General features: G+C 64.2%; 66 protein-coding genes, 1 tRNA gene, 1 pseudogene and 1 riboswitch (1 of these 69 cut by a window edge). Of the genes and pseudogenes, 18 read left to right on the top strand and 50 right to left on the bottom strand.

Features of this window, described 5'->3' with window-relative positions; all coding sequences use genetic code 11:
- The 7 genes from LB569_RS11465 to LB569_RS11435 all read right to left on the bottom strand — a co-directional run.
- Positions 1 to 351, bottom strand: partial view of a sugar phosphate isomerase/epimerase family protein gene (locus LB569_RS11465; RefSeq protein WP_224692363.1) — the beginning only. 564 nt of this gene lie to the left of the window's left edge; the window shows 351 of its 915 coding nt (coding positions 1-351); the start codon lies at positions 349 to 351; the stop codon falls past the left edge of the window.
- 55 nt (positions 352 to 406) lie between these two features.
- Positions 407 to 1492, bottom strand: a complete 1086-nt coding sequence (locus tag LB569_RS11460) for a Gfo/Idh/MocA family protein (protein WP_224692362.1) — start codon at positions 1490 to 1492, stop codon at positions 407 to 409.
- Positions 1493 to 1527: 35 nt separating this feature from the next.
- On the bottom strand, positions 1528 to 2604 hold the full coding sequence (locus tag LB569_RS11455; protein ID WP_224692361.1) for an ABC transporter ATP-binding protein: 1077 nt from the start codon (positions 2602 to 2604) through the stop codon (positions 1528 to 1530).
- A 3-nt stretch (positions 2605 to 2607) separates the two neighbouring features.
- Positions 2608 to 3699, bottom strand: coding sequence for an ABC transporter ATP-binding protein (locus tag LB569_RS11450; protein ID WP_224692360.1), 1092 nt, complete (start codon positions 3697 to 3699; stop codon positions 2608 to 2610).
- A complete protein-coding gene (locus LB569_RS11445; RefSeq protein ID WP_224692359.1) occupies positions 3696 to 4655 on the bottom strand; it encodes a carbohydrate ABC transporter permease in 960 nt (319 codons plus the stop codon). Before LB569_RS11445 ends, LB569_RS11450 begins: the two co-directional genes overlap by 4 nt.
- On the bottom strand, positions 4652 to 5512 hold the full coding sequence (locus tag LB569_RS11440) for a carbohydrate ABC transporter permease (protein ID WP_015317068.1): 861 nt from the start codon (positions 5510 to 5512) through the stop codon (positions 4652 to 4654). Before LB569_RS11440 ends, LB569_RS11445 begins: the two co-directional genes overlap by 4 nt.
- Positions 5513 to 5694: 182 nt before the next feature.
- A complete protein-coding gene (locus LB569_RS11435) occupies positions 5695 to 7308 on the bottom strand; it encodes an extracellular solute-binding protein (protein ID WP_224692358.1) in 1614 nt (537 codons plus the stop codon).
- Between the two features lie 357 nt (positions 7309 to 7665).
- Between LB569_RS11435 and LB569_RS11430 the strand changes: the two genes are divergently transcribed.
- On the top strand, positions 7666 to 8694 hold the full coding sequence (locus LB569_RS11430; RefSeq protein WP_224692357.1) for a LacI family DNA-binding transcriptional regulator: 1029 nt from the start codon (positions 7666 to 7668) through the stop codon (positions 8692 to 8694).
- A gap of 10 nt (positions 8695 to 8704) precedes the next feature.
- Here the strand turns inward: LB569_RS11430 and LB569_RS11425 are convergent, their stop codons facing one another.
- The 21 genes from LB569_RS11425 to LB569_RS11325 form a co-directional block, all read right to left on the bottom strand.
- Positions 8705 to 9139: an aconitase X swivel domain-containing protein gene (locus tag LB569_RS11425; protein ID WP_224692356.1), complete on the bottom strand. Its 435-nt coding sequence runs from the start codon at positions 9137 to 9139 to the stop codon at positions 8705 to 8707.
- Entirely contained in the window at positions 9136 to 10386 is a 1251-nt protein-coding gene (locus LB569_RS11420) for an aconitase X (RefSeq protein ID WP_224692355.1), read from the bottom strand. The genes LB569_RS11425 and LB569_RS11420 overlap by 4 nt, the downstream gene beginning before the upstream one ends.
- 294 nt (positions 10387 to 10680) lie before the next feature.
- Positions 10681 to 11745: an ABC transporter ATP-binding protein gene (locus LB569_RS11415; protein WP_224692354.1), complete on the bottom strand. Its 1065-nt coding sequence runs from the start codon at positions 11743 to 11745 to the stop codon at positions 10681 to 10683.
- Complete coding sequence (locus LB569_RS11410; RefSeq protein ID WP_224692353.1) at positions 11745 to 12533, bottom strand: ABC transporter permease; 789 nt, start codon at positions 12531 to 12533, stop codon at positions 11745 to 11747. Before LB569_RS11410 ends, LB569_RS11415 begins: the two co-directional genes overlap by 1 nt.
- A complete protein-coding gene (locus tag LB569_RS11405) occupies positions 12533 to 13402 on the bottom strand; it encodes an ABC transporter permease (RefSeq protein WP_140702083.1) in 870 nt (289 codons plus the stop codon). Before LB569_RS11405 ends, LB569_RS11410 begins: the two co-directional genes overlap by 1 nt.
- 72 nt (positions 13403 to 13474) lie before the next feature.
- Complete coding sequence (locus tag LB569_RS11400; RefSeq protein WP_224692352.1) at positions 13475 to 14536, bottom strand: ABC transporter substrate-binding protein; 1062 nt, start codon at positions 14534 to 14536, stop codon at positions 13475 to 13477.
- Between the two features lie 39 nt (positions 14537 to 14575).
- Positions 14576 to 15553 (bottom strand): PfkB family carbohydrate kinase, encoded by a 978-nt coding sequence (locus tag LB569_RS11395; protein ID WP_224692351.1) that lies wholly within the window; start codon positions 15551 to 15553, stop codon positions 14576 to 14578.
- Positions 15550 to 16566 carry an ADP-ribosylglycohydrolase family protein gene (locus LB569_RS11390; RefSeq protein ID WP_411970213.1) on the bottom strand — a complete coding sequence of 339 codons (1017 nt, stop codon included), beginning with the start codon at positions 16564 to 16566 and terminating at the stop codon, positions 15550 to 15552. The genes LB569_RS11395 and LB569_RS11390 overlap by 4 nt, the downstream gene beginning before the upstream one ends.
- A gap of 36 nt (positions 16567 to 16602) precedes the next feature.
- Positions 16603 to 17328, bottom strand: coding sequence for a GntR family transcriptional regulator (locus LB569_RS11385; RefSeq protein WP_224542238.1), 726 nt, complete (start codon positions 17326 to 17328; stop codon positions 16603 to 16605).
- 359 nt (positions 17329 to 17687) lie between these two features.
- Positions 17688 to 17852 carry a DUF3309 family protein gene (locus tag LB569_RS11380; RefSeq protein WP_023769518.1) on the bottom strand — a complete coding sequence of 55 codons (165 nt, stop codon included), beginning with the start codon at positions 17850 to 17852 and terminating at the stop codon, positions 17688 to 17690.
- A gap of 230 nt (positions 17853 to 18082) precedes the next feature.
- Positions 18083 to 18733 carry a hypothetical protein gene (locus LB569_RS11375; RefSeq protein ID WP_224692349.1) on the bottom strand — a complete coding sequence of 217 codons (651 nt, stop codon included), beginning with the start codon at positions 18731 to 18733 and terminating at the stop codon, positions 18083 to 18085.
- A gap of 306 nt (positions 18734 to 19039) precedes the next feature.
- A complete protein-coding gene (locus LB569_RS11370; protein ID WP_224542241.1) occupies positions 19040 to 19720 on the bottom strand; it encodes a methyltransferase family protein in 681 nt (226 codons plus the stop codon).
- A 172-nt stretch (positions 19721 to 19892) separates the two neighbouring features.
- Positions 19893 to 20909, bottom strand: coding sequence for an ABC transporter substrate-binding protein (locus tag LB569_RS11365; RefSeq protein ID WP_224692348.1), 1017 nt, complete (start codon positions 20907 to 20909; stop codon positions 19893 to 19895).
- The gene (locus LB569_RS11360; protein ID WP_224692347.1) at positions 20902 to 21669 is read right to left on the bottom strand and encodes an ABC transporter ATP-binding protein; all 768 of its coding nucleotides are present in this window, start codon (positions 21667 to 21669) and stop codon (positions 20902 to 20904) included. The genes LB569_RS11365 and LB569_RS11360 overlap by 8 nt, the downstream gene beginning before the upstream one ends.
- A complete protein-coding gene (locus LB569_RS11355) occupies positions 21666 to 22418 on the bottom strand; it encodes an ABC transporter permease (RefSeq protein WP_263494496.1) in 753 nt (250 codons plus the stop codon). The genes LB569_RS11360 and LB569_RS11355 overlap by 4 nt, the downstream gene beginning before the upstream one ends.
- Before the next feature lie 114 nt (positions 22419 to 22532).
- On the bottom strand, positions 22533 to 23141 hold the full coding sequence (locus LB569_RS11350; RefSeq protein WP_224692345.1) for a Ykof family thiamine-binding protein: 609 nt from the start codon (positions 23139 to 23141) through the stop codon (positions 22533 to 22535).
- Positions 23132 to 23245, bottom strand: a riboswitch (TPP riboswitch). Its footprint overlaps the gene before it by 10 nt.
- 197 nt (positions 23246 to 23442) lie before the next feature.
- Positions 23443 to 23832 (bottom strand): hypothetical protein, encoded by a 390-nt coding sequence (locus tag LB569_RS11345; protein ID WP_224692344.1) that lies wholly within the window; start codon positions 23830 to 23832, stop codon positions 23443 to 23445.
- A 63-nt stretch (positions 23833 to 23895) separates the two neighbouring features.
- Complete coding sequence (locus LB569_RS11340; RefSeq protein WP_224692343.1) at positions 23896 to 24933, bottom strand: formyltransferase family protein; 1038 nt, start codon at positions 24931 to 24933, stop codon at positions 23896 to 23898.
- Positions 24934 to 25019: 86 nt separating this feature from the next.
- Positions 25020 to 25112: a putative RiPP precursor gene (locus tag LB569_RS11335; RefSeq protein WP_140732131.1), complete on the bottom strand. Its 93-nt coding sequence runs from the start codon at positions 25110 to 25112 to the stop codon at positions 25020 to 25022.
- A gap of 154 nt (positions 25113 to 25266) precedes the next feature.
- Complete coding sequence (gene msrA / locus LB569_RS11330; protein ID WP_140702108.1) at positions 25267 to 25785, bottom strand: peptide-methionine (S)-S-oxide reductase MsrA; 519 nt, start codon at positions 25783 to 25785, stop codon at positions 25267 to 25269.
- 183 nt (positions 25786 to 25968) lie between these two features.
- Positions 25969 to 27483 (bottom strand): glycosyltransferase family 39 protein, encoded by a 1515-nt coding sequence (locus LB569_RS11325; RefSeq protein WP_224692342.1) that lies wholly within the window; start codon positions 27481 to 27483, stop codon positions 25969 to 25971.
- A 231-nt stretch (positions 27484 to 27714) separates the two neighbouring features.
- Here LB569_RS11325 and LB569_RS11320 point away from each other — a divergent pair, with 231 nt between their 5' ends.
- Positions 27715 to 28422: a hypothetical protein gene (locus LB569_RS11320; protein ID WP_224692341.1), complete on the top strand. Its 708-nt coding sequence runs from the start codon at positions 27715 to 27717 to the stop codon at positions 28420 to 28422.
- A gap of 359 nt (positions 28423 to 28781) precedes the next feature.
- Here the strand turns inward: LB569_RS11320 and LB569_RS11315 are convergent, their stop codons facing one another.
- The 4 genes and pseudogenes from LB569_RS11315 to LB569_RS11300 all read right to left on the bottom strand — a co-directional run bounded on the left by LB569_RS11315 (position 28782) and on the right by LB569_RS11300 (position 30670).
- A complete protein-coding gene (locus LB569_RS11315) occupies positions 28782 to 29135 on the bottom strand; it encodes a hypothetical protein (protein ID WP_224692340.1) in 354 nt (117 codons plus the stop codon).
- Between the two features lie 99 nt (positions 29136 to 29234).
- Positions 29235 to 29999 (bottom strand): annotated as a pseudogene (locus LB569_RS11310) (terminase large subunit domain-containing protein); the annotation flags it as partial.
- Positions 29899 to 30273 carry a hypothetical protein gene (locus LB569_RS11305; RefSeq protein ID WP_224692338.1) on the bottom strand — a complete coding sequence of 125 codons (375 nt, stop codon included), beginning with the start codon at positions 30271 to 30273 and terminating at the stop codon, positions 29899 to 29901. The gene LB569_RS11305 and the pseudogene LB569_RS11310, both read right to left, overlap by 101 nt.
- Positions 30266 to 30670 carry a hypothetical protein gene (locus LB569_RS11300; RefSeq protein WP_224692337.1) on the bottom strand — a complete coding sequence of 135 codons (405 nt, stop codon included), beginning with the start codon at positions 30668 to 30670 and terminating at the stop codon, positions 30266 to 30268. The genes LB569_RS11305 and LB569_RS11300 overlap by 8 nt, the downstream gene beginning before the upstream one ends.
- A 488-nt stretch (positions 30671 to 31158) precedes the next feature.
- On the opposite strand from LB569_RS11300, the gene LB569_RS11295 reads away from it, so the two are divergent.
- Positions 31159 to 31428, top strand: coding sequence for a hypothetical protein (locus LB569_RS11295; RefSeq protein ID WP_140702114.1), 270 nt, complete (start codon positions 31159 to 31161; stop codon positions 31426 to 31428).
- 79 nt (positions 31429 to 31507) lie between these two features.
- Complete coding sequence (locus LB569_RS11290; RefSeq protein WP_015317041.1) at positions 31508 to 31813, top strand: hypothetical protein; 306 nt, start codon at positions 31508 to 31510, stop codon at positions 31811 to 31813.
- A 117-nt stretch (positions 31814 to 31930) separates the two neighbouring features.
- Here the strand turns inward: LB569_RS11290 and LB569_RS11285 are convergent, their stop codons facing one another.
- Complete coding sequence (locus LB569_RS11285; RefSeq protein ID WP_224692336.1) at positions 31931 to 32359, bottom strand: DoxX family protein; 429 nt, start codon at positions 32357 to 32359, stop codon at positions 31931 to 31933.
- 2 nt (positions 32360 to 32361) lie between these two features.
- Here LB569_RS11285 and LB569_RS11280 point away from each other — a divergent pair, with 2 nt between their 5' ends.
- The 5 genes from LB569_RS11280 (at position 32362) to LB569_RS11260 (ending at position 34452) form a co-directional block, all read left to right on the top strand.
- The gene (locus tag LB569_RS11280) at positions 32362 to 32601 is read left to right on the top strand and encodes a hypothetical protein (protein WP_224692335.1); all 240 of its coding nucleotides are present in this window, start codon (positions 32362 to 32364) and stop codon (positions 32599 to 32601) included.
- Positions 32602 to 32994: 393 nt separating this feature from the next.
- Positions 32995 to 33174 carry a DUF3606 domain-containing protein gene (locus LB569_RS11275; RefSeq protein WP_015317039.1) on the top strand — a complete coding sequence of 60 codons (180 nt, stop codon included), beginning with the start codon at positions 32995 to 32997 and terminating at the stop codon, positions 33172 to 33174.
- Positions 33175 to 33399: 225 nt separating this feature from the next.
- Positions 33400 to 33843, top strand: coding sequence for a GFA family protein (locus LB569_RS11270; RefSeq protein WP_224692334.1), 444 nt, complete (start codon positions 33400 to 33402; stop codon positions 33841 to 33843).
- Positions 33844 to 33958: 115 nt separating this feature from the next.
- On the top strand, positions 33959 to 34195 hold the full coding sequence (locus tag LB569_RS11265) for a DUF982 domain-containing protein (protein ID WP_140702122.1): 237 nt from the start codon (positions 33959 to 33961) through the stop codon (positions 34193 to 34195).
- 11 nt (positions 34196 to 34206) lie between these two features.
- Positions 34207 to 34452 (top strand): DUF982 domain-containing protein, encoded by a 246-nt coding sequence (locus tag LB569_RS11260; RefSeq protein ID WP_224692333.1) that lies wholly within the window; start codon positions 34207 to 34209, stop codon positions 34450 to 34452.
- A gap of 68 nt (positions 34453 to 34520) precedes the next feature.
- Here the strand turns inward: LB569_RS11260 and LB569_RS31815 are convergent, their stop codons facing one another.
- From LB569_RS31815 to LB569_RS11250, 3 genes are all read right to left on the bottom strand, one after another.
- Positions 34521 to 34655, bottom strand: coding sequence for a hypothetical protein (locus LB569_RS31815; RefSeq protein ID WP_263494519.1), 135 nt, complete (start codon positions 34653 to 34655; stop codon positions 34521 to 34523).
- Positions 34656 to 34746: 91 nt separating this feature from the next.
- Complete coding sequence (locus LB569_RS11255) at positions 34747 to 35058, bottom strand: hypothetical protein (protein ID WP_224692332.1); 312 nt, start codon at positions 35056 to 35058, stop codon at positions 34747 to 34749.
- A gap of 107 nt (positions 35059 to 35165) precedes the next feature.
- The gene (locus LB569_RS11250; RefSeq protein WP_224692331.1) at positions 35166 to 35693 is read right to left on the bottom strand and encodes an MgtC/SapB family protein; all 528 of its coding nucleotides are present in this window, start codon (positions 35691 to 35693) and stop codon (positions 35166 to 35168) included.
- A 151-nt stretch (positions 35694 to 35844) separates the two neighbouring features.
- Between LB569_RS11250 and LB569_RS11245 the strand changes: the two genes are divergently transcribed.
- The 6 genes from LB569_RS11245 (at position 35845) to LB569_RS11220 (ending at position 38763) form a co-directional block, all read left to right on the top strand.
- Complete coding sequence (locus LB569_RS11245; protein ID WP_224692330.1) at positions 35845 to 36747, top strand: alpha/beta fold hydrolase; 903 nt, start codon at positions 35845 to 35847, stop codon at positions 36745 to 36747.
- Between the two features lie 336 nt (positions 36748 to 37083).
- Positions 37084 to 37248: a hypothetical protein gene (locus LB569_RS31930; RefSeq protein WP_318013109.1), complete on the top strand. Its 165-nt coding sequence runs from the start codon at positions 37084 to 37086 to the stop codon at positions 37246 to 37248.
- 165 nt (positions 37249 to 37413) lie between these two features.
- A tRNA-Gln gene (locus LB569_RS11235) sits at positions 37414 to 37487 on the top strand.
- Between the two features lie 131 nt (positions 37488 to 37618).
- Positions 37619 to 37864, top strand: a complete 246-nt coding sequence (locus LB569_RS11230) for a hypothetical protein (protein ID WP_224692329.1) — start codon at positions 37619 to 37621, stop codon at positions 37862 to 37864.
- A 278-nt stretch (positions 37865 to 38142) separates the two neighbouring features.
- Positions 38143 to 38433: a hypothetical protein gene (locus LB569_RS11225; RefSeq protein ID WP_224692328.1), complete on the top strand. Its 291-nt coding sequence runs from the start codon at positions 38143 to 38145 to the stop codon at positions 38431 to 38433.
- A gap of 123 nt (positions 38434 to 38556) precedes the next feature.
- Positions 38557 to 38763 carry a hypothetical protein gene (locus LB569_RS11220; RefSeq protein WP_140702136.1) on the top strand — a complete coding sequence of 69 codons (207 nt, stop codon included), beginning with the start codon at positions 38557 to 38559 and terminating at the stop codon, positions 38761 to 38763.
- A gap of 26 nt (positions 38764 to 38789) precedes the next feature.
- Here the strand turns inward: LB569_RS11220 and LB569_RS11215 are convergent, their stop codons facing one another.
- Positions 38790 to 39878: a sensor histidine kinase gene (locus tag LB569_RS11215; RefSeq protein WP_224692327.1), complete on the bottom strand. Its 1089-nt coding sequence runs from the start codon at positions 39876 to 39878 to the stop codon at positions 38790 to 38792.
- A 78-nt stretch (positions 39879 to 39956) separates the two neighbouring features.
- A complete protein-coding gene (locus LB569_RS11210; RefSeq protein ID WP_140702140.1) occupies positions 39957 to 40202 on the bottom strand; it encodes a hypothetical protein in 246 nt (81 codons plus the stop codon).
- A 269-nt stretch (positions 40203 to 40471) separates the two neighbouring features.
- On the opposite strand from LB569_RS11210, the gene LB569_RS11205 reads away from it, so the two are divergent.
- The gene (locus LB569_RS11205) at positions 40472 to 40774 is read left to right on the top strand and encodes a hypothetical protein (protein ID WP_140702142.1); all 303 of its coding nucleotides are present in this window, start codon (positions 40472 to 40474) and stop codon (positions 40772 to 40774) included.
- 312 nt (positions 40775 to 41086) lie between these two features.
- On the opposite strand, the gene LB569_RS11200 is transcribed toward LB569_RS11205, so the two are convergent.
- The 9 genes from LB569_RS11200 to LB569_RS11160 all read right to left on the bottom strand — a co-directional run bounded on the left by LB569_RS11200 (position 41087) and on the right by LB569_RS11160 (position 50047).
- The gene (locus tag LB569_RS11200; protein ID WP_411970212.1) at positions 41087 to 43081 is read right to left on the bottom strand and encodes an AI-2E family transporter; all 1995 of its coding nucleotides are present in this window, start codon (positions 43079 to 43081) and stop codon (positions 41087 to 41089) included.
- 61 nt (positions 43082 to 43142) lie between these two features.
- Complete coding sequence (locus tag LB569_RS11195) at positions 43143 to 44222, bottom strand: D-alanine--D-alanine ligase family protein (RefSeq protein ID WP_224692325.1); 1080 nt, start codon at positions 44220 to 44222, stop codon at positions 43143 to 43145.
- 21 nt (positions 44223 to 44243) lie between these two features.
- A complete protein-coding gene (locus LB569_RS11190; RefSeq protein ID WP_224692324.1) occupies positions 44244 to 44861 on the bottom strand; it encodes a C39 family peptidase in 618 nt (205 codons plus the stop codon).
- Between the two features lie 96 nt (positions 44862 to 44957).
- A complete protein-coding gene (locus LB569_RS11185; protein WP_224692323.1) occupies positions 44958 to 45497 on the bottom strand; it encodes a GNAT family N-acetyltransferase in 540 nt (179 codons plus the stop codon).
- A 108-nt stretch (positions 45498 to 45605) separates the two neighbouring features.
- Positions 45606 to 46427: an outer membrane beta-barrel protein gene (locus tag LB569_RS11180; RefSeq protein ID WP_224692322.1), complete on the bottom strand. Its 822-nt coding sequence runs from the start codon at positions 46425 to 46427 to the stop codon at positions 45606 to 45608.
- Positions 46428 to 46486: 59 nt separating this feature from the next.
- On the bottom strand, positions 46487 to 47203 hold the full coding sequence (locus LB569_RS11175) for an outer membrane protein (RefSeq protein ID WP_224692321.1): 717 nt from the start codon (positions 47201 to 47203) through the stop codon (positions 46487 to 46489).
- Between the two features lie 235 nt (positions 47204 to 47438).
- Positions 47439 to 48143 (bottom strand): outer membrane protein, encoded by a 705-nt coding sequence (locus tag LB569_RS11170; RefSeq protein WP_224692320.1) that lies wholly within the window; start codon positions 48141 to 48143, stop codon positions 47439 to 47441.
- Positions 48144 to 48361: 218 nt separating this feature from the next.
- Positions 48362 to 49321 carry an AraC family transcriptional regulator gene (locus LB569_RS11165; RefSeq protein WP_224692319.1) on the bottom strand — a complete coding sequence of 320 codons (960 nt, stop codon included), beginning with the start codon at positions 49319 to 49321 and terminating at the stop codon, positions 48362 to 48364.
- A 297-nt stretch (positions 49322 to 49618) separates the two neighbouring features.
- Positions 49619 to 50047 (bottom strand): VOC family protein, encoded by a 429-nt coding sequence (locus LB569_RS11160; RefSeq protein ID WP_224692318.1) that lies wholly within the window; start codon positions 50045 to 50047, stop codon positions 49619 to 49621.
- Between the two features lie 155 nt (positions 50048 to 50202).
- On the opposite strand from LB569_RS11160, the gene LB569_RS11155 reads away from it, so the two are divergent.
- Entirely contained in the window at positions 50203 to 50457 is a 255-nt protein-coding gene (locus tag LB569_RS11155) for a hypothetical protein (RefSeq protein WP_224692317.1), read from the top strand.
- A gap of 15 nt (positions 50458 to 50472) precedes the next feature.
- Here LB569_RS11155 and LB569_RS11150 read toward each other — a convergent pair whose 3' ends face one another.
- The 3 genes from LB569_RS11150 to LB569_RS11140 form a co-directional block, all read right to left on the bottom strand.
- Entirely contained in the window at positions 50473 to 51660 is a 1188-nt protein-coding gene (locus LB569_RS11150; RefSeq protein ID WP_224692588.1) for a PLP-dependent aminotransferase family protein, read from the bottom strand.
- A gap of 132 nt (positions 51661 to 51792) precedes the next feature.
- Positions 51793 to 52281 (bottom strand): GNAT family N-acetyltransferase, encoded by a 489-nt coding sequence (locus tag LB569_RS11145; RefSeq protein ID WP_224692316.1) that lies wholly within the window; start codon positions 52279 to 52281, stop codon positions 51793 to 51795.
- A 255-nt stretch (positions 52282 to 52536) separates the two neighbouring features.
- On the bottom strand, positions 52537 to 53028 hold the full coding sequence (locus LB569_RS11140) for a hypothetical protein (protein ID WP_224692315.1): 492 nt from the start codon (positions 53026 to 53028) through the stop codon (positions 52537 to 52539).
- Between the two features lie 104 nt (positions 53029 to 53132).
- On the opposite strand from LB569_RS11140, the gene LB569_RS11135 reads away from it, so the two are divergent.
- The gene (locus LB569_RS11135; RefSeq protein WP_224692587.1) at positions 53133 to 53732 is read left to right on the top strand and encodes a DUF922 domain-containing Zn-dependent protease; all 600 of its coding nucleotides are present in this window, start codon (positions 53133 to 53135) and stop codon (positions 53730 to 53732) included.
- The last annotated feature ends 140 nt before the right edge of the window (positions 53733 to 53872 follow it).

Below are 53872 nucleotides of genomic sequence, written 5' to 3'. Positions count from 1 at the left end.
CCAGTCGGACTCGGTGTTGTAAGTACCGGTTTCCGAGATCACGTAAGGCGAGCCGAAATGACGGGCGTTGCGGATGATCTCCTTGAGATAACCGACGCGCTTGTCGCGCTCGGCCTTGTCGGGATGGATGATGTTGGTATAGCCCGACACGCAGCAGACCGGCAGGTTGTTGTCGCGGAAGACGTCGCGCACGGTCTTGGCCTTGTCCTTGGTGATCTGGCCGGCCGAAAGGTCGACATCCCTGAAATGCAGGTCGAGCTGCACCGTGTTGAAACCGAGCCCGCGGATCTTCTTCGCCGTCTCTTCGAGGCCGTACGGGAAATAGCCCGTGAAAATACCTGCCTGCATCATGATGTGAATTCCTCCCAGTAAGCGATTCAGTTGTCTGGTGTTTCGGTTGCGGTGATCAGATAGCGATTTCGGAAAGCTTGACGGTGCGGCCCGATGCCATCGAGCGATAGCCCGCTTCCACCAGCGCCATGGTCTTGACGTTGTCGGCGACGGTGAGCGCCGGCGGCGTGCCGGTCTTCACCGCATGCTGCAACTGCTCCATCACCCCGATGAAGGCATGCGGGAACCACATCGTCTCCCAGCTCGGGCTGACCCACTCGCCGCCGGTCGTCTCCGCCGAGGCGAAAGTCAGTGTCGAAGCGGCACCCGTCGGCCAGCCGATCGTGCCCTTGGCGACGCCCTTGGTACCGTCGACACGCCAGTTGATGTGCTGGTCGTCGCGATAGCCCTCCTGGCGCGGACCGGACCAGACGTCCTCCAGCGATAGGGCGAGCACCCCCGAGGGGAAGCGCAGTGTCGAGACGGTGATGCCGTCGGAATGGTGGAATGTGGTGCGCGGGTCCTTGCGCGTCAGCGTCGTGATCTCGTCGGGATCGCCGAAGAGGAAGCGCAGCACGTCGAGATGGTGCACGCTCATATTGGCGAGCGTCAGCCGGTCGTAGCCCTGGAGGAACGTCTGCCAATGCGGGATGGCGTGCATGTCGATCTGCGCGAAGACGATGTCGCCCAGCGCGCCGCTGTCGATGATCTGCTTCAACACGCGCATCGACTGGTCGTAGCGCATGTTCTGGTTGACCGAGAGGATCTTGCCGGCCTTCGCCGCCTCGTCGCGCAGCTTGACCGCTTCCTCGACCGACAGCGCCAGGGGTTTCTGGGCCAGGATCCCCTTGATGTGCTTTTGCTTCAATGCATGCCGGATCAGCGCCGGCTGTTGGTCAGGCGGAAAAGCAAGGTCGATGATCTCGACATTTGCGTCTTCGATCAGCTGTTCGGGCGTGTCGTGGACGGTCGGAATGCTCCAACGGTCGGCGACCTTTTGCGCATTCGCCTTTGTGCGCGAAGCGATCGCCACCACCGGGAAGCCCGCTTCGTGATAGGCGGCCAGATGGCACTCGGCCATTATCATGCCGGCGCCGACGCAGCCGATCCTGTATTCCTTCGTGCGGACCTTCACGTCCGGCTCGAAGCCCTTGCCTGTCATGCCTTCCTCCCGAAATTCTGTCCTCGCGGCCGCATTCATCTTGCCAACGCGCCTCCGCCCTGTCCGAAATAATGCACGCGTGCCGGCTCGCAGGATATCGCCACCATCGCGTCAGGCCTGATATCGGGCTGGCCGCGCAGCAGCGCCTTCAGCCGCGCCTGCCCGGCGGCGAGCGTCACCACGGTATAGCCGCCAAGCGGCTCGACCTCGAACACCCGCGCCGGGCGGCCCGGACCCCCGTCCGCCGTCTCGTTGTCGCTCCAGGGGCTGACCTTGATATCCTCCGGCCTCAGCCCGATCTCGACAGCATCAATCGGGGCAGCCCTGTCGGCAACGCGGATCGTGCCTTCAGCGGCTTCGACGCCGCTCTCGCCGCGAACGGATTTGAGGATGTTCATGACAGGCGAACCGAGCAGCCGCGCCACATAGGTGCTGGTTGGACGGTCATAGATCTCGGCCGGCGCGCCGATCTGCCTGATCCTGCCACTCTCCAGTATGGCGATGCGGTCGGCGATCGACATCGCCTCTTCCTGATCGTGGGTGACATAGATCAACGTCTTGCCGAGCTCGCGCTGGATGCGCTTCAGCTCGACGCGTGTCTCCTCGCGCAGCCGCGCGTCGAGCGCCGAGATCGGGTCGTCCATCAGATAGGCATTGGGGTCGCGCACCAGCGCGCGTGCGATCGCCACGCGCTGCCGCTCGCCGCCCGAAAGCTGCGCCGGCGGCTTGTGCAGGATATGACCGATATGCAGCTTGGCCGCGACATCGGCGACGCGCCTTTCCATATCGGCTTCGGCGACCCGGCGCTCGACCAGCGGGAAGCGGACATTGTCGAGCGCGCTCATATGCGGGAACAGCGCCAGGTTCTGGAACACCATCGCCACGTTGCGTTCGGCCGGCGAAACAGCATTGACCGGCTTGCCGCCGATGAGGATTTCGCCGGAATCAGGCGTCTCCAGCCCCAGCACCAGCCGCAGGATCGTCGACTTGCCCGACAGCGGCGGCCCGAAGAAGCAGAAGAACTCGTTGTCGTTGACCGTGAACGAGGCGTCGTCGACGGCAAGCGTGCCGCCGTAGCGTTTCGTGACATTGCGGAAGACGATATCAGCCATGGCTCAACCCGCCCTCATCGCGAGACCGCTGGCGGCGTCGAAGACGCGCACCGACGCCCCTGCGGGCGCGACGACCGCGGTCTGCCCGATCGACAAGCCGACATCATTGTCGAACACCGCTTTCACGGCGCCCTCGCCCTGGCCGAGATGAACGATGGTGCGCGCGCCGATGCGTTCGACGAAGGTGACAGGCATGGCAAGCCCGCGCCCGTCCTGCGCCAGGGCCACCTGTTCCGGCCGGAAGCCGTAGAGCACCTCGCCGTGCGCACCGCGCAGGCTGGCCGCCAGCTCATCCGGCAATGGCGGCGTGATGCCCAGCGGGCCAAGATCGACAACGAGCCCCCGGTCGCTCTCCGCCGGCCTGCCCTTGAGCAGGTTCATGCCCGGCGCGCCGATGAAGCGGGCGACGAAGACATTGGCCGGGTTGTTGTAGACTTCGAGCGGCGTGCCGACCTGCTGCAGCACGCCATGGTCCATGACCGCGATGCGGTCGGCCATGGTCATGGCTTCGAGCTGATCGTGGGTGACGTAGACCATGGTCTGCTTGAACTGGCGCTGCAGCTGTTTCAGCTCTGTGCGCATGACCGCCCGGAAGGCGGCGTCGACATTGGACAGCGGCTCGTCGAGCAGGAAGATCGCCGGCTCCATGATCGCCGAGCGGCCGATCGCCACGCGCTGCAGGATGTTGACCGACAGCCGGTCGGCCTTGCGATCGAGCAGCGGCGTCAGTTGCAGCAGCTCGGCGATGGCGCCGACGCGCCGGTCGATCTCGGCCTTGGCGGCGCCGCGCATCCTCGGCCCGTAGGCAAGGTTCTGACGCACCGTCATATGGGTGAAGATGGCATAGTTCTGGAACACGAAGCCGACGCCGCGCCGGCCCATCGGCACGCCGGCCATGTCGCGCTCGCCGAACAGGATCTTGCCGCTGGTCGGCTCCTCCATGCCGGCGATCATGTTCATGGTCGTCGACTTGCCGCAGCCCGAAGGTCCGAGCAGCGCCATGAACTCGCCGTCTGATATGTCGAGGTCCATGGTTTTCAGCGCCGTGAAGTCGCCGAATGTCTTGGTGAGGTGCTTGAGTTGGATCGTGCTCATGCCTGCACCTGCCTTGCCCGCGCCATGCGCTTCATGGCGAACACGGCGACGATGGAGAGCACCACCAGGATGGCCAACGCGATCGCCGCCACATAGCCCCAGATCAGATCCTGCGTGGTGACCTTGTAGATGTAGACGGAGATCGTTTCCGTGGCGACGCCGGGGCCGCCGCCGGTCATGATGTAGAGCGTGTCGAAGATCTTGAAGTTCTCGATCACCCGGATCGCCAGCGCAATGATGATGATCGTCTTCATCTTCGGCAGCACGATGGTGGTAAAGCGTTGCCAGGGATTGGCGCCGAGCAGCGTCGCCGCCTTGATCTGGTCCTGCGGCACACCGACCAGGCCGGCCAGCAGGATGAGGAACATCAACGGCGTCCACTGCCAGATATCGGCGATCATCACCGCGATCAGTGCCAGGGTCGGGTCCGACAGCCAGGCAATGATGACACGTGTGCCCGTGATTGCCGACAGGATGTCGTTCACCGGGCCGCCCGACTGGAACAGCATGAAGAACATGTAGCCGGCCACCGCCGGCACCACCATCATCGGCATCAGCAGGATCGAATAGAAGATGCGCTTGCCCGGGAAATCGTCGGCGAACAGGGTCGCCAAGGCCAGGCCGAGCAGGAATTCCGCCGGCACGCAGACGATCATGACGATGAACGTCCGCTTCAGCGCGCTCCAGAAGCGGCCGTCGGCGGCGAGATCGGTATAGTTGGCAAAGCTGTTCCACATCTCCCAGGCGTTCCACCAGCCGAGGCCCGAAAGCGGCGACCAGTCGGTGACGCTGATGTAGAGCTGCATCAGCAGCGGAAAGGCGGAGATGAACAGGACGAGGATCTGCGCCGGCAAGGTCAGCCGAAAGCCGAGTCGCGCGCCCTCGTCTCGCAGGACCGGCCTTGCGTGAGCCGCATCCATCTCACCCTTCGAAATCGTCGCCATCACCGTGCTCATTGCTTGAGCGCCCCAAAGGTCAGCCCGCGCACCAGATGACGCTGGATGGCAATGCCCATGATGACCGGCGGCACGGCGGCGATCAGCCCGAGTGCTGCCTTGGCGCCATAGAGCTGGCCGGTCATCGAGGACGACAGCGAGGCCATGTAGACCGGGATCGTCACCCATTCGCGCGTCGTCAGAAGCAGCGCGATCAGATAGTCCGACCAGTTGAGGATGAAGACGAAGAGGGCAGCACTTGCGAGCGGCGCGCGCATCATCGGCAGCGTGATGCGGGTGAAGACGCGCAGCCGCGAACAGCCCTCGACGAGGGCAGCCTCCTCGATCTCGCGCGGCATATCGTCGAAGAAGGTCTTCATCAGCCAGAAGGCGAACGGCAAGGTGACGATGCCATAGATCAGCGCCAGGCCCCACCAGCTGTCGGTGAAGTTGAGGAAGGCCCACATGATCATCACGGGGATCATCACAGCCATCGGCGGAAACAGCCGGAGCTGGATCAGCGCCAGCGGCAGGTTCTGTCCCGAGCCGAAGCGCGACAGGCCGTAAGCGGCGGCCGTGCCGGCCGACATGGCGATCGCGGTGCCGAACACCGCCGACAGCAGCGACGACAGGATCGGCTTCAACGCGGTGCGGTCGAGCGCCACGATCAGATTGTTGGTCGACTCGCCGAACACGAACTGGAAATTGCTGAGCGTCGGGTTCTTCGGCCACCATGTCAGGTCCGCGCCCGTCGCCGACCATTCGGCGATCGGCTTGAAGGCCATCGACACCATCCACAGGATCGGCACCAGCGTCACCGCCATCGCCGCGAGGATCGCGGCGTAGCGGAATATCTCGAAGGGGACGGAACGCTTCATCTGGCTGCTTTTGCTGGTGGCGTTAGATCAAGATGACATTTCGTTGAATCGTCATCCTGATCTAACTCTTTGTTGGAGCATGATCTTTCCCGAAAACCGGGTCCCACTTTTCGGGATCATGCTCTATTGCGGAGGGGAAGAGCTTTCGCCCCTCCCCTCCGGCCCTGATCCAGGGAGACGGATCAGCTGATCGGATCGAGAACGGTCGGCCAGGCCTCCTTGTTGGTTCGGATGGCTTCGAGCAATTTGTCCTCGCCGATGCGCCGGGCGATCTTCTTCCACTCGGCCTCGGTGTCGGCCATCGCCTGCTCCGATGTCTTGGCCTTGGTCAGCGAGGCCATGAGGTTTTCGTCCAGCGCGTTGTGGAAGGCGGTGGCGCCGGGATAGTTGATGGTCGGCACCGTGCGGGCGACCGTCTCGCGCACGACGTCCATGTGGTAGGCATGGTAGGTCTGGCGCACCAGCGGATCGGAGAAATCCGAAAGCCGGAACGGATCGAGATAGCCGCCCGGGTTGGCGCTCATCCAGGCGTAGATACGCGCCGAGCCCAGCCATTGCAGCAGGAGATAGGCGACCTCCTGGTTTTTCGACTGCGACGAGACCATGCCGGTCAGCGAGAACCACAGCACCGAGCGGCTGATCAGCTTGCCGTCGATCTCACGGCCGGGCGGCAGCATGGTGCCGATCTTGCCGGTGACCTTGGAGTCCTTGTTGCCGGCATTGTCGAGGAATTTCGGCAGATTGGAGAAGGCGCAGGTCATCGCAGCACCCCCCTTGGCGAAATTGCCGTACTGCTCCGGCCAGCCCCACGAGATCGCATCCGGCGAGTGATGGGCGAGCGATTCGACATATTCGTTGGTGGCCGCGATGCCGTGTTCGGAATTGATCAGCGGCTTGCCGTCATCGCCGAACAGGAATTGGTTTGGCGAGGCCATCGAGACATAGCGCTGGTACCAGTTGGTATAGCCCCAACCCTGGTTGCGCAGGTCGGTGGAGCCGAACAGGCCCTTGTCGGGACGCTGGAAGAAGGCCGCGACATCGCCGTGCTGCTTCCAGGTTTTCGGCGGCGCCAGATCGTAGCCGTATTTGTCCTTGAAAGCCTTCTTCTCGGCCTCGTCGCCGAACAGGTCGGTGCGGTAGACCCAGGTCTGGAAGTCGCCGTCCAGCGACACGCCATAGTTCGACCCGCGATATTTGTTGAGCAGCGACACGCCCTTGGCGCCGTCGACATAGCCGCTCTTGGGATCGTCCCATTCGGGTTTGTACTGAGCGACGAAATCGTCGAGCTTGGCGATGCCGCCGGTCTCGGCCAGATCGCCGAGGCGGTTCCACTCGGTCGAGTAGATGTCATAGGCTCCACCCTTGGTGGAGATGTCCTGCATCGTCTTGGTGAATTCCTGGCCGTTCGGCAGGCCGACGATCTCGATCGGGATGCCGGTCTCCTTTTCCCAGAGTTCCTTGATCGAGGGCGCGCCGGCCGGGAATGGCTGGGTGAGCTGGCCGATCGAACCGTCCGACAGGCCGAGCACGATCTTGGCCGGCGCCTTGCCGGCGCCCTTCAGCGCCTTGGCGGCCTCGACGGCGCGGCCTTCCGGCGTGTCGGGGCCGTATTGATAACGCTCGGCGCCGTCGAAGCCGGTCGGCCCGCCGATCATGCCGGGCGCCAGTGCGTCGGCGGCATAAGCGCGGCCGGGACGAATGAATTGTGGCGCGATACCTGTCGCGGCGACGAACACCGCGGCCTTTCCTCCGGACGCCAGCAGCCGGCGCCGCGAGATGCGGATCAGATCAGACATTGGAATTCCTCCCTCAGAGCCAACGTTTCCTCCACCGGCCCATGAGGGATATTGACGGCAGTATCGGAAGGCTGTCAACATCATAAATAATCAAAACACCTCATAAGATCGCAGCAGGGCGGGAAAATGCGTCATATCAGGGTTCATAGAACACTCCAGCTGCCTCGATTTGATGGGAAATGGCCTTTCCTGTCCCGGCATGGTCGCACCAGGCGAGATGATTTAGCCCGGCGGCTTGCGCATCGGCCAAGGCCGGATACATCATTTCCCATCAGAATCGCGGATAGCGAAGCATTGGCGCCATCAGGCCGGCAGCCGGCATTGCGTGATCCCGATGTGTTGAGGAGTTGAAAGACGGTGCGTTCCACCCTGACCGACATCGCCCGGGAAGCCGGCGTCTCCGCCGCCACCGTCGACCGCGTGCTCAACAACCGGCCCGGTGTGCGGGCACGCACGCGCGAGGTCGTGCTCGAAATGGCGCAGCGCCTCGGCTACATCGCCGAGAGCCCAAACGGAGCGCCGCCCAGGCCCCTGCCCGGCGAGATCATCCGGCTTGACTTCGCGCTGCCGGCGGGCACCAATTCCTTCATCAAGATGCTGCATCGCCACATCGAGGCGCAGGCCCTGGCGCGCCCGGATCTCGACGTCCACATCGCCACCATAGAAGGCTTCAATCCCGACCGGCTCGCCCGCCTGCTGCAAGATCTGCGCGGCCAGACGCAAGGCGTCGGCGTCATCGCGCTCGACCATCCAACGGTGCGCGAGGCGATCCGCTCGCTGTCGGCCAACGACGTCAAGGTGGTGACCATCGCCTCCGACATCCTGCATGTGCCAAGGGTTGCCTATATCGGCATCGACAACCGCGCCGCCGGGCGGTTGGCCGGCTATCTGCTCAACCGTTTCATGGGGCCGGAGCGCCCCGGCAAGGTGGCGCTGTTCGCCGGCTCGCTGTCCTATCGCGGCCACGAGGAACGCGAGATGGGCTTCCGGCACATATTGACCGAGGAGTCGCCCAATCTCGAGATCGTCGAGATGCGCGAGATGCTCGACGACCGCGAAAAGGCCTATTCGGAGGCCTCAGCCCTTCTGGAGCGGCATCCCGACCTTGCCGCGATCTACAATGTCGGCGCCGGCAACACCGGCATTGCACGCGCGCTCAAGGAGCGCGGTCGTGCGCAATCGATGGTCTTCCTCGGCCACGAAGTGACTGAAGGCACCAAGGACCTTTTGCTCGAGGGCACGCTCGACGCGGTCATCGACCAGAACCCGCGCGTCGAGGCGCGCGAGGCGCTCAACATCCTGACCCATGCCGTCCGGGGCTTGCCCTATGAATTGCACCAGCCGAGGCTGCAGGTGATCTTCAAGGAGAACATCCCGGAGATTTGACGGGCAATCCTCAGATTCTGCGCACGCTCGCCCCACCGTCCTCGCGAATGCCAATTGCAATGCGTTCGCCGGAGACAATGCCCGCAATGTCACACACCACGAGCGGCATGTGGATGTCGTAGAGAAACTCCGCGACGATGGCGCCCACCGCCAGGATCGGGTCCGGGCGCTCCAGAAGAATACCCGCTGGCGCCGTGCTCCGGCGGATCGTTTCGGCTAGAACCGAGGACGATGAGGACGACCCGCGCCCGCTCGGCATGACCAGGATTTTGCCGGCGACATTCTGGCCGCGGCCCGGATGCGAATGGTCGATGATTTCGCCCGTCTCCGCATCGATGCCGCCCCAGAAGCTGAGCGGTTGCGAAAACACCAGCGCCTCGGCCTCTGCGGCACCAGCCAGTTGGAAGCTGCCGGCTCTTTCAAACGTTGCCACCGATTGCGTCATGACGCACCCCGCACGACATGTCCTACCGCCGCGGAGCGGATGCAGTCCCTCATCTCGGCGAAGGCGACGGTCACACCAATATTGCCCGGCGCGTAATGCGCCCATTTGCCGGAATTGGTCATCACCACGCCGTCGAGGCGGTCGAGGATCGCGGTGACATAGGTGCAGGTGTCGGCGACCGGTATCAGGCCGAATGCCTCCATGCCGTCGAGCGCCCCCTCCTCCTGCAAGCGCGCCAACGTCGCGCGCCCGGTGTTCACGTAGATCGGGATGCCCCGGCCAGGTGCTGCCTCGCGCAGCAGCGGCAGCAGGCGCATCCACTCGTCATGCGAGAAATGCGGCGTGCCCAGTGACACCGCCGAGAGCGGCGCGCCATCCGGCACGCCAGACAATCTGGACAGCGCTTGATCGATGTCCGCCCGGGTAACGCGGATGGTCTCCTCAGGCGCATGGCCTTGGAACGCCTCGTCGAGCGTTCCCGCCTCCGGTGTGATGCCGACCGCATGAAACAGCGCTACCGCGCCTGTCGTAGCCGCAGCGGCGCCCAGCGCTTTCAGTTGATCCTCGTCGCGCGGCTTCGGCAGGCCTGATATCACCGGAATGCGATCGCCGCTGGCTTGCCCGATGATCAGCCCGACGCCGACGAACAGGCTGTCGCTCGGCACCCCGTCGGCAACGTCCAGTTCGAACAGGATGCGGCCGCGCCGGTTCTCGCCGAGATGCAGGCCCCAGGCTGGCGCGCGCCCGGTCATGGCGCAGCACAGGTCGATGAAATCGCCATAGCGATTGGTGCGCGCGCCGATCACCGAATTGGCGAACACGATGGCGTTGGACTCGCCCCAGGCGATCTGCTGGCCGAAGCCGGGCCGGAACCGCGTCTGGTAGGGCGCGCAGGTGAAGGTCGCCTGGCAGCCAAGCTCCAGATGCGCCTTCATCAGCCGCCGCGCCGGCACTTCCTCCGCCGCCGGCATCTTCACCATGCCGGGATGGATGAGGTCGAACGATCCGACATTGAGCGTCGTCGGCACTTGAACACGGCCGCCGCCTTCGACCAGCCGTTCGACGAAATCGAGCCCTGCCTTGCCGTGATAGAGGCAACCGTCGATATGGGCGGCCGAAATGTCGAGCAGGCTGGTTGCGCCGATGGCGTTGGAGAAGGCGACGAGGATTTTCATGGCGGCGGCGGAGGATGGGCCTTGCTCGCCGTCGAGCATGGATTGGTCGCGGGCACTTAATTCCAAGGTCATAGGCATCCCAACCACTTACTCGATCGTATGGCGGGACAGCGCCCCCTTCTGCCCTGCCGGGCATCTCCCCCACATGGGGGGAGATCGGCAGCTTCGGTCGTCGCGCTCATTCTTGCAATGCAGAAGATTTGCGAAGACGGCGACGACAGCCAATCTCCCCCCTCGTGGGGGTTGAGGAGTGGTTCGCGAAGCGGACGCAAAGCCAATTGCTTGGCTTTGCGAACGACGAACGTCCGGCAGAACAGAGGGGCGCGCCAAGGAACGCCGACTGTCCCGGCTATCGACCCGTACCACCTACCCCGCCGCGATCAACACCGTGCTTTCCGGCGACCAGCGCAGCACGACGTCCTGCCCCTCGGCCAGCCTGTCAGCGCCGGTATTCTGCACGATGACCTTCAGAGTCTGGCCGGCGCGGTCGACGAAATAGGTGCTATTGTTGCCTGCGAAGATGCGTTTAGAGACCTGCCCGCGCAGCACATTCGCATCGCCATCCGCAGTGCCGGCATCGGTGGCAATCCGGATGCGCTCAGGCCGCACGGCACAGCTTGCCTTGGCACCCGCCGAAAGCCGGTCGCCCACCCCGGCGGCAATCGCCGTGCCGTCCGCCAGGCGGATGCCGTTGCCGGTCGCGTCACCGCGAAAGATGTTGGCGTCGCCGAGGAAGGTCGCGGCGAATTCGCTCCTTGGCCGGTCGTAAATCTCTTCCGGCGGCCCTTCCTGCACCAGCCTGCCGTCACGCAAGATGCCGATGCGGTCGCTCATCGTCAGCGCTTCTTCCTGGTCGTGGGTGACAAAGATGGTGGTGATGCCGATCTCGCGCTGAATACGCTTCAACTCGATCTGCATATCGACGCGCAGCGCCTTGTCGAGCGCGCCGAGCGGCTCGTCCAGCAACAGCACGCGCGGCTTGGTGACGATGGCGCGTGCCAGCGCCACGCGCTGGCGCTGCCCGCCGGAGAGCTGGTGCGGCCGCCGCGCGCCGAGTTTGCCCAACTGCACGAGGTCGAGCGCGCGCTGCACTTCCATCGCAATGACAGCCTTGGCCTCGCCGCGCACCGACAGCCCGAAGGCGATATTGTCAGCGACGCTCATATTGGGAAACAGCGCGTAGTTCTGGAACACCATGCCGATGCGCCGCTTCTCGACCGGCACCCGCTCGACACTCTCGCCGCCGATTGAGATACGGCCGCTGTCGGGAAAATCGAAACCGGCGATCTGCCTGAGCAGCGTCGTCTTGCCGCTGCCCGACGGACCGAGCAGCGCGTAGAAGCCGCCATCGGCGAAATCGATGGAGACATCGTCCAGCGCCTTGTGCGCGCCAAAACTGCGCGAGACGTTGGATACCTGCACACCGGCCATTATTTCTCTCCGCCGAATTTGAAGAACCGCGCAGTGAGCAGCATCAGTGCCATCGACACCACAATGATGATCGTCGAGACCGCGTTGATCTCGGGCGTGAAACCCTTGCGGATCGCGGCGTAGATTTCGACCGGCAGCGTCGTCTGTCCCGGCGTTGCCAAAAAATAGGAGACGACGAACTGGTCGAACGACACGGCAAAGGCAAACAGCCCGCCGGCGATGACGCCCGGCATGATCCACGGCAGCGTCACCCGCCTTGTCACCTGCCACTGGTTGGCGCCAAGCGAACGCGCCGCCTCTTCCAGTTCGGGCGCGAAAGTCTGCAGCCGGGCGGAGACGACGACGATGACATAGGGCAGCGCCAGCGCGACATGGCCGAGCAGGATGACGAACAGCCCGCGCCCGATGCCTACGCCGAAGAAGAAGATCAGCATCGCCGTGCCGGTGATCAGCCACGGAATGGCGATCGGCGGAAAAAGCAGCGCCTGCAAAAACTTCTTGCCTCGGAATTCATAGCGGTAGAGTGCCAGGGCTGCGGCGGTACCAAGCACCACGCAGATGATCGTGGTGATGACCGCGATCTCGATGCTGTTCCAGGTCGCCGCGATCAGCTGGTCGTTCTGCCACAGCGAGGCGTACCACTCGGTGGTCCAATCGAAAGGCAATTGGTAGAAGGGCGAGACGTTGAACGACATCAGCGCCATGATGATGATGGGCAGATAGAGGAAGGCGAGCAGCAGCCCGATGTAGATCCGGCCGAGCCATTCCAGGAAGCGTGTCGTAGCCATCACGCCGCCCTCCGCAGCACCGGCGAAGCGACCGCCAGGATGACCAGCACGACGGCGAGCAGGATGAAGGACAGTGCTGCCCCGAGCGGCCAGTTGAACACGGCGACGAACTGATCCTCGATCACCGTGCCATAGAACGTGCCGGTGCGGCCGCCGAGAATGCGTGGCTCCATGAACGAGCCGACGACCGGCACGAAGATCAGCGCGGCGCCCGCCACCAGCCCCGGCAGCGACAGCGGAATGATCACCCGCTTCAGCACCTGCAGCCGCGAAGCGCCGAGCGAACGCCCGGCCTCGATCAGCGAGTCGTCGATGGCCTGCAAAGTGAGATAGCAGGTCAGCACCATGTAAGGCACGTAGGAATGCACCAGCCCGATGATGACCGCCGGATAGGAATACATGAGATCGATGTTGATCTTGAACGGCAGCACGGCGTTGAGGGCCGTGTCGAGGATGCCGCCCTCGCGCAGAACCATCGCCCAGGAGAAGATGCGCACCAGCCCATTCGACCAGAACGGCAGGATGACCAGCAGGAAGATCGCCTCGCGGCTGCGGCCCTTCAGCACCTTGGCCAGCACATAGGCTGCCGGGTAGCCGATGACGATGCACCACAGCGTCACTTCGAGGCCAAGGCGCAGCGAAGCCAGCAGCAGGGTCAGATAGAGGCTCTGCGAAAAGAAGGCGGCGTAATTGCCCAGCGTGAAGGCCCACGGCTTTCCCGTCAGCGGCAGGTCGGTCATGAAGGAGAAAAAGACCATGGCCGAGAGCGGCAGGAAGATCGCCACCGTCAGCCAGAGATAGGCCGGCGCCAAAAGCGGCAAAGCCGATCTCAACCCGCTACGCGCCGCGACCGCACCCTGTGCCGCCATGCTACCCCTCCTCCCCGGGATTGAAGACCAGTCGGCAGCCGGCGCGAACCGCCGGCTAGCCGGGACATGAACTTACTTCACGTCGACCTTGAGTTGCTGCCAGAGCGCCAGATAGGCCTCGCGCTGCGCGTCGGTGATCGGCGCCTGGAACTGGATGCGCTTGGCCACCTCGGGATCACCCATGACCTTGCGGTTGAAGGCATCCTCGGGCAGCGCTTCGACCGCCTTGGTGTTGGCGGACACCGGCGCGCCGACCTTGGTGACCCATTCGACGTAGAACTTCGGATCGATCATGTAGTTGATGAAGGCCTCCGCACCGGCGACGTTCTTGGAGCCGACGGGAATGGAGAAGGCATCGAGCCAGGCGACGGCGCCCTCCTGCGGGATGACCAGCGAGACCGGCAGCTTGAAATGGGTCTTGGCGCGGTCGGCCGAGCCGCTCCAATAGGTGCCGATGTCGATCTGGTTGGAGGCGACCATCTGGTTCCAGTCGTTCTCCGAACTCCAGAAGGTCTTGATCTGCGGCATCAACGATATGAGCTTGGTCTTCACCGCGTCCATATCCTTGATGTCGTTGATGTTCTGGCCGGTGGCGATGGCGCCGAACTGAACCGCCTCGACGGCATCGTCACGGATGACGACGCGGCCCTTATGCGCGGGATCCCACATCTCGGCGATCGATGTCGGCGGTTTGTCGAAGGATTTCTCGTTGATGGCGAGCGCGGTCAGGCCCCACACCCACGGCACGCCGTAGACCTTGCCGTCATGGTCAAGCATCGGCGATCCGGCCTTGTCCCTGCTGATGTCGGCATAGTTCGCCAGCTTGGAGGTATCGATCGGCTGGATCAGCTTTTCCGCCATAGCCTGGTCGTTGAAGGCGGCGTTGATCATGACGACGTCGTAGAGGCCGGGATTGGTCCGAATCTTGGTCAGCATTTCCTGTTCGGAATTGAAGAAGTCGTTGACGACCTTGTTGCCGGTCGCCTTCTCGAAAGCGGCTATGGCCCACGGCTCGTCGGCGCCATAGCCTTTCCAGTTGAGCACATGCACCTCGTCGGCCCTGGCGGCAAAAGCGAGTGCGGAGGTGAAGACGGCGGTCGCCGTCAAGAGAGCAGTCAAGTCAGGCATGCGCATGGTTCGTTCCTCTCTGTGTTTGCCCGCTTCCCGGGCTTGTCAGGCTGTCTGATGGGCCTTCCGTGTCTGGCCTGGCGCGCCGGTCGACGCGGCCTGGTCCAGGAAAGTCTGGATTTCCTCGTCGGTCGGAGCCGACGAGCCGCCGTGGCGGGTGACCGAAATGGCCGCCGCCGCATTGGCATGGGTCGCCGCCTCGAAGGGAGGCGCGCCACGGGCCAGCGCGCTGACGAAGGCGCCGATATGCGTGTCGCCCGCGCCATTGGTATCGATGGCCGTCACCTTGAAGCCGGCAACCGTCTGTGCCGTGCCGTCTGCCAGCCGGACGAGGCATCCGTCCGCGCCCGCCCGGATGACGACGCCATCGGCGCTCGGGCAATGATCCGTCAGAAGCCGAGCGGCGAGCGCCTCGGTGTCGCCGGGGCCGGCAATCCCGGCCGCTTCCGCCGTGTTGCAGCTCAGCCATGTCGTGCGGGCAAGCACACGATCGAGAATGGCACGTGGAATGTCCGCTATGACCGGCGTCGGATCGAAGACGAAGGGAATGTCCGCCGGCAGCGCCTCGATCCATCCGGTCAGTGCATCGCGGCTCCCGGGATAGCTCAGCGTGTAGCCCGACGTGAACACCCAGTCATCAGGGCCGATCACCACCGGCGCCATCATGTCGGGGCTGAGAACGCTCTCGGCGCCTGGCCAGGACACGAAAGTGCGTTCCGCGTCGCTCGAGATCATGGCGACGCAATTGCCGCTGTCCATCAGGGGCGACGGCGGCGTCACCACCTCGATGCCCTCGGCGGCGAAGGCGGCACGCAGGAAGTCGCCATTCGGGCCGCTGCCGAGCTGGCCGCCAAACACCACCTTCATACCGGTGCGGGCCGCGGCGACCATCATGTTGAAGCCGCCGCCGGCAAGCTGCGCATACCCAGACGCCGTTTTCTCGGTGCCGGACGCCGGCAAGGCGTCGATGCGGTAGACATAGTCGACCACCGCGCTGCCGACATGGACGAGACGCCCACTCATGCCGCGTCCTTGCCGGACCCGGCCTTGCCGACGCGACCGTTCGACATCCGCGCCGCGACAAGATCGGCGGCCAGCGCCCGAACCTGCGCCATGTCGATACCCCTGAGGCCGGTGATGCGATCCTGTGGCAGGCGCGAAAATCCGGTGCAGGCGCCGGCCATGCCGGCCGCGATGGCACCGATCGTGTCGGTGTCGCCGCCGAGATTGGCGCTTATGATCGCCGCCTGCCATGGATCGCCGTCCGCGAGTTCCAGCACGGCAAAGGCAGCCGGCACCGATTCCTGGCTGGCGACACCGGTGCCGACCAGATCGGTAATCAACCGGATCGCGTCCCTCTTCACCTTGCCGCGCACCAGATCCCGCGCCCAGACGATGCGCGCGGCGATGTCGCCGCCGGTCACCCAGTTTCCGTGCGTCGCCCCTCGACGCGCCGCCGCGGCCGCGCTATCGGACGCCGCATGCCAATCGCCGCCGGCAACGCCACGGCTGACGGCGGCCGCGACCGCGGCGGCGGACGCGATCGCGATCGACGTGTTGTGGGTCGCCCGGCAGGTTTCGGCCACCTTGGCCACGAACGCGTCCAGCGGCTGCAGCGGCATCATGATGCCGACCGGCGCGATGCGCATGGCGGCGCCATTGGTGTCGCCGCTACGGCCCGCCTCTTGTGCCGGCACACCATTGTTGATGGCGTCGATGGCACGCTTGGTCGATGGCCCCAGAAGATCGTAGCTGCCGCGCGCCTTGACCTCACGCTCCCAGTCGAGCAGCGCGTTCACCCAGCGCGCATGGTCGAAGCTGTCGCCGGACTCAATCAGGATGCGGCCAAGCAGCAATGCCTGTTCGGTATCGTCGGTGATTGTGCCGGCCAGCAGCCCCTTCGATACCGGATGGTCGGCGAAAGGCGCGACGAAATCCTCGACATGGCCATGGAGTTCGGCAATGCGGGCCGGCGACAGAAGCTGCGTCGGCATGCCGAGCGCATCGCCCAGCGCCCCGCCGACGAGTGCGCCCATCGCGCGGTCCATCTCAAACTCAATGTCCGGCATCGCTCAGAACCTCATATGCAGCGCGAAATGCGCGGGGTTGAGCAGGCTGGTGACATATTCGATCGGCCGCTCATCGGCCGCACGCGTCAGTCGGCGGCCGCGCAGGAACGGCGTGCCCTGCGGACAGCCGAGAATGGCGGCGTCATCTGCGTTCAGCATCTCGATGTCGACCCACTCCTCGCCATGGTCCGGTATCAACCCCGCTCCGCGCAACGTCTGGTGGAGCGAGCCCTCGCGCAGGCCACGCAGCGGCACGTCCTCCAGTTCCGGCGACAGCGGCAGGCGGCTGCGCTCGATGGAGATCGCATGACCGTCATTGGCATTGGTGCGCACGCGGTCGACGGCGATAAAGAACGGGCTTTCGACATCCAGCAAGGTCGCCAGCCCGGGATCCTCGATGACCTCCAGCCGTAGTGTCCGCGTCTCGGCATTGGCGCCGGCATTGGCGAGCGCCCGCGACCAGCCGATGGCGTCATCGACCGGCTTGCCATCGAAAGTGACGAAGGAGCCGATGCCGACCTTGGTTGTGATCAGCCCGCGACTGGAGAGTTCCTCGAGCCCCTTGCGGACGGTGTTGCGGCTGACGGAGAAACGCTGGACGAGTTCATTTTCACTTTGCAGCCTGTCGCCGAAACCGAGAACGCCGGAGCGGATCTCATGTTCGAGGACGGTCGCGATCTGCTCGGGCTTGCCCGTGCCGGGAGACAGTTGAACCGCGCGCCGCTTCATATGCGTACCTGTTCAGTGAACCTGTATAATCCTGTTCAATATCCTTATATGCGAATTCTGTCAACGATCCGTGTGGGAGATGTCACGGCAAGCCCTCGATACCCGCCGACGACGAGCTACGTCGAAGTCATCGCTTTTCACGAAAAAAGAAAGCCCGCTCCGGAAACCGGGGCGGGCCTTGGAGGAGGATGAAGGGGTGGGACCCTCTCCTCTTGTTTCCACGGGGGGTGTGGACCGCAATCACCATACGTTGAGTCCGCTCATGTGTCGGATCACAAGCCGGCTTGCCTGCATCACAATCCGGTGCTCGACGGGATGAGCACGGTCACGCGATTGCGATTGCCACCGTGATCGAGCCGCTAAATGCGTCCCAGGACGACAAGGATGATGACGATGATCAACACGAGGCCGAGACCGCCACCACCATAATAACCTGTTCCGTAGAACGGGCCGCCGCCGAGACCGCTGAAGCCGCCGAGCAACGCGAGGATTAGAATAATGATAAGTATCGTGCCGAGACCCATGGCTTTCCCTGCTCCTGAATGCGCGCTTTCGCGCTGTTTCAACATCGCGCCATTCGGATGTTGCAACGTATGAACGTTTTAGGAAGGCTGGCGTTCCGCCGACCATTGCGCCTACGGAACAGCCAGCCGGCAAAGCAGAAAGCCCGCCTGGACGGCGGGCTTTCCGACCGGCCGGAGGCCAGGAGAGTGCGGCCAAAGCCTCACGGCTGGTTCCGCAACCTCCTTCAGCCTCAGCGGCGAGCGATCAGCAGGCAGAGCTGCCGCAGGTCGCGATCATAGCTTCCTTCGCTGCCGAGCACGTCGACGCAGCGCTTCTTCATCCTCGACAGTTGGCTGCCCGACATCTGGGCCACCACACCCGGCACGTTCGGATGGCTCGGGTTCGAGGGGTTGCTCGGATTCGACGGGTTGCTGGGATTGGTTCCGCCGCCGATGCCCACACCGACACCGACGCCAATACCGCCTGTGCCGCCGACATTGGCGCCAAGCCCCGCGTTGATGCCGCCTGCCCCCCCAACATTAGCGCCAAGCCCGGCATTGATGCCGCCCGAACCGCCGACATTGGCGCCCGCTCCGGCATTGACGCCGTTGCTGCCGCCGACCGAAGCGCCGAGCCCGGCGCTGACGCCGCTCGAGCCACCGACACGGGCGCCCGCTCCGGCATTGACGCCGCCGCTGCCGCCCACCGACGCACCGGCGCCGGCGTTGATGCCGCCACCGCCGCCGACCGATGCGCCGACACCGGCATTGACACCGCCGCTACCGCCAACCGAGGCGCCGACACCGACACCAAGGCCCGCTGTGTTTGCCGGTCCGGAAAGAACCAAGACCACTGCACTACCTGCCAACACACTGGCGACTGTTTTGATTGAAAAAGCCATAACACTCTCCTGTTGTAGTTGCGCTAAGGCAGTCGGCACGCGCCGATTGCAGACTCAACTACGCAACAAGTGAGTTTCGGTTTCAAACCGGGACGTGACAGTGAAAGTAATGGTATTTATTGTAGAAACCAGAAAATTATAACAGTCTTAAATATAAAATATGTTTGTAAAAGATATTTTTTGACAACATCCTGCATTATCGACATATTAGCCGCTTAGAGAAGAAAAACGGTTTTTTGTCCGATGGCGAAACTTGCCGGAACCGCGTCATTGCTGGCAGGCGCCTTCATCAAGATGATGTTGAGCTCAGAATAGCCGGTAAAACAGTCTGTAGCGCACGCGTTCCATGTAGGCGCGATACTCCGGCGCGGCCGCCAAAAGCGCCTCTTCGCGCAAGATGCGGTAAAGCTGCAGATAGGTGATCACCGCATAGACCGCGAGATTGTGGAAGGAAAAGGCCGACAGGAGGTAGAGCACATGGCCGGCGAGATAGCCGGCATAGATGGGGTGCCGCACCAGCCGGTAGGCGCCGCCCGTCATCACGCCCCGATTGGCGGGCAGGATGGCGAAGGAGCGCCCCAGCGAGATCTTGCCCCAGATAACGAACAGCAGTGCGATGATCTGTAACGGCGCGGCGACGTAGAGGGGGATAAGTGCAATGCCTGGCTGGAGGCTGATCAACGCAACGCCAAAACTGGCCGTCACCGAGACAATAACCGTAAGCGGATTCCAGTCACGCTCCACAGGACGACGCGACAGAAGCAGCCAGGTGAAGGTGAGTATCTCGGAAATCGCCACCAGCGCGGCATTGAGCCGGGTCGGATCCTCCAAGAGTTGAGAAACGCCGCGATAGACGAACAGCCCCGCGCACGCCAGGGCGCAGAGACGAAAGAAGCCTTCGCGAAGGTCGACCAGGATCTCGCGCTTGCGGGCAGCGGACAAAAACCTGTTATCGGCCGCACGCGAAAGCGCTTCACTTTTTGACATGAGCAAGGCAAGCATCCCGGTGGTCCCTCGAGGTGACCTTGGCACGGAACCATTGCCGTGCCGTTAACCGAGAAGATCACATCGGTCCTAAACCAGATCGAAATTGCCGGAAACCGAGGGCCGTAGCCGCCGCCGGCATCGGACGATCCTGTTCGCGGTTCCGCATCGGTGCCTAGTTGAGATATCCATTGCTGAAATAGCCCGCGAATTCAGGACGGTGCGAGACAATCTTGCCGTCGGCGTCATGCAGGATGCCGGCGGCGAAGAGGTAGGAGCCGATGGCTTCCATCTTGGCCGGATCCATGGTGCCGATGGCGCCATCTTGTCCGCGCAGATAGTGGCCTCCGATCAGTGCTTTCAGCGAGGCGTGAATCAAGGCCGGATTGGTCAAGGCATCCTTGTTGGCGGCGATCAGCAGCGTGGCGGCGTCATCTGGATGATCGACCGCGAATTGGTAGCCGAGCCGCGTTGCCTGGACGAAGGACGATGCCAGTTCGGGATTTGCCCGGAGATAGGCTTCGCTCGAAGAGATGAGCGTCGTGTGCTCGTCCGGCACGCCGTGGTCGGCATAGACGAAGCCGCGCTGCTTGACGCCTTTGAGTTCGGCTTCGACGCCCTCCCAGGTCGACACTTCGAGCGTGAAGTCGACCGAACCGTTGGCCAGCGCCTCGTAGGCGGACGTGCCAAGCGTCACCGTCTCGAAATTGCCTTTGCCGCCATCGTGGCGAATGATGGTCGAAATCAGCGCGTTCTCCCAGGCACCGCCGAACCCGCCATAGGTCAGGCCATCCAGATCCCTAGGGCTTTTGATCTCGCCGCGCGCCGCATTGAACACCAGCCGGCCCGTCTCTGACCGCACCACGGCATAGAAGGCCTTCAAGTCGGCGCCGGCGGTCTTCTGGGTGAAGAGGCTGATGGTGCCGTTGATGCCGAAATCGGCGACGCGGTTGGCGACAAGCGTACCGGCGCCGGTATCGCTGTAAGGCAGGATGTCGACCTCGAGGCCGGCCTCGCGATAAAATCCCTTATCTCGGGCGACGAACAGCCCGATGTGGTTGGTATTGACCGTCCAGTCGAGGGCGACGGTGACCTTCCGCGTTGCCGCGAAGGAGCGGCTCGATCCGCTGATCAGCGGTATGCTACCGGCAAGAGTGAGCAGCAGAGCTTGCCTGCGCGTCAAGTCAGTCATGGTCATGTCCTTTGGAGGGCTGGAGGTTGAGCAGGATATCGAGAATCTCGGCCTCGAGGGCCCCTGCCTGCCTGGTCGCGGTGCCGGTCCGATCGCGCGGGCGCGGCAGCGGCACCCTGATCTCGCGCACGACACGGGCCGGCCGCGCGGAAAACACATAGATGCGGTCGGACAGGAACACGGCTTCGCGCACATCATGGGTAATCAGCAATGCCGTCCAGCGATGATGCCGCCACATCTGTTCGAGCCAGCGCTGCATGGCCGCGCGGTTCAGCGCATCGAGCGCGCCGAACGGCTCGTCGAGCAAAAGCATGTCGCGCTCCTGCACCACGGTGCGCAGCAGCGCCGCGCGCTGGCGCATGCCGCCTGAAAGCTGCGCCGGAAAATGCCGCTCGAAGCCGGCAAGCCCGAACTCGGCAAACAGCGGCGCGACCCGCGCCCGTGCCGCCTTGCGGCCGACGCCTTGCACTTCGAGCCCGAGCGTCGTGTTGTCGAGGATGCGCCGCCACGGCATCAGCGCGTCGCGCTGCGGCATGAAGGCGAAATGCCGGCCATGATCGTCCAGCGGCGCGCCGTCGAAGATCATCTCCCCCTCGCCATGCTCGGCGCCGGTCAAAAGCTGGAACAGCGTCGATTTGCCGGCACCCGACGGCCCAAGGATCGAGACGAACTCGCCGGCATCCACGCTGAGCGAAATGTCGGCGAGCACGTCGAGCCCGCCAAACGCCTTGCGCATATGCCGCAATTCGAGCCGGCTCATGCTTGCGGCCCTTTTCCCGCGGCTTGCCTGCCAGCGGCTCGTTCCCAGGGCATGGCAAGACGCTGCAGCAGCACCGTCAGTCCGAACAGGACGAGAGTAAGTGCGGCGCTGACACCGACGGCGGCCAGCACCAGGTCGGGACGGAAATTGTTCTTGGCGTTGAGCATATAGATGCCCAGCCCTTTGGCCGCGCCGGCATATTCGGCGAAGATGGCGCCGACGACGGCATAGGTGATGGAAATCCTGAGGCCAGCGAAGAAATAGGGCAGTGCCGAAGGCAACCGAGCCAGCATGAAGACCCGCCAGCGCCCCGCGCCCATGGCGCGCAGCATCTGTCCGATCTCGGCCTCGGTCGCCTCGTAGCCCTGCACCAGGGCCACCAGCATCGGGAAGAAGGTGACCAGTGCCACCAGCACGATCTTGGGCGTAAGCCCGAAACCGAACCACAGCACCACCAAGGGCGCGATCGCCACCAGCGGCAAGGTCTGGCTGACGATGAAGACGGGAAACAGCGCGCGCCGCAAAGGCTGGAAGAAGTCGACCAGCATCGACAGCGCGAAGGCGGCGCCAAGAGAAAAGGCAAAGCCGATCAGCGTCGCCCGGATGGTGGGGATGGCGTTGTCGACCAGCGCCTCGCGGTTGAGGATCGCCTGTTCGAAGACGCGCAAGGGTGCAGGAAGAATGGTCGGCTTGATACCGGAATAATTCGCGTACAGCTCCCACGCCACGAGCAGCAACCCGACCGACATCACGGCCGGTGCCGCCTTGGCGAAGAAACCCGCAAAGTGGCGCGGGCGGTTGAATGACGATGAAGCCACGAGAGGTGAGACCCTTGACGGCCGTCGCGCACCAGCGCGAGCGGATCAGACAGCGGTGGGACTGTTGGCCGAAACCGTGACGTCGAGGGTTACGTGGCCTGCGCCTGGCCCGAAGCGGCAGAAAGCTTCATCGAGTGCCGAGAAGATCGCGCCGGCATCGCCGCGCAGCTTGGTGCAGAAATTCTTGGAGCGATCGTAGACGCCGGACTGCTCCAGGAAATCGATACAGCCATAGATCTCGTCCATGTGGTCGTCCGTGCCCATCACATAGAGAGAGAACTGCGCCGCCGCCGGCTGGCCAGTGGCGGGCGCGCCGCGCACGGCGGTGATGGCGGCTTGCTTGCGCGGACCAAGTGGCCCGGCAGGTCCGCCTGTCGCGTCGGAACGGCAGATCGGATCGTCCGGCTCACCCGGGCAGCCACGCGAAATGGTGGCCGACAGCACGCAATGTTTGCCGCTGCGGGAGGCGGCCACGAAAAGATCGCGCAGCGCCGGGAACAACACCTCGGGAGGGCCCACCAGCAAGGTCGAGATGTCGTCGGTCTCGATCCTGAGCCTGTCGCGCCATGGATCGAGCGCGCCGAGCGCACCCAGGATGACGCCGACGAAATCGTCGGCCATGGGATATAGGGAAACCTGTGCGCCTGAAAACATCGCCCGCCTCGCTCCGCTGGTATTACCCAGATCAGCTTCTAGGGTCTGTGGGCTTGCCGCCCCCGTCTCAGCCCCGACCGTACGGAGCACCCCTGTGGATGGCCGCGTTAAAGCACCATTCGATCGGTTGGGGAAGCGGTTTTTCGGCAGGTCGCGCCAAAAGCATTGCGCCAGCGCGAAGGCAGTCGGGCATTGCGGCGCGGAATTTATCTGGAACCTTCACCGCGCCGAGAGGTTGTCCCAACAGTCGCCGGACGCGATTCCAGGAAAAGTGTCAAGCGGTTTTCCGTCGGGATTTGCGTCAAACCAGAGAGATCGGCGGTTCATCGTTTCGGCGAAACCGGGCACCGATCCAGGCGACCAGTTTACAGAGATGGAGACAGACCATGTTCATGAAAATCCTCACGGCTTCGGCCTTCACCATTGCCTTGGCAACATCCGCCATGGCGCAAAGCAACAGCGCGGCCGGCGCGGATGGGTCCAGCGGCAGCGGCAAGTCGGTCACGGTGGACCCAAGCACGCCGGCCTCGCCCAATACGATCGATTCGGGCGCAACCAACAGCACGACCACCACGCCGGGCGACATGAATTCCAATGCGGACCGGAATTGCCCGACCAATCCCCAGGGCGCGCAGATGGATGCCAATGGCAACGCCACCGCCCCGACCGTGAACGACAACAACTGCGGCAAGTAGTTTTCGATCGCGGCATGGAAACCGCGGACGCAGGTCCGCGGTTTTCATGTGCATTTGGTCTAGGGGCCGTCCGGCGACACCTCGCGCGGCGATTGGCTATCCACCGCGCCAAAGACCCTTATGTCAGGCCGCGGTTTTCCAGCTTGCGAGCGCGCGAACACCGCGTGCATTTTCATCAGCCGCTTGAGCAGGCGACCATGGATGAGGTACCGGACCCGGCCATCGGCGAGATCGAACTCGATCCTGCCCCATCGCCTTACCGGACCCTTTCCAGTTGGCGGGCCAAGTCGATTGACCTCGAAGGCCAGCCTGACACTGCGGCCGGCGACATCCAGATAGATACCGGGATTGGCACCCAGGACATGCCACAGCCGGGCAACGTGCTCGATCGACATGTCGGATGAGATCATCGTGTGGTGCCGCTCAAGTCGCGCCCAGACGAAATCACCGGCTGGCTGAGGCAGCCCGGACACCAGACCCCTGCAATAGGCTGGCGCCACCTCGCGCACCAACCCGCGCATCGCGGTCGCCACGCTGTCGACCATATCGCGCCGCGATGCCCAGTCCACTTCGGAGAACGGCACCTGCCCGAGGATGTCGCCGTCGTCGAAATTAGCGGTCATCTTGTGCAATGTCACCCCGCCATGGACGGCATGCTGGCCGTCCGCGACCAGGCGATGGAGAGGATGCGGACCCCGGTAATTGGGCAGCAGCGCCGGATGAAAATTGAGCCCACCCTTGGGAAAGAGGTCGAGCACCTGCTGTGGGATCAAGGTCGGGAAAGCGTAGCAGATCAGCACATCCGCGGCGATGCCGGGCAATTGCCGGGCGAGCTCGTTCCACTCGTAAGGCCGGCCGAATTCGATCACCTTGACCGGCGTGTTGCCAAGATAGCGCCTGAGGAGAGACCAGCGCTTCAGCCTGCGTCGAAAATTGCCGATGCTGAAGCCTCTGCGCTGAAAACCAGGCACGATGATCGCGCCGATACGGTTGCCCGCCTCGATCCAGCCGGACAGCAGCGGCCCGGTGTAGGCAGTAACGTCCATTATGAAAACGGCATTGAGTTGGCCGACACGGGCCTCAGGCTGGGAAGACATTATCTCTCAGGCCTGGCGAAGCAAGACATCGCTTGCCGCCACGCGCTCTCACGGACCCGTCCTGGCAGGACCAAAAGGCCAGTCGGTCAGCCCGGCTTGGGAGAGAGCGGCCCGGCCGCGGCCACACTGGAGAGTCTCTCCCGTTTCACCAGCACGGGCTTTTCGTAGATCTTCCGCATGCTCACCCCCTGAAAATCAAATCAACCCGCACAGTTGGTCAGCAACGCGGCGAGCTGTCAACCACCGGGCAGTGGTCAACGCCGCTATTCCCATGGTCTTATGGCAATTGGCGGGCGTTTATATCAGCCCGCCGCCAAAAATCGACACGTGAACTTACGAAACGGCTTTTTCACGAACCGGCAGCTTCCAGCCCGGCCTGACAAAATGGCAGGTGTAGCCGTTGGGATATTTCTCCAGATAGTCCTGATGCTCGGGCTCGGCCTCCCAGAACGCTCCGACCGGTGCGAGCTCGGTGACTACCTTGCCGGGCCACAGGCCGGAAGCATCGACATCGGCGATGGTGTCCTCCGCCACGCGCTTCTGCTCCTCGCTTGTGTAGTAGATCGCCGAGCGATAGCTCATCCCGACATCGTTGCCTTGGCGGTTGCGCGTCGTCGGATCGTGGATCTGGAAGAAGAATTCCAAAAGCTGGCGGAAGCTGATTTTCGCCGGATCGAAGCTGATCTCGATGGCTTCGGCATGCGTGCCATGATTGCGATAAGTGGCGTTCGGCACGTCGCCGCCGCTGTAGCCGACACGCGTGGCGAGGACGCCCGGCATGCGCCGGACCAGATCCTGCATGCCCCAGAAGCAGCCGCCGGCAAGCACTGCGCGTTCACTGGAAGTCGCCATGTAACGTCTCCTCAAAAGGCAATTCCGGAGAAAGTATAGCAGCTTTCCCCCGGGGAATTGCGCGGCAACAATTTGGATAGCCCATAAATGGGCATCGTCGCCTGCTTCGTCCAGTCGGAAGAATGGCCATTCGGTTGGGCCCGTGAAAGACGCCGCGTGGGCAACGGGATGGCGTGACGCCGCTCAGACGCGCGGATGCCTGGTCCGACTGCTGGCGGCAACCGGCAGATATTGGATACCGGGCGGAATGGCCGCAAAGCTGATTGCCACTGGCGGCGCCTCGCGCGACCAGTTGAAGAGAACGGTCTTGACCGGGATGTTGTCCAGCCATGGCCGCAGCAGTGACGGCACGTTACGGCCCGGCCAAACCATCAGCATGCCATGGTCGCGCAGCCGCTGCCTCGTGATCCAGGGCGCGAATCGCATATCGAGATCGGTGAAGATAGACGGCTTGTCATAGGCGTTGAGGCCCGCCAGCATGGCAAGATTGGTGTCGCCACCGACGATGTCGAGCCGGCCCGGCGCCGCCGCGTGCCAGATTGCCTCGGCCTCGTCCGAAATCGGCCGCGCCGGCCAGCAGACGGCGTCCATGCGTCCGCGCACATTGCAGTCCGTCCAGCGGATGGCGGCATAAGCGCCCGACATGGTCACGATGCAGATCAAGGCGCAGATCGCCAACCTTTGCATCTCGACGGCGCCCAGCCGGTGACCGAGAAAGGCGAGCGCGACGACGCCGACGAGATTGTACATCGGCGCCCCCCAGGCTTCGCCGGTGCCGGTGAACAACGAGGCGACCATGATCAGCGCCGCCGGCCCAAGCCCCATCCAGCAGAGATAGACGAGCGTGCGGCGCTCGACGGGCGCTTGCGGGACAGGTGAGCGCCGCAACAGCCCCGATAGTGCCAGGACCAGGAGAAAGCCGGAAAGCCCGGCCAGTTGGACCCCGACATAGTAGAGCCGCGCACGGTGTTCGCTCACCCATGCGTCGCGGCCGGCGAAATAGGTGAAGGGCAGGAAATCCATACGGTAGAGTGCAACGGCCAGCGGCGCGGCGACGGCGAGAAAAACCGCCAGGCCGAGCCACGGCCAGGGTGTCGCCAGCCGGCTGCGCGCACGTGGATCGTACAGCAGCCAGAGAGCGCCGAAGGCAAGCAGCAGGCCGGTGGAGAACTTGGCGTAGAGCCCGGCGCCGGACACCAGTCCGAGCGCCAGCCACCAGCCCGGCCCGCCGCCGCGGCCGGCGCGCCACAGCAGCCAGCAGATCGCCGCCCAGAACGGCATCTGCGCATAGTCGTGATTGAATTGCGGCGTCGGCCAGCCGAAGAAATAGACCGACGGCATCAAAAGCACGGCGGCCAGCGCGCGGCGCTGCCCGAGCATATCGCGGGCCAGCAGATAGACCAGGACGAAAGTGGCTGAGATCGTCAGTTGCGCCAGCAGATACTGAGGCCAGCGGAACGATCCGGTCAGGAGATGGCTGGCCTCGAGCAGCCAGCCGGGGAGCTGCGGGTGCTTGTAGGTCAAAAGCACCCATTCGCGGCCCCACATGAAGCCTTCCACGACATCGCCGGGCGGCGCGGGATCGATGAGTGCCGGCACCACGGTCCAGCACAGGGTCTGCACCAGGCACAAAAGCGCCAACACATGCCAGGGGCGACGAAACAGGGCGGACCAGACCGACGCCGAATCCAGACCCACGGCGGGCAATCCTGCCGGCGCCCAACCATCCATGGAGTCGTCAATTCCCGTCATGCGGCGCTTAAACCACACCACCCGGTTTGCCGAACAGCCCCAACGTCAAAGCTTACAAAAAAGTATACTTGCCGGCCATTGCAACACCAAGATCGATCGGGAAATTCGACGCCTCGCCGCCCTTCCCGGGCAGAATAGCCCGTACGGCTGATCCAGCCTCGACATCCCGGACATTCGATGCGTCACCAGCATGCCATCATTCATCACCACGCGCTCGACTTCTGGCTGGCGCGCGCGGCGGTCCTCGTCATCATCTGCCTGCAGCTTCTGGTGATCAACGATCTCTCGTTCGGCCCCCGCTGGCTGGCGCCGGCGCTGGAGGCCGCCCTGCTCGTGCCGCTGTCCGTGGCCACCGCCTGGACGCAGGTCGCCACCCAGAAAGCGGTCGAGGAGGAGCACTGGTACCTGGTCGGCCGGTTTCGCGTCATGATCCGCAGGACGGCCCTGGTGATGACCGGCGTCGTCAGCGTCATGAATTGCGGTTCGCTGGTGTTCCTCGTGCGCGCATTGCTGGCGGGCCATGCCGGCTCCAGCGGGCAGACACTGCTGATCGACGCGCTCAACATCTGGGTCACCAATATCATCGTCTTTGCCTTGTGGTTCTGGAGCGCCGACCGCGGCGGGCCGCCGACCTGCGGCCTCGTCAACCGCGCCCATTCCGATTTCCTGTTCCCGCAAATGACCTTGAACGACCGCGAGATCCGCGACTGGCTGCCGGGCTTCGTCGACTATTTCTTCCTCGCCTTCACCAACGCGACGGCATTTTCACCGACCGACACCTTGCCGCTTTCCCGGCGCGCCAAGCTCTTGATGATGGCGGAGGCGATGATCTCGCTGCTGACGATCGCGCTGGTGGCGGCCCCCGCCGTCAACATCCTGGCCTGATGGGGGAGCAGGGCCTCGTTGCCGTGAAAACGATGGGCGGCCCGAAAACGAAAAAAAGCCCGCCCCGGCGTGAGCCAGGGCGGGCTTTGGTTCGATCGAGCCGTCAAAGTGCCGGTTCACGAAACAGGGCAAGGCCTGGCTTCAGTCCTCCGGAACGGACCTGAATTTCCGCACGATCGCCTCGAACAAGATATCCGAGAGGCGGCGACGATCGCCGCGCGCTGCTCGGCGCTGTAATGGGCGGCATCGTCGATGGTCATGAAGGTGACGTGACGGCTCATTGCGCTATCCTTGAATCATCTTGCGAGGCGCCGATCGTATGGTGTTGTTTGCACTGGGGTCCGACGGCGCCAGCCGGGTCAGGACTTGTACCCTTCGTTCAGGCAGTCGTTCTGCCAGGCCCAGTCGAAGTCGGCCCGCGACATTGACTGGCCCATGCCCGGCTCGACAAACGGGCCGGCGGTGTTGTCGATATAGACGATGAAGCGCGCCTCCTTGGTGAAGGCGCCAACCTTGGCGGTGATGACACCGCAGGTCTGGCCGGTCGAACTGTCGCCGGTAAGCTGGACGTGCGAGAAGGTGGCCGAAGCATCGCTTACCAGACCACGCATCTTGCCCTCGGCTGCGGTGATCGCGTCGGCACGCCAATCGCCGCTGCCGCTGCAGGCTGAAAGCAATGCAGGCAGGAAGAGCAATTTTATGAGGTGGCGCATGTCGGTCCCGAACGTCGCGCCGCAACCTACTCGACCTTCGGTTGCCGCCAAAGCGGTGTTGCAAATCATGGTTTCGGAGCGGTTTCACCCCTTGCCCATCCGCTCCACCTCCCCCGCCGACAGAAACAACATCACCACATCGCTCATGCCGAGCAGCGGCGTGAACGTGACGATCGTTATTCCGCCGGTGGCGTTGGTGCGGGTCAGGCCTTCGGAATAGATGTCGAGCGGCGGCTCCTCGTCGAACCAGACGCCATCGAGCGTCTCGCCCTGCCATTTCTCGCGGCCCTTTTCGAAACTCTTGAACGACAGCACGCTCTCGCCGGCCTGCACGTCGCCGCCGCCGCCATGGCGCACCACGACACTGTCGAGAGCACCGGGCGCGCCGCGTCCCATGATTGTGTCGGCGATCGCATCCGCCGGGATCATGCCGGTGCCCCATTCCGCCTGCCGCTGCGGCGGACCGACCAGCACGCGCTGCGGGTTGTCGCGCGTGCCCTCGCCGGTGACGCCGGCGGCCCACAGCCGCACCGGCGTGTCGAACACCTTGCCTTGCCACCACTCGGGATAGCGGCCGGTGAGATGCATCGCCCATTCGGCGCCGCCGGCGCGGGTCTTGCCGAGCTGGTTGCCGGCCATGAACAGGCGTTCGCGATTTTTCGCGCCCGCCGCGTGAAATTCGGCCTGCCGCTGATAGGGTTTGTACGCCGCCAAAAGGTTGGTGCGTCTTCGGCGGTCAAGCTCCGCCAGCAGCGCCAGATATTCAACGCTCGCCGGGACCAGCGTTGCCGGGATCGGCCGGCTCGTCGAGGAACGGCCGCAGGACGGCTTCGAGGGCGCGGATGCGGCTGCGGATCTCTTCATCGCTTGGGGCATCCAGGGGGTTGACGGCGGCATCGAAATCCTTTGGCAGCACCGAAAGCACGATCTTCAGATACTGGTCCGGCTTGTCTGCCCGCACCTCGGCCAGCACGCCGGCGCCGTGCGCGCGAAAGTCGGCGCGGACGGCGGCGAGGAACTCGTCACCCAGTGTCTTCTTCGTCCGCGCGCGGGGTTTGCGCGGCGGCGCGGGGCTGGCGGCGGCTTTGCGCCTCGGCGGCCTTGCCTTGCGGCGCGCCGGCCCGGTTTCGTCAGTCATGGCTCCGCGCCCCGGCATTGGCATCACCGGCATTGACATCACCGGCGGCCTTCGGCGCCGCCTGCCTGGCCCGCCTGGCCGGCTTTTTCGAGCGGGCGGATTTCTTCCTGGCCTTCCCGCCGCGCTTCGGCGTCGCGGCCCGTATGGGCTTTGCCACAGCAACAGGCCTGGCAGCCTTGAGCCGGGCCATGGCGAGGCCTATGAGCTGTCCGCCGATACCAGCCTGCGGAAAGCTGAAGCAGCCCGCCTCGTCCCGCACCATGCCGATCAGCACGGCGGGCGCGACCAGCTCGACGCGCCCAAGGCGCGCGACCGGCGCCGCGCCCTCGAATTCGCCGACGGCGCTGACGATCTCGCGGCCGTCATCGCTGGTGATGATGGTGGCATAACGGGGCATGGGATTTCTCGCGTCTCGCGGCGGCAGCGCTCTACGGCGCCCCCCTCTGTCCTGCCGGACATCTCCCCCTCTTGGGGGGAGATTAAGCACTCGCCGGCTTTCGCCAATTTCCAACGTCTGCTGGAGTGGCGGAGCGCCAAAGCTGCAAATCTCCCCCCAATAGGGGGAGATGGCCGGCAGGCCAGAGGGGGGCGCTGTCCCGCCAGCATTCAAGATTGGCAACAACCAATGACGCCCCACAGGGATGGCGCCAAAAAACAAAAACCCGCTTGCCGGCGGGTTGGTGGCGCAAATCAGCACCATGGATGGATTTATAGCATCGTTGCCCTCACCCAGTCAACGATTTTATAGGAAAAAATTCACATTCGATCGAAGGAGCATCATCCCCGCCCTCCACAATCATCCGGCTTTTCAGGAGCCTGCTCCTGTGAAATCATCGGCGGCAGCTCATGGAATGATTCCCGTCGCACGGCCTTGTGGAGAGGACGATGGACAGACCAGCCATGGCATCCGTCTTCAGGATGCGGCATGCTCCGGCCACGATTTCCGGTGTGCGCAGCACTGGCCAGGGCCAGGCGGACCCCGTCATCCGGGTGCACTCGCTTGGCGAGGCGATCCGCTTCGTCGCCAGCGCCTACCCCAATTACGACATCAGCGCCGCGGCCATAGACTGCGGCGATCCATCGATCCCGCGCCTAGGCGGCCCGGAGGTCAGGGCGCTATGGCGCGAATATGGCGAGCGCCTGACGCAGGAATAGGCGCGGTCGGCCGAATGGCCTCCTGGGATCGGAAACGCCGCTGACGCGTTTCCACTGCGATCAACCGAGGGAGCAATCCATGAACGTCGCCAACCTGCAACTCGAAGGCCTGCTGATGGCCGTCGCCTCGATCAACCACGTCCTAGTCAAAAAGGGCGTGCTGACATCGGAAGAGATCGACATTGCGCTGCGCAAGGCCGAGGCCTCGGAAACCGGTGAGGAGCGATCGGATGGCATGTCGGCGTCGAACCGCGACGCCGTCAATTTTCCGATCCGGCTGCTGGAACTCGCCAACCAGTGCCAGCCGGAAGCCGACATGCCGTCCTTCTCGAAGCTGGCCCGCATGGTCGGCCAGATGAAGGAGCCCTACAACGACCAGATGTGAGACGCTGCCCCGGGCGGGCGGCTTACGCCCTGCCCAGGCGGGCGGCTTACGCCCTGCCCCGGGCGGGCTCCTTACGCCCTTCCCCGGGCGGGCTACTCAAGCCCTGCCCCGGGCTCCTTACGCCCTGCCCGGCCATCCCAGGTTCAGCGCCAGTATCTTTCCCGGCCCGTGCACGGCGGCGAACAGCAATCCGGCAATGAAGGAAAAATGGTCGATGAAGAAACCGAACTCGGCCTGGTTGCCGGCCCAGTGGCTGGGGCCGTGGAAGGCAAGGGCCAGGAACAGCACATAGGCGGCCGCGACCAGGGCGGCCTGCGAGAAGAAGGCGCCGCTCAGCAAACACAGCACCAGCGCGATTTCCAGGATCGCCGCGCACCAGGCGAGGAAAAGCGGAAACGGAAAGCCGGCGGCCGCGATATAGCCGGCCGTGGCCTCCATGCCCATGAACTTGAAGGTTACCGCCATCAGGAACACGCCGGCGAAGATCAGGCGGGCAATGAGAAGGGCCGCGGTCTGCCACGGCGATTGTGCGATTTGCGACGTCATGCTTGTTCTCCAGCTTCATCTGCCCCAAGGACGCGCCGCCCAGCGCCGATCCGACATGTCGGGCGAAAATTCTTTCCCACCGCTCGAAGCTGGGACAAGACATGGCCAAGGCCTTGACCGTCGGCGCGCCGCAACTGGAGCTGGTCCGGGAGATCGCGCTTCCCCGGCAACCACCTTTAGAAATCCTCATGATCGCGAAACTTGTCGATAACCTCAGGTGTGGTATTGTTAGCCGGGGCTAATGCACAGCTGTGTCTGGTGATGGGTAGGCAGGAATGGGCGCAAGCGTCAGGTTGGGGACGAGATCCTATCTCGTCCGGTCACCGGTACTGGAATGCAGCGGTTGCGGCGGCACCGGGCAGGTTTTCCAATGCCCGCGCTGGACAAGTTCCAACGGGCTTTGCTGCCCCGCAGGCACGCATCACCGTGGCTGTCCCGGCGCCAGCGCACCTTGCGCCGAATGCGGCGACACCGATAGCGCCGAGCCGGTCCAGCCGTCGGCCTGATCGGCGGCCGGCCTTGTCGGGCCTGTCGGGGCATGCCATGGAACCAGCAGCGTCGATCGTTGTTATGTCTGATCGCGGCATCGCGTGCCGGACAGCCACGCGACCATGCGGCTGAAAGAGAGGCCCGATATGCCCGACGACAAATCCAAGACCAAACAGGACCGCAAGCTGGTCTCGAGCGAGGAGACCTACGAGGTCGCCGCCTTCGCGCGCAAATACGGTATTCCGCAAAGCGAGGCGCAGACCATCATCAAGCGCTACGGCCCGTCGCGCAAGAAGCTCGACAACCACATGGCCGCGCGCGGGTAGACGGGCCGCGCGGCAACCATTTCGCTGGGACGAGCGTTGAAGGGTGATGCTGCGGGCCGCGTCAACCGGGCCCGGCGGTACGGTGAACAGGATGTCTTTTTCCCGGTTTCTCATCCTGGCCAACGAAATGGCAGACGAGCACCTGTCCCGCCCGGCCCGCGGCATGCCAAACTGGTGACGCCATGGCAATGGCGGAGCCGAACTGGCGAACGGAGGGCCTTAACCATGTCCGAGACAACACGCAGGACCGGCAGCTGCCTGTGCGGCGGCGTGCATTTCGTCGTCGCCGGCCAGCCGTCGCGGGTCGGTCTCTGCCATTGCAAGGACTGCCGCAAGGCGGGCGGTTCGGTCTATTCGGCCTTTGCCATCTGGCCGCGCGATGTTTTCGAGACGACGGGCGAGGTCGCCAGCTACGGCACGCGCAGCTTTTGCCCGACTTGCGGCAGCCGCGTCGCCTGGGTCGGCGAGGACGAGGTCGAGGTGATGCTCGGCAGTCTCGACATCGCACCGACGGACCTGACGCCGCGCTATGAATTGTGGATCGGGCGGCGCGAGACCTGGCTCCATGCCTTGCCCGATGCCGAACAGTTCGAGCATGATCGGCCGCGGGCCGAAGGCACCGATCCGGCCGCGCCAAGACCGCTGTCCGACGCCGTCGCGCGCGACTGAAAACAAGATTGAAAATTGATCTCGCCGGCGGGGAACCCTGCTCTGTCGGCCACGTTGTCAGGCGCTTCCTCTGTGCATGTCACCATCTCGACATGCATGATTTTTGGAGACGACCGTGAACGACAAGATGTTTCCCCGACCGATCCGCCTGAAATTCGCCCCCGAGCGGGAGCGCGTGGTGCGCAGCGCCTGGGAGGGGCTGGAATGCCTTGGCGACTGGCCCGCTGGCCATGGCCGGCAATACCGCGCGGCCCTGCGCTCCTGCCGCGACGCGCTGGATGGCTGGACGCCGGCGGAAAAGGCGATGCGGGCGATGATCGACGCCGCGCGCGAAGCGCGCATCCTCCAATAGCGGGGCTGAACATGGGCGATCTGATGCTGTCGGCACCGCTGCGGGTCAAGCCGCATGGCTCGGACACGATCCGTGAGGTGGCCACGCTTCAGGACGCCAGCGAAATCCTGATCGACTGGCCGCAGGGCAAGCGTGGCCCTTTCTACCAGACCGCGCGCGAAAAGGTCGAGGCGGCGCTGCAAAACAATGAAGGCGCGGCCCAGGCGCAGGAGGCCTTCACCGCGCTCTGCGATCACGCCGGCCTGCTGGTGCGCTAACAGCTGTCAGCCATACCAAACGAAAAGCAGGCGAAACTCGCCTGCTTTTCGTCGTGACGCCGCTTCGATCATTGCGGCGGCAGATCGCTGTCCACGATCGGATGCGAGGCCTCGAAGCCAAAATTCCTCGGTGCCATCAGCATCAGGACGATCACGATGGCAATAGAGGCAAGCAACGTCGCGGTGCTGGCAATATCTTTCACGTCCCCATCCTTTCAGATCCAGTTCGTTTGGAGAAACGTTTCCTGATCTTCGAGGTTCCGCTGACGCAGCGACAATGTCGCCTGACCGTCTCTATTGCTTGGGTGGCTGAGCCGGCACTTCGCCCGGCTTGATGACCGGCGTCTTGCCTTCGTCGGGGGCCGGCGCGGCCATGCCCTGGTCGCCGGTGGCCGGCGGCTTCAGCACGCCGCCGCAATCGCTGAGCTTTTCGCTGAGGTCGCCGCCGCCGGACGGCTGCTTGGCGCCCTGATCGGTTTGTGCCCGGCACTTGTCGGCCTGCTGGTTCGGCGCCTGCTGGTTCGGCGACTGCTGACCCGTCTGTGCCGCCGCCGGCACAGCCAGGGCCAGCATCGCGGCGCATGATGCAATGGCGAGAGGGTTCATCTCGGCCTCCTTCGTTGAAGCCGCCCGCGGCGGCCTTCCCTTCACGGGGACAACGCCCGTGAGCCCAAAAGGTTGGCGATGGGTTTGGCCTGGGTTTGTCGAGAGGCTTACTCGCGGGGCCGGGCCGCGGCGGCCGGAGCGGCTTTCTTCTCGTCCTCCCCCGCAAGGCCGGCCTTGGGTTCGAGCCGGTGCAGAAGCCCCGCCACGACAAGCACGATCAGCGTGGCGAACCCGGCCACCTGCCACAGGCCAAGGCCGCAGGCGACGCCGATCGCGCCCGCCAGCCACATCCCGGCGCCGGTCGTCAGCCCATGAACCTCGCCGCGCGAAAACAGGATCGAGCCGGCGGCGAGGAAGGCAACACCCGCCGTCACCGCCTCGACGACGCGGATCGGATCGACCTTGACGGAATCCTGCGCGAACATCGGCGCATGGATGATCTCGACCGTCAGTATGCCGAAGGTGGCGGCGGCGACGCAGATCAGGATATGCGTGCGCAGCCCGGCCGGCCGGTTGCGCCATTCGCGCTCGAAGCCGATGACCGCCCCGTAAAGCGTCGCCAGCAACAGCCGCGCCGCGACGACCGGAAACGAGGTGTAGGTGGGATGGCCGAATTCCTCGACGAGCTGTTCCATGATGTCCCTTCGACGATGAGAAACTTTCCAACGTAGGCGGTGGACCCGTGGTTCCCCAGGATCGCCGTGGGCCGGCGCGAAGGCCGGCGCTTGCGCAAAAGAACTGCAACCAACCCCGTCCTCCAGCCGTTGCCCGTGCCGGAGGCCAGCCATGTTCGAGCATTTCCAGCCTATCGACGTCGACCTCGGCAAGGCCGGCATCTTCGTGCGCCGCGCCGGTGAGGGACCCCCGGTGCTGCTGCTGCACGGCTTTCCGCAAACCCACCTGATGTGGCGCGACATCGCGCCGGCGCTCGCCGATCGTTTCACCGTCATCTGCGCCGACCTGCGCGGCTACGGCCGCAGCACCTGTCCGCCATCGAGCGCCGATCATGCGCCCTATGCCAAGCGGACCATGGCCTCCGACCTGGTGGCGATGATGGCCAGGCTCGGCCTCACCAGCTTCATGGTCGCCGGCCATGACCGGGGCGGCCGTGTCGCCTACCGCATGGCGCTCGACCATCCCGGCCGCGTCGCGAAACTCGCCGTGCTCGACATCGTGCCGACGGCGGACGCCTGGGACCGGGCCGACGACCGGCTGGCCCTTGGCTACTGGCCGTGGTCGCTGCTGGCGCAGCCCGAGCCCTTGCCGGAAACGATCCTGGCGGGCGCCGCCGAAGCCATCGTCGACAATGCGCTGGGCGGTTGGGGTTCAGCGCCCGATGTCTTTTCAGCCGGCATCCGCCAGGCCTATGTCGATGCCTTGCGCGACCCTGCCCATATCCACGCGATCTGCGAGGAATACCGGGCGGCCGCGACGATCGACCGCGAGCACGACCAAGCCGACAAGACCGCCGGCCGGCGCATCGCCTGCCCGGTGCTGGCACTGTGGAGCGGGCAAGGCGCGCTCGCCGAATGGTATGCCGATGAAGGCGGACCGCTGGCGCTATGGCGAAGCTGGGCCGACGACGTGCGTGGCCGCGCTATGGCGGGCGGCCATTTCTTCCCCGAGGAAGCGCCGGGGCAAACGGCTGGCGCGCTGATCGATTTCTTCGGCGAGGCTGGTGCCGGTTAGCACCGCGGCTCAGCGGCCTGATGTGCGCGGCGTAGCCTCGCCGTCGGGTTGATCGGGCCGGAAAGGATCGGGTCTTTGCGGACAATCCTCGAAACGATGGTCGCGGCCGCCGCAGAACGAACAGCACATCGCCTCGCGGCCCTCGCTGCCGGGCCACCATTGTGGTGTTTCGTAAGGCTTCCTACCATCCATGCCCAGCAATGCGCGACGCCCGATTTGGTTGCGCTCCGCCAGCGTCGCGGAACCAACGGACTTCAAAAGGGTTGTGTGCCACAATGCAAGCGGCCGTTCAGGAAGAATCCGGACCGGCTTGGTGCGCAATCGAAGAGAACCGTCATGTCCGCTCGTCCCCTGACCGTGCTGATGACCGTGGGCACCGTGCTGGCGGCGACCGGCCTGGCCGACGCCCGGCCCGACAGCCGCGCCATGGGCTGCGCCGAGATCCACGCCATGATCCAGGGCCGTCGCGCCGTGGTGCTGACCACCGGCCCCAACCTATGACCGCTATGTCAGGCAGTTCGGCAATGAGTGCGACTGGCCCGAAGTGCCGATGTCGGCCTACATCCCGTCCCGCGACGGCGACTGCCCGGTCTATCGCTGCGAAGAGCCGGTCAACAATTTCCCGAATTGACCGCAAGCTGCCTGGGCGCCATAAGGTGCCGGCTTTCCCGCTTCGTCTAATGGTAGGACAGCGCCCTTTGAAGGCGTGAATCGTGGTTCGAGCCCATGAGCGGGAACCAAGCAGCTGCGAGCGAACCGTGTAATCCTGCCGGGCGGAAGGTGGCTTCCGCCTTGGACCTCGATCGCAATTGACGGCCAGGTAACGCTGCGTTAACCTCTATTTTAGGTAAATCTAAAATAGAGGTTTCTAATGAAGATGATTTTCATTTGCCTTGCGCTTGTCCTCGCCAGTTCGAGTGTCGCCTCGACGCATGAAAAGAAGGCGACCGTTGCCGCCGCGAACGGATGTGCTGGCCTGTCGATCAAGGCGGCAGTGGCCGCGAAATTGGACTGCACTGCCACCGGAACAGCAACATCGACCCAGACCGACGGTACGAATGCCAAGCCGCGCCTTGGCTACCAAAACCCTTGGACTATCTCCTCGTTCGGCTTTTGACGTTTCCAGCATTTTGTCTGCCAAAGGCACGGTGACCGGGCCCGGCCAGGGTAAGCGTAAGTGGCGCTGTCTGATCTCGCCCTGACTATTCCTGCACGGCCAGAGTTTCTCAACGATCAGACCAACTGATTGGGGTTGCTTCACTGATCGGACCAAGCAGCTCGATCGCGGCCGTCGAATGCCTTTGAAGGAAGCGCAGCCGAGTAGTGCGAGGGATGGTGCAGTCTTGAAACCTTGCGGCCTGTTGAACGTTCACTGTCGGCCCACAGGAGAATTCCATGGATCCGGCAACCGCGGCGGTAATGGTCATGCTTTCATGCTACGCATCCCAGTGTCGGCCCATGGATTCGCGCCCGGTCGTCTATGCCTCGATCGAGGAATGTCAGGCGGCCCTCCAGGCCAGATTGGCGCCGTGGCCGAACGGCGAAATGGTCGGCCGATGCAAGCAGGTCGACCGGACGGCGACCGGATCGATCCCGCCTGAAGGATATGCCGTGGTTCAAGTCACGCGTGGAGTGGGCAGCGACGCGGCCACCACCACCTATTTCGTTCAGAGAGCCAGGGACTAGACGCTCCGCCGCTTGGCGAGCCGGCTGGACGTCGGCTGGCTCCCCGGCGTGACTCGCCTCCTGAAACCATTTCGGCGACCCCGCGTTGACGACCGGGGCACCGCCAGACACAGGAGACATTCCATGACCGTCAACTGCCGCATATCCATCGACAACCGGCCGGACGCCACCAACGTCACCTTCCAGGCGGTGCCGCGCATTGGCGAAAGTGTTTCTCTGTCGGTCGACGGAAGCCCCCAGGACCTGCGGGTCTCGCGCGTCGTGCATGTCCCCAACGGTGGACTGGAAGGTGCCGCGATCATCGTCGAGGTGACGACCAACATCCTCTAGGCGCTGTTTCGGTCGCCCCAGGAGGCTTACGCCCCAGTCGTTTTCTGTATGCCGAAACCCGGCGAAACGTCGTCGGCCTCGCTGCCGGTCTGCGGCACGATAATGGATGCCAAGGGCGCGCTCAGCCGCCATTCAAGATGGCCGGGCGACCGCTCCAGCGTGGCCGAGCCGCCCAGCGACTGCGGCGTCACGCGTTGCAGCACGACGGTGCCGAACCCCTTGCGCGTCGTCTCGTCGCGCCTGTCGTCGGGATGCGGCGTCGAGATCTCCTTCCAGATCAACTGAAACTCGCGCGCCGAGCCGATGGTCCAGGTGATCTCCACCCGGCCGCTATCGCTGCCGAGCGCGCCATATTTGGAGGAGTTCGTGCCAAGTTCGTGGAAGGCCATGCCGAGATTCTGCACCGCGTTCGACTGCAGCGTCAGCACCGGCCCGGAGAGCAGGATCTGCTCCTCGCGGCCAAAGGGCTTGAGATGTTCCTGGATCAGGTCGAACAGGCTCGCCCCCGCCCATTCCGTGGTGACCAGCAGATCATGCGAGCGCGACAGCGCCATGATGCGGGCGCGGATGAGTTCCTCGAATTCCCTGGGATCGTTCGAACGCTTGCTGGTCTCCCTGACCATCGACAGGATGACGGCGAACTGGTTCTTGACGCGATGGTTGACCTCGCGCATCAGCAGCCTGATCCGGCGCTCGCTCTCCTTGGCGGCGGAGATGTCGCGGGCGATCTTGGAGGCGCCGATGATCTCGCCATCGGCGTTCCTGATCGGCGAGACCGTCAGCGAGACGGAAATCAGCGCGCCGTCCTTGCGCCTTCGCACCGTCTCGTAGCTCGCCACCCGGTCGCCGCTGCGGACCTTGGCGATGATCTCGGTCTCCTCGCTCTTGAGGTGATCGGGAATGAGCATGAGGATGGACTGGCCGACCGCTTCCTCGGCGCTGTAGCCGAACATGCGTTCCGCCGCCAGGTTCCAGGTCTTTATGATGCTGTTCAGGTCCTTGCTGATGATGGCGTCGAAAGAGGAATCGACAATTGCCGCCAATCGGACATCGGCGCTCGCGCTCAACCGCCCCTGCTCTTCATCGTCGGCGGCCGGCGCCAGCAAGTCCTTCATGATCACCTAGCTAGCGTCCAAAAGAATCAAGGCAAGTGCCTGGGAGACCCCAAGCATGCGGGGACATAGGTAAAAGCGTCAGTCGGCCGTCCCGCCGTCCGACGTCCCCGCATTGCCGGTTGGGGCAATCACGCCGAACTCCTGCGACTTGATGCCTTGCTCCGCTGCCAGGAAGCCCTCCGAGGCCAGGCCACGGCGCAACAATTCCCTGACGGCGGCGGAACGGCTCGGCATCCGCTTATCGAAGCGCCAGTTTTCCAACGCCGTCAATTCGTCGGCGGTGAGCATGATCTGCAACCGCTCCGGACGTTCCAGCTCAGCCATGTGGGCTTCCTTGCTAGAGCCAAGGATGGGGGGAATTAGTATTTACCTCGCTCAACTAACAAATAGGGTTTGCCGCATATTGCGTCAAGGCCGGCCAGTAGGGGGTTGACGCATCCAACCCATGATGTGGATTAGACGCAGGCTCCCCACTTGCACACCTATACTAACTAACTGATTTCATTCAAACAATTTGATATTTTGCTTGTCATACGCCCGCGCCGGGCGCATGCTGCGCTATCAATGGAAACAACCCTCCACGGGAGGCTTCAATGCGGTACGATTACTCTTCGCGGATGCTCGACGACGTCTATTCGGCGGTTCAGAGGGCCTTCAAGACGGCAGGCATCGTCAACATCAGCGCGGTGGCGGAACAGGTCAGGGTGAGAAACCTGGCCGAGAACGTCGCCCTCGAGGATGTTGAATACCTGGTGCTGCAGGCTGCTCAACGGCTTGGCGCGGCGATCGAATTCGACACTTTTGGCTTGGTTTCGAGCGGAAACAGGCTCGCCGACAATGGCGAGGACAGCCCGATCGTCCCGCTCAATCTTCATCGATCAGCCTCGATGCAATAGCCCAACGGCCACGGCCGCGCGGCCCGTGGAACAAGCATGGCCTTCGGAGATTATCGCGGCACCCGATGGAGGAGGATGTTGTGAAAGCCTTGCGCAGTCTACTCGCCGAATTGTCCTCCAACTGGCTCCAGCGCCGCAAGACGCGAACGCCGGTCGCCGGCAATCCGGTCAAACCTGTTTCCCGCGTTGCTGGCCAACCCGCAAAGATCCGGCCGGCACACAAGCCAAGGCCGCCCTCTTCCCGCGATGTCGCTTCGAATATGTGACGCCCGGGAAAACGACGGGCCGACATCACCGAATATCAACAGCACCTTAGCTCGCGGCGGCGGCCGGGGCCTTTCTGGGGGTGGCCCGCTGGCGTCGCATGCGGCGCTTGGCGACGAGCTTGAGGGCGACCGGCGGCTCGGTCGACAGCGCCCCCGTCACGGCATCCACCATGCCATGCGCCACGAAATCCGCGTTGATGTCCTGGGCCAGCTTGACGGCCGCGGCCTTGTCCTCGCTGCCGGGCTCCGACCAGAACACGATTCCCACGCGCAGCGCTGCCTTCATACGCTTCAGCCGGCGAACCAGGAACCGCGCGTGCTTGATGGAATCCAGGTTCAGGAAGCCGACCACGACGGTGTCCACCGCGTCGAGTTCGAGGCGGCGGATACCGGCCGGTTCCATATCGGCAAAGCCTGCCTTCGACACCGTCGCACCCTGGACTTCCACGACCTGCGCCAGCATTGCCGCGGCGGCATCGTCAAGTTCACCGCGCCCGCCGGCGCAAAGCACCGATAGGCCGGTGCCATCGGGCAGGTCGGGCTCCTCCTCGCCGGCGGCGTCACCCTGGTCGTCCGCCTCCGCGGCCGCGAGCGTCCCGTCCTCCTCGTCCGCTTCCTCCCGCGCACTATCGTCGAGATTTGCCACCAGCGCCTCGGCGCTCGCCGCCAGTTGCCGCCTCTGCTGATCGCCCATGACGCCGCGCGCGCGGTCCCGCTCGCCCAGCAGGAGCGCCGGAATGGCCACCTTGTCATAGAAGTCGACCAGATATTTCTCCTCCAGCATCTCCTCGGCATGGTCGGTGGCTTCGTCCGGATCACCGGCCAGGAGCCGCTGGTAAAGGCGCGCATGCGGTTCCAGCACGGGCTGGTTGCCGAACAGCACGTCGAGAAATTCAAACTGCGGCACGTGTCTGCCCAGCACCACGAGGCAAACGGTGAGCGGCGTCGACAGGACCAGGCCGAGCGGACCCCACAGCCACGTCCAGAAGATGGCCGCGACGATGATCGCCAGGGATGACAGCCCCGTTCGCGAGCCGTAGAGCCAGGGCTCGACGACGTTGCCGGTTATCAGTTCCATCACCACGAACAGGGCGGCTGTCCACAGCACGAGCGACCAGCCAGGCGCCACGGCCAGCGCCAGGAACAGCGGCAGCAGCATGCCGATGGCGGGCCCGATGTAAGGAACGAAACGCAGCGCCAGCGCGAGCAATCCCCACAGCAAGGCGTTTGGAATGCCGAGGATCCACAGCCCGATCGCTATCGGTATGGCGTAGAGGATGTTGACGACCAGTTGCATGAGCAGGTAGCGGCCCACCCGTTTACCGGCATCCTGGAGCGCCTCGGTGGTGCGGTGAAGATCGCCGTAGCCGACAAGCCTGATGAAACGGTCGCGCAAATCCTCCCGCTCCAGCAGCATGAAGATGACGACGACGATGATCAGACCGGCCGATCCGAGCGGACTGATCAGCGGCCCGATTATGTTCTGCAGGACTTCGAGCGGCCGTTCGCGCGAGACGATCTCGACAGGCACCGGCTCGCGCGGCGGCTTGTCGGGAGCGGCGGCCGGCAGCGTGGCGTCCTGCCGGTTGATCTCCTGGCCGACGCGCTCGACCACGCCGCCCAGCCTGGCAAGGATCCCTCCCCCGACGCCGGTTTCCTTGAGCGAGCGGATCTTGGTGAGAATGTTGGTCTGGTAGACCGGAATGTTCTGCGCCAGTTCGCTGACCTGCGTGGCGACAATGAAGCTGAACAGGCCAAGTGCGGCGAAAGCGCCGACCACGCTGGCGATGACGGCGGCAAGCCGGGGGACGCCGACCCGCTTGAGCGCCGACACCAGCGGCGCCAGCGCGAAGGTCAGCAGCAGGGCGATCGCGATCGGCAGGAACACCTCGCGCCCGAAATACAGCGCCGCCACCGTCGTGACGATGGTCGCCACATTGGGCAATGCCGTTCGCGGGTGGGGCGCGATCGCCGTAAGAGCGTCCGGAGACGCCGTGCCGTTTCGACGATTGGCCACGCTATGCCTCCCTGCCAGCCCCATGATCGGGCATATAGAGCCGGGGAGCAACATTAGCCAGTGGTGAAACACACGCTGACCGGGATCAGCGCGCGTCGTGCCGCGCCAATGCATGCTCGATCAGGATATCGATAACCTGGCTGTAGCCGATGCCGATCGCGGCAAGCGCCTTGGCGTACATCGAGATGTCGGTGAAGCCGGGCAGCGTGTTGACCTCGTTGACCAGCAGCGAACCGTCGGCGCGCAGGAAGAAGTCGACGCGCGCCATGGCCTCGCAGCCGAGCGCCCGAAAAGCCTGTCCGGCCATCTCCCTGGCTCTGTCGGCGACATCGGCGGGGACATTGGCGGGCACTTTGACCAGGGCGCCGTCGGCGTCGAGATATTTGGCCTCATAGGTGTAGAAGCCATGCTTGCCGGCCGGGATGATCTCGCCGGGCAGCGACACGGTGAGCGAGCCGTCCGCCCGCTCGAGCACCGAGCACTCGATCTCGCGGCCTTCGACGAACTCCTCGATCAGCGCCTTGCCGTCATAGCGGAAAGCCGTTTCGACGGCCCCATCGAAGCCATCCCGGTCATTGACCTTGCTCACCCCGAAGGACGAGCCCTGGCGGGCCGGCTTGGCGAAGAAAGGCAGCCCCAGCGCCCCGGCGATCTCCTGGAACGAGCCGACATCGCCACGATGGACGGTGACCGAGCGGGCGACCGCAAGGCCAGAATCGCGCAGCAGCCGCTTGGCGACATCCTTGTCCATGGCGGCGGCCGAAGCGAGGATGCCGCAGCCGACATAGGCGACATCGGCAACCTCGGCATAGCCCTGCACCGAGCCGTCCTCGCCGAACGGACCGTGCAGCACGGGAAAGACGACATCGACCGGCGACAGGTCGGCCCGCGCGGCGCCGTGCGAGGCCGAGACCAGCCGGCCCTTGCCGCCAGGCAGCAGGGCGACCTCCACGCCATCCTCCGAGACCGGAGCCCCTGCCCCGTCGCCGACGGCCTCCGACGATTGTTGCAGCAGCCATCGGCCATCCCTGGAAATGGCGATCGCCACCACCTCGTAGCGCGTCCGGTCGATCGCCTTCAGCAAATTGGCGGCCGAAAGCCGCGACACGTCGTGCTCGGCCGAACGCCCGCCATAAAGGATGGCAACCCTGATCTTTCCGGTCATCGAATCCCTCAACTGTCGAAATCAAATAGCCACGGCAATGCCGCGATTGGCAAAGAAACGATCGAAATCGGACGGCGCCAACACTGCGTTCGCCTGTGTGGCGGCGGTATGACCGGATGGGTTGTGGAAGCGATAGCCTTCGTCCGACGCCGCCGTCACCAGCACCAGGTGGCCGCCCTTCGACGGCGGCTCGCGCTCCGGCCAGCGGATCGAACTGCTGACCGACGCGATGAAGAAGCGCGGCCGGGAAAGGATCGCCGGAACGTCGCCTGTCGCGACATTGGTCATCACCTCGGCCTCCAGGCCGAATTCCTGCTTCACGAAGGGGACGAAGGGCGCGTAAATCAGCCCCTTGATCGAGCTTTCATTGACGACATAGCCGCCATATCCGGTGCACCGCCTTGCCAGCTCGATCGTCGGCACGATCTCACCACGCGCCGCCAGGATCATCTTGAGACACGCCATGCCGCAGATATTGGCCGCCCAGAGCGCGTATTCGTCCAGCGTTTCCGCACCTGAACACCGCCACAGCGGGTCGCGCCTGAGCGCGGCCTCCGCGCCTTCGGCGAGCACCGCCAGCGTCATGTCGGGTGTTTCCCACTGGCTGAAAAACGGCACGGCTTCAGGCAATGGACTCATCTCGTATCCCTCTCGAATCTCGTATACGAGGATACAAAGGAGGCCGCAAGAAGGCGACATCGAATGCGCGGCTGTGGTGCGCCAAGCCCCGCTGCGTCACACCAAACCAGCGGACTCCAGCACATACAGATTGGTCGGCGCGTCATGCAGCATCACCTCGCGCTCGAAACGGAAGCCGTTCTTCTCCAGGGCACGCCGCGAGGCGACATTGGCCGTGCGGACCAGGCCGATCACCCGCCTGGCGTCGAGATCGCCGAAAGCCAGGGACAGCGCCTCGCGGATCAGCTCCGTGGCAAAACCCTGCCCCCAGCTTTCCGGCCGCAAATGGTAGGAGAGGTTGAGGCCATCGAAGGCCTGCGAAACCGTCACCCCGCCAAAACCGATAGGCTCGCCACCCGCCTCGATGGTCCAGCGCCCGAAGCCATGCTCGCGCCAATGGCCGATGTCGCGCAGCAGCCGGTCGGCGCTTTGCTGGGCGGTGTCGGGGGTGGGGTCGGGCCGATGCGCGACCAGTTCGGCGCGGGCAAACAGCCGCGTCACGAAATCGAGATCCGCCGCCATCGGCTGCCGCAGCAGCAAGCGGGCGGTGCGGCGACCGCCGGTTTGCCGCGCGTCGCCGCCATGGTTCTCGGGCATGGGCTGCCTTCAGGTGCTGGGCCGAAATGACGGCGGGACCGGATCGCGCCCAGCTATGCAGCCAATTGCGATGCGATCATGGCAGCGCCATGCGACCGAGCCGCCGGCTCACTTCGTATTGATCACCGATGCCGGCCGGTAAGTGTCCATCGTCGTGCCGTTGCGATCCTCGTCGAAGAGGGAGTCGCTGCCGAAGCTGGCGCGCAGGCCGATGACGACCTTATTGGCCCTGGTGTCCTGGGTGGACGTTTCGAACTTCCTGCGTTCGAATTCATAGCGTCCGAACACCGACCACGGCGTTTCGTCGAACCGGTACATGGCCTGGACGGCGGCGCCGACCACGTCCTCGTTGGTGCCGTCATAGTCGGTTCGGTTGAAGTCGAGTTCCGCATCGAGGCGAAGGTTCTTGCGGACGAAATAGCGCGCCACGGCGCGCAGGCCCCATTGGTCGCCGTGAAAGTCGTTGATGGTGAGCTGGCCGACGCTGGCCTGGCCATAGAGGGTCAGCTTGCCGAAATAGAGCTGCGCTTCCGGGCCGACGGCATGGTTGTTCACGGTCACGCCGCTTTCGCCGAACGATGTGTAGGCGGCGAAGAGGCCGGCGGCAAAACGGTCGGGATCGCGGTAGTAGCCATGGATCGTGCCGCTGGTTCCGTCCAGCGGGGAATAATGGCCCCATATGCGGTCATAGGTTAGGTCGCCCTGCAGGTTCCAGCGCTGGGCGAACGGAATGTTGACGCGCACCGCACCCCCGCCCACCCGGTTCGTATGGTCGTCGTCGACGAAGCGAAGCCCGCCGAGGTAGAGTTCGCCGTAACCGGAAACACGCGGCGTCACCACCGTCTCCGTGGCAAGCGGCTGCAAGGCATCCGCCGCGTGAGCGGATGTCGCGGCGATCAGCGACACCGCCAGGATTGAAAAGCGATACATTTTGAGCCCCCGAATACGAATTCCCGACGCTACGCCAATGGCGAAAAGACGGGCATTGTTCAGAATTTGTAGGAAACACCGAGCCGGATATCGTTCGTCTTCAGGTCGATCTCATCATGCAACGGAATACCGCTGGGAATCGCTATGCGTGTTGATGGGTGGCGGCCGAAATCGGCGAAGCGGTATTCGCCCCGAAGCACCCAATTGTCGGTGACGGCGTATTCGGCACCCGCGCCCAGCGTGTAGCCGCCGACGGTGTCCTCGACATCGGCATAGGCGGCTCCGCCCGGAAGGGCGACGGTGGTGTGCTTGTACTTCGCCATCGCCAGGCCGCCGGTGACGAAAGGCAGCCAGCGATCCATCGCATAGCCGGCCCTCAGGCGAACCGACCCGACCGCTTCCAGTTCGAGCACGCCGCCGAATCCGGGGTCGTCGATGCCCAGAGCCTGATAGTTCGTCGTGTCCTTGACGCTGGCTAAGCTGTAGTCGCCCTCGATGCCGAGAACCAGGCCGCCATCGAACTGCTTGTTGTAGCCGGCATAAACCCCTCCGAAACCGCCGGACGGGCCGTAGCCCCAGCCGTAATCGTCGAAGGCGCCGGGCGCGAAGGTCTGTCCGACCCTGGCGTCGCTCCAGGCGTATCCGGCCTGTGCGCCGACATAGCCGCCGGACCAGTCATAGCCGGCCGCGACCGGCAAGGTCTCGGTGGCGTCTGCGGCGAACGCCATGCCCGCTGGCACCAGGGCAAGGATCGTTGCCAGAAGAATCGTTTTCACTGTTTGCCACCCCCAAGAGATGCCGTGTCCCGCCCGAAAAAATGCTCCAGATGGATCACTGCCGCCCTGCCACCCGTTTTGCATTGTTCGCCGGCAGCGTCTTGGGCTGAGCCGCACCGGAATTGTCCTGGAAAGCACCGTGGTATTTGCCCCGCCGGTGTGGCCGCTGCGCATCGGCGGCGGCACGGGCAAAAACCCCGGCCGCGGGACGCCGGGGTTTGTTCGAACCGGCCGGTCAGAACTTGTAGCTGAGCCCAACGCGGATATCGTGCGTCTGGAGATCGACTTTCGTCTCCGTGGGGAAGCCGGCGGCGACGGAGAGCTGCTGGCTGCCGAAATCGGAGTAGCGATATTCGGCCCGCGCGATCCATTTGTCGGTGAAGGCATGCTCGACGCCGGCGCCAACCGTCCAACCGACATGGCTGTCGTCGTGGAGCGTGATTTCGCCCGCGGCGCCGCCGGCGCTGACGGCAATCAATTCATACTTGGCCGCGGCCACGCCGGCCGTGACGTAGGGCAAGGTCCGGTCGAAGGCATAGCCCGCCCGCAGCCGCGCCGACCCCGACCATTTGAGTTCGCTCTTGAGCAGCGTGTTGACGCCACCGCCGCCGGCGTCGATCGGCGTCAATCCATCTATGTTGGAGTAGGCAATGTCGGCCTCGGCGCCGATCACGAATTGGCTCTCCATCTGGTAATTGGCGCCGATATGGACGCCGCCGATAAAGCCGTCCGGATCCAGCGAAGCGTTGAGGTCGCTGGCCCCGCCGAGGCCGCCGCCGGCGATGAAGAGATTGGACTTGCCGGCGGCGTAACCGGCGTCGACGCCGGCATAGAGGCCGGACCAGTCGTAGCCAGCCGGCGCGGCTTCACCGATATCGGCCGCGAACGCCACGCCGGCCGGCGCGAGAATGATGGCTGTAGCGAGAAGAAGAGTTTTCATTGTTGTCTGCCGCCCCAATTTGTCGTTCTCCGCCGCGTTGATGCCGGCGGAGACCCAGCTGTTGTCGAGAACCCGGTGTTGCATTGTCCGCCGGCCACGTCTTGGGCTGGGCCGCACTCGAATTGTCCGGGAAAGCGCGGCGGTGCTTTCCCGGTCAGTGTGGCCATCCGGCCGCACGCCCATTGGGGGATGCCGGGGGGAATCGTTGTCGGGTGAAACTACCTGGCGCTGCTCGGCGTCGAGCCGAAGCGGCGGCGGAAGCAGCGATTGAAATAGGAGACGTCGGAAAAGCCGCTCAAGAGCGCGATCTCGCTGACCCGCATGCGGTCGTTGCGCCGGTCGCGCAGCATGCGATGGGCTCTCTGCAGGCGCAGTTCGAGAATATGCTCGGCGAAACTGGAGCCGGTTTCATGCAGGAGATCATGGACATAGCGCGCGGAAAGCCGCAATTGCCGGGCGATGTGCTGGGCGGAGACGCCGGGATCTGCGAAGTTGTCCCGCATCTTCTGCAGGATGGCCTGCAGCCTGGCCGCGCGCAGGCCGCGCACGCCCGCCAGCTCGGCAATGTCGCCCTTGGCGCCTGTCGCCAGGCCGATCAGGTCGACGATCGTCTCGGTGGCGTGGGCGACAAGATCGGGCGAGACCAAGGCCGGTCCCGCTTCGAGGAAGCCGCAATAGCGCTTGAGCATGTCGAGCGCTTCATTGTCGGCGCCGATGGTCAGCGCCAGGCGGTCGTCGACATGGGGAAAGGCGTTTTCCAGGATTTCGCGGGGCACCACGACATTGGTCCAGACATTGCGGTCGCCGCCGGTCATTTCCAGCGCCTCCGAGGCCGAGACCAGCGCGCCCTCGCCCCTGCCGATGCTGTAGTCGCGGCCGGTCTGCACGCCGCTCAGCCTGGTGTCGCCGTCATTGACCAGCAGCAGATAGCCGTCGCGCCCGTCATCGGCGATGTTGCGTGTCTTGCGGCTGGCATGCTTGATCGTCCCTGCCAACCGCCCGAGCACCAGCGGCCCGATGGCGGTGGCTTCGATGTCCGCCTGGAACGGCACATTTCCGGAGATGGCGTATTCGACCGACCATATCTCCGCGACATGGATGTCCTGCCAGAGCGCGAAACGCGCGCGGTCGTCGAGATGCGGCGGCAGGTCGAGCGATGAGAAGACGTTCTTTTTCAACGAGCAACCGGCCTTTCCCGCGCACGCGTCTTCCCTGAAGCCGCACCGTATGGGACCGATTCGCCTCTTGTCCAGAGCCGGCGCCATCCCTTGCCCTGCAGGCCAATTCCAGTGCCGCCCAGGTCAAGAATCCGGCCGGATTCGCCCGCCCTGGCGTTCGAATTTCCAAGAATGCCTGGAAAATGCGGCGTGGGAATCACCCCAGGCTCGCCCTGACGCTGCAACTTGCAACACCGTCACGGGCTCGGGTGTGTTGAGATTCAGCTCAGGCCGGCCTCACCTGAATATCGATACGCCCTAGAAGGTGATCTTCACGGAGGCCACGCTGCGGTGGGCCGGGCCGTGGTGGACGGCCTCGATGTTGTTGCCGTCGGGGTCGAGCAGGAAGGCCGCATAATAGCCGGGATGATAGGGCCGTTCGCCCGGCGCGCCATTGTCCTTGCCGCCCGCCGCCAGCCCGGCCTTGTGGAAGGCGTCGACCATGGCGTGGTCCCTGGCCTGGAAAGCCAGATGATGACGGCCGGTCAGCTTTCCCAATGCGGCCCGGCTGTCGGCGCTGGAGATGAACAATTCGTCGGCCCAGAAATAATCCTCGCCGGTGCCGCCGATCGGGATGCCAAGCACCTGGAACAGCGCCTCGTAGAAACGCCGGCTGGCGGGGAGATCCCTGACCACGAGCTGGAGGTGGTCGATGAGCCGGCCGCGATGCAATTCCTGGGTTTCCATGAAGCTCCTCCTCGCAATGCCTCGAATTTAGGCGCCGGCGGCAAGGCGTCAACGCGGGGCGCGTGCGTCTGCTGACAACCAGCGACAATTTTTCGGGCCGGATGGAACTTTTCGGTTGAACGCAAGTTTGGGGGCGCGGCGGGAGGGAATTGCCATTGGATTGTTTTGAGAAGCTGGAAGCGCTGGTCGACGGCGCCGATGCCGGTGCCATCGAGGAAGCGAACGCGTTGCTGGCAAGGTTCAGGGACAGGTCCGAACAAACGAAGCGGGCCATCGAGGAGTTCATGCTGGACTTCAAGACCTTGGTCTTCGTCGTCGAAACCGGCGAGGAAGGTTTCCAAAAATCGATCCGCAAGCTCGCCCGCGCCAGGCTCGCGAAGCTCAAGCATCTGGTCAGCCAGGCGGCGTGAAGGTCTGGTTGCGGCCTATCCCTTCAGGACGGCCGCCAGCCGGGGAATGCCCTCGCTCACCGCGCGGCGGTCGGCCAGCGTGAAGGACAGCCGCAGCGTGTTGCGTCCGGTGCCGTCGGCATAGAAGGCATTGCCGGGCACGAAGGCGACCCGCGCCTCCTTCACCGACCGCGCCAGGAGTTCGGTGGCGTCGGCGCCTTCCGGCAGCGTCACCCAGACGAACATGCCGCCTTCCGGGCGGCTCCAGGTCACGCCCTTGGGCATGTGGGCTTCAAGCGCGCCGAGCAACCCGTCGCGGCGCTCGCGATAGGCGCCGATCAGCTTGTCCACCTGGCCGTCGAACACGGATTCAGCGACGCGGTGCATCACCATCTGGTTGACCGACGGGCTGTGCAGGTCCGAGGCCTGCTTCATCAGCACCAGTTTTTCGACCACATGGCGAGGCGCGCAGACCCAGCCGACACGCATGCCCGGCGACAGGATTTTCGAGAACGAGCCGCAATAGAGCGTGCGCGCCTTGTCAATCCCGCCGGACCTGATGCAGTCGAGCGCCAGGATCGGCGGCACGCCCTCGCCGTCATAGCGCAGGGCGCGATAGGCGGCGTCCTCGATGACGGCGATGTCGAGTTCGCCGGCAAGGTCGAGCACCGCCTCGCGCTGCTTCTTGTCCAGCGTGTTGCCGGTCGGGTTGGCGAAATCGGGCACCAGATAGGCGAACTTCACCCGCCCGCCCCCTCTTGAAGAACTGGTGTGGGCGGCGGCGGCCGCGCGATAGGCCTCCGGCGTCATGTTGCCGCCCTCGGGCCGCAGCCGGTCGTAGCGCGGCTCATAGGCGTTGAAGGCCTGCAACGCGCCGAGATAGGTCGGCCATGTCACCAGCGCGGTGTCACCCGGCGACAGGAACAGTTTGCCCAGATAATCCAGCGCCTGCTGCGAGCCGGAGGTGATGAAGATGTTGGCCGCGTCGCAGGCGATGCCGAGCTTGCCCATCTGTCCGGCAAGCCATTTGCGCAGCGGCGCATAGCCTTCCGAGACCTGGTACTGCAGCGCCGCTCCGGCTTCCGCGCCGCTGAGCACATCGGCATAGGCATCGCGGATGGCGTCGGCCGGGAACAGCGAGGGATCGGGAATGCCGCCGGCGAAGGAGATGATGTCGGGTTGGTCCAGCAGTTTCAGCAGCTCGCGGATTTCCGACGCCTTCATGCGCGACGAGCGCGAGGCCAAGAGGTTCAAAAGGGTCACGACACGCCTCCCCGGACGTTTCTTATATAGGTCAACTTGGCTGACCTATATCCGCTCTTGCCGGCAAATTGAATAGGGCCTGGAAGGCTTCCGCTATACGCCAGTCGCCGCCGGCGTCCGTGTCTGAAGGCTCTTCTTGTAACCAATATGGCTGGCCGTGAAGCCGAGCCCTTCATAGAAACGGTGCGCATCCGCCCGCCCCTTGTCCGTCGTGAACTGCACCAGGCCGCAGCCGCGCGCCTTGCATTGCCCGATCGCCCATTCGAACATTTTTCTACCGATGCCGTCGGAGCGCCTGCCATCGGCGACACGAACCGCCTCGATCTGCCCCCGCCACGCGCCCTTGCGCGATAGCCCGGCGAGGAAGGTGATCTGCAACGTGCCGATCACCGCGCCGCCATCCACGGCCACCGCCAGCAATTGGTTGGGATCGGCGTCGATGGCCGCGAAGGCATCGACATAGCCTTGCGCCAGCGGCAAGGAAGCATCCTCGCGGCCAGCGCCCAGCGGATCGTCGGCCAGCATGGCGACGATGGCCGGCAGGTCGGCGGCGACAGCTTTGCGGAATTGGATGTTGGTCATGGGCGGATGAGATACGGCTGGCCGGCCCCGGCGGCAAGGGTGGATGCGCGGCCCAATCACCAAACGCCAGCGCCGCCCCTCATCTGCCTGCCGGCATCTTCTCCCCGTATAGGGACGGGAGAAGGACGCTGTGGCATCCCTCGGCGCCTATTTCCCAGCGCCGGCAATTGGCGAAATCGCCAGCGACTGCGTCTTTCTCCCCGTCCCTATACGGGGAGAAATGTCCGGCAGGACAATGAGGGGCGGCGCCGAGGCTCAATCCCCGTCCGCCGGCTTGGCCTTGCCGCACTGCGCCAGCACCTTGCCGATCGCCGCGCTCGACCCCTTCAACGCAAAACTGATCGAACCATATTTCTCCGCGCTGACCGACACGTCGCCCTTCGAGCGTAAGAGGTCGAGCAGCGGATCGGCTTTCGCCAGATTGACCACGAAATATCCGTACATTTCCTCGAGCTGCAGCGTCCTGGTCAACGTCTTGCCGTCGGCCTTGAAGTCGAAAACGCCGCTGGCTCCCGGTTCCAGCTGCTGGCCGCTGGTGCCCAGATCGTAGCTCAGCACCGGTTTGTCGTAACAATTCAGCATCAGATACGCGTCGCCCTTCGGCCCGCCGCAGACGGAAGCTGTCAGCACGCTGCCGCCCTCGTCTTCTTCCATCTTCGCGCTCCAGCCGCCGCAGGACGCGGCGAAGGCCGATTGCGTGGCCAGCAATGCCGCCAACGCACCGGCGGCAACGAGATACCTTGTCATGACTTCCCCCTCCGACATTTGCAGCACCCGCCGCCAGCATATAGGAAAAGCCATTGAATGGCATTGCATCTACGGCAAGGCCGCGCGTCCCGGAGAGAGCGGTGTTGAAAGCCTGTATTCGCCTGTGTCTTCCGGCAGCCGCCCTGGTGGCCTCGCCGCTTGCCGCCCGTGCCGAATGGAAGCCGGTCGAGAAGGTGGAAACCTACGCCATATCAGGCCAGTCCGGGCTGGAGCTCTACCGGTCGATCGGCGAGAACGGGCCGAATGTCGGTATCACCCGCGCCATCGCCTACACCAACTTCAAGCTGACCTGGGGTGTCAGGGACTACAAGCCCAGGGGCAAGGACTGCGTGCTGACGGCGGGGAATCCCAAACTCATCATCACCTACACCTTGCCAAGCCCTTCCGAGCCGCTGCCGCCAGCCCTTCAGAAGAAATGGGAGGTGTTCATCGCCGGCGTCAGCGCCCATGAGAAGGTGCATGGCGCCAGCATGATCCAGATGGTCCATGACATCGAAGCCGCGACAGACGGCCTGACCGTCACTGACGATCCCAAATGCAGCAAGACCAGGGCCGAGGTGGTCCGTCGGCTCGACGCGATCTCGAAGACGAGGATACAGGGCAGCCGCGATTTCGACCGCGTCGAGTTCGGCCAGGGCGGCAATTTGCAGAAACTGGTTTTCGCTTTGGTGAATGGCGGCTGAGCGCCAGCCTCACCCCTCCCAACACTAGGCAAGGAAAGGCGCCAAACTCGGCAAACGCGCGCCTTTCCTCTCCCCCGTCGATCGGGGGAGAGGTGGCTCGGCGTAGCCGAGACGGAGTGGGGGTCGACCAGCGCCGGCCG

It is taken from the genome of Mesorhizobium sp. BH1-1-4 (assembly GCF_020165665.1).
GTDB lineage: Bacteria > Pseudomonadota > Alphaproteobacteria > Rhizobiales > Rhizobiaceae > Mesorhizobium.
Note: the sequence above shows the minus strand (reverse complement) of the source record. Positions and strands in the feature narration are given on the sequence as shown.

Bases quoted from the DNA above. Each gene is read 5' to 3' on its own strand.
- LB569_RS11460 (WP_224692362.1), bottom strand. From the start codon at position 1,492: ATGACAGGCAAGGGCTTCGAGCCGGACGTGAAGGTCCGCACGAAGGAA.
- LB569_RS11455 (WP_224692361.1), bottom strand. From the start codon at position 2,604: ATGGCTGATATCGTCTTCCGCAATGTCACGAAACGCTACGGCGGCACG.
- LB569_RS11450 (WP_224692360.1), bottom strand. From the start codon at position 3,699: ATGAGCACGATCCAACTCAAGCACCTCACCAAGACATTCGGCGACTTC.
- LB569_RS11445 (WP_224692359.1), bottom strand. From the start codon at position 4,655: ATGAGCACGGTGATGGCGACGATTTCGAAGGGTGAGATGGATGCGGCT.
- LB569_RS11440 (WP_015317068.1), bottom strand. From the start codon at position 5,512: ATGAAGCGTTCCGTCCCCTTCGAGATATTCCGCTACGCCGCGATCCTC.
- LB569_RS11435 (WP_224692358.1), bottom strand. From the start codon at position 7,308: ATGTCTGATCTGATCCGCATCTCGCGGCGCCGGCTGCTGGCGTCCGGA.
- LB569_RS11425 (WP_224692356.1), bottom strand. From the start codon at position 9,139: ATGACGCAATCGGTGGCAACGTTTGAAAGAGCCGGCAGCTTCCAACTG.
- LB569_RS11420 (WP_224692355.1), bottom strand. From the start codon at position 10,386: ATGACCTTGGAATTAAGTGCCCGCGACCAATCCATGCTCGACGGCGAG.
- LB569_RS11415 (WP_224692354.1), bottom strand. From the start codon at position 11,745: ATGGCCGGTGTGCAGGTATCCAACGTCTCGCGCAGTTTTGGCGCGCAC.
- LB569_RS11410 (WP_224692353.1), bottom strand. From the start codon at position 12,533: ATGGCTACGACACGCTTCCTGGAATGGCTCGGCCGGATCTACATCGGG.
- LB569_RS11405 (WP_140702083.1), bottom strand. From the start codon at position 13,402: ATGGCGGCACAGGGTGCGGTCGCGGCGCGTAGCGGGTTGAGATCGGCT.
- LB569_RS11400 (WP_224692352.1), bottom strand. From the start codon at position 14,536: ATGCGCATGCCTGACTTGACTGCTCTCTTGACGGCGACCGCCGTCTTC.
- LB569_RS11395 (WP_224692351.1), bottom strand. From the start codon at position 15,553: ATGAGTGGGCGTCTCGTCCATGTCGGCAGCGCGGTGGTCGACTATGTC.
- LB569_RS11390 (WP_411970213.1), bottom strand. From the start codon at position 16,566: ATGGGCGCACTCGTCGGCGGGGCGCTGGGCGATGCGCTCGGCATGCCG.
- LB569_RS11385 (WP_224542238.1), bottom strand. From the start codon at position 17,328: ATGAAGCGGCGCGCGGTTCAACTGTCTCCCGGCACGGGCAAGCCCGAG.
- LB569_RS11380 (WP_023769518.1), bottom strand. From the start codon at position 17,852: ATGGGTCTCGGCACGATACTTATCATTATTCTAATCCTCGCGTTGCTC.
- LB569_RS11375 (WP_224692349.1), bottom strand. From the start codon at position 18,733: ATGGCTTTTTCAATCAAAACAGTCGCCAGTGTGTTGGCAGGTAGTGCA.
- LB569_RS11370 (WP_224542241.1), bottom strand. From the start codon at position 19,720: ATGTCAAAAAGTGAAGCGCTTTCGCGTGCGGCCGATAACAGGTTTTTG.
- LB569_RS11365 (WP_224692348.1), bottom strand. From the start codon at position 20,909: ATGACTGACTTGACGCGCAGGCAAGCTCTGCTGCTCACTCTTGCCGGT.
- LB569_RS11360 (WP_224692347.1), bottom strand. From the start codon at position 21,669: ATGAGCCGGCTCGAATTGCGGCATATGCGCAAGGCGTTTGGCGGGCTC.
- LB569_RS11355 (WP_263494496.1), bottom strand. From the start codon at position 22,418: ATGTCGGTCGGGTTGCTGCTCGTGGCGTGGGAGCTGTACGCGAATTAT.
- LB569_RS11350 (WP_224692345.1), bottom strand. From the start codon at position 23,141: ATGTTTTCAGGCGCACAGGTTTCCCTATATCCCATGGCCGACGATTTC.
- LB569_RS11340 (WP_224692343.1), bottom strand. From the start codon at position 24,933: ATGTCTTCCCAGCCTGAGGCCCGTGTCGGCCAACTCAATGCCGTTTTC.
- LB569_RS11335 (WP_140732131.1), bottom strand. From the start codon at position 25,112: ATGCGGAAGATCTACGAAAAGCCCGTGCTGGTGAAACGGGAGAGACTC.
- msrA (WP_140702108.1), bottom strand. From the start codon at position 25,785: ATGGCGACTTCCAGTGAACGCGCAGTGCTTGCCGGCGGCTGCTTCTGG.
- LB569_RS11320 (WP_224692341.1), top strand. From the start codon at position 27,715: ATGCGTCACCAGCATGCCATCATTCATCACCACGCGCTCGACTTCTGG.
- LB569_RS11315 (WP_224692340.1), bottom strand. From the start codon at position 29,135: ATGCGCCACCTCATAAAATTGCTCTTCCTGCCTGCATTGCTTTCAGCC.
- LB569_RS11305 (WP_224692338.1), bottom strand. From the start codon at position 30,273: ATGACTGACGAAACCGGGCCGGCGCGCCGCAAGGCAAGGCCGCCGAGG.
- LB569_RS11300 (WP_224692337.1), bottom strand. From the start codon at position 30,670: ATGCCCCGTTATGCCACCATCATCACCAGCGATGACGGCCGCGAGATC.
- LB569_RS11295 (WP_140702114.1), top strand. From the start codon at position 31,159: ATGGACAGACCAGCCATGGCATCCGTCTTCAGGATGCGGCATGCTCCG.
- LB569_RS11290 (WP_015317041.1), top strand. From the start codon at position 31,508: ATGAACGTCGCCAACCTGCAACTCGAAGGCCTGCTGATGGCCGTCGCC.
- LB569_RS11285 (WP_224692336.1), bottom strand. From the start codon at position 32,359: ATGACGTCGCAAATCGCACAATCGCCGTGGCAGACCGCGGCCCTTCTC.
- LB569_RS11275 (WP_015317039.1), top strand. From the start codon at position 32,995: ATGCCCGACGACAAATCCAAGACCAAACAGGACCGCAAGCTGGTCTCG.
- LB569_RS11270 (WP_224692334.1), top strand. From the start codon at position 33,400: ATGTCCGAGACAACACGCAGGACCGGCAGCTGCCTGTGCGGCGGCGTG.
- LB569_RS11260 (WP_224692333.1), top strand. From the start codon at position 34,207: ATGGGCGATCTGATGCTGTCGGCACCGCTGCGGGTCAAGCCGCATGGC.
- LB569_RS11255 (WP_224692332.1), bottom strand. From the start codon at position 35,058: ATGAACCCTCTCGCCATTGCATCATGCGCCGCGATGCTGGCCCTGGCT.
- LB569_RS11250 (WP_224692331.1), bottom strand. From the start codon at position 35,693: ATGGAACAGCTCGTCGAGGAATTCGGCCATCCCACCTACACCTCGTTT.
- LB569_RS11245 (WP_224692330.1), top strand. From the start codon at position 35,845: ATGTTCGAGCATTTCCAGCCTATCGACGTCGACCTCGGCAAGGCCGGC.
- LB569_RS31930 (WP_318013109.1), top strand. From the start codon at position 37,084: ATGTCCGCTCGTCCCCTGACCGTGCTGATGACCGTGGGCACCGTGCTG.
- LB569_RS11230 (WP_224692329.1), top strand. From the start codon at position 37,619: ATGAAGATGATTTTCATTTGCCTTGCGCTTGTCCTCGCCAGTTCGAGT.
- LB569_RS11225 (WP_224692328.1), top strand. From the start codon at position 38,143: ATGGATCCGGCAACCGCGGCGGTAATGGTCATGCTTTCATGCTACGCA.
- LB569_RS11220 (WP_140702136.1), top strand. From the start codon at position 38,557: ATGACCGTCAACTGCCGCATATCCATCGACAACCGGCCGGACGCCACC.
- LB569_RS11215 (WP_224692327.1), bottom strand. From the start codon at position 39,878: ATGAAGGACTTGCTGGCGCCGGCCGCCGACGATGAAGAGCAGGGGCGG.
- LB569_RS11210 (WP_140702140.1), bottom strand. From the start codon at position 40,202: ATGGCTGAGCTGGAACGTCCGGAGCGGTTGCAGATCATGCTCACCGCC.
- LB569_RS11205 (WP_140702142.1), top strand. From the start codon at position 40,472: ATGCGGTACGATTACTCTTCGCGGATGCTCGACGACGTCTATTCGGCG.
- LB569_RS11200 (WP_411970212.1), bottom strand. From the start codon at position 43,081: ATGGGGCTGGCAGGGAGGCATAGCGTGGCCAATCGTCGAAACGGCACG.
- LB569_RS11195 (WP_224692325.1), bottom strand. From the start codon at position 44,222: ATGACCGGAAAGATCAGGGTTGCCATCCTTTATGGCGGGCGTTCGGCC.
- LB569_RS11190 (WP_224692324.1), bottom strand. From the start codon at position 44,861: ATGAGTCCATTGCCTGAAGCCGTGCCGTTTTTCAGCCAGTGGGAAACA.
- LB569_RS11185 (WP_224692323.1), bottom strand. From the start codon at position 45,497: ATGCCCGAGAACCATGGCGGCGACGCGCGGCAAACCGGCGGTCGCCGC.
- LB569_RS11180 (WP_224692322.1), bottom strand. From the start codon at position 46,427: ATGTATCGCTTTTCAATCCTGGCGGTGTCGCTGATCGCCGCGACATCC.
- LB569_RS11170 (WP_224692320.1), bottom strand. From the start codon at position 48,143: ATGAAAACTCTTCTTCTCGCTACAGCCATCATTCTCGCGCCGGCCGGC.
- LB569_RS11160 (WP_224692318.1), bottom strand. From the start codon at position 50,047: ATGGAAACCCAGGAATTGCATCGCGGCCGGCTCATCGACCACCTCCAG.
- LB569_RS11150 (WP_224692588.1), bottom strand. From the start codon at position 51,660: ATGAAGGCGTCGGAAATCCGCGAGCTGCTGAAACTGCTGGACCAACCC.
- LB569_RS11145 (WP_224692316.1), bottom strand. From the start codon at position 52,281: ATGACCAACATCCAATTCCGCAAAGCTGTCGCCGCCGACCTGCCGGCC.
- LB569_RS11140 (WP_224692315.1), bottom strand. From the start codon at position 53,028: ATGACAAGGTATCTCGTTGCCGCCGGTGCGTTGGCGGCATTGCTGGCC.